The sequence below is a fragment of the Prosthecobacter gellanilyticus genome (assembly GCF_007992435.1).
Classification (GTDB): Bacteria; Verrucomicrobiota; Verrucomicrobiia; order Verrucomicrobiales; family Verrucomicrobiaceae; genus Prosthecobacter; species Prosthecobacter gellanilyticus.
Map to the genome: position 1 here is coordinate 1 of NZ_BKAG01000050.1, position 49,889 is coordinate 49,889.

The following is a 49,889-nucleotide window of genomic DNA, read 5'->3' on the forward strand; positions in this document are numbered from 1 at the left end:
TGGCGCGACTGCCGGAGGCCGCGAACCAATTAGATTACATCACCATGCCGCCGTCGACGGCTAGGACCTGGCCGGTGATGTAGCGGGCGTCGGGGCTGGCGAGGAAGGCGGCGGTGGCGGCGATGTCGTCGGCCTGGCCGAAGTCGCCGAGGGGGATTTTTTCGAGGATGGCGGCTTTGACTTTTTCATCGAGGACGCCGGTCATGTCGGTGGCGATGAAGCCGGGGGCGATGACGTTGGCGGTGACGCCACGGCCTGCGTATTCCTTGGCGAGGGACTTGGTGAAGCCGATGAGGCCGGCCTTGCTGGCGGCGTAGTTGGCCTGGCCGGCATTGCCGATGAGGCCGATGACGGAGGCGACGTTGATGATGCGGGCGCCTTTCTGCTTCAGCAGGCTGCGCTGGAAGGCCTTGATCATGTGGAAGGCGCCTTTGAGGTTGGTATCGACAACGAAGTCCCAGTCTTCCTCGCTCATGCGGAGGAGGAGGCCGTCCTTGGTGACGCCGGCGTTGTTCACGAGGATGTCCACATGGTCGAAGTCAGCGAGGACCTGCTTGCCGAACTCGGCGACAGCGGCGCCATTGCCGACGTCCACGGCATAGCCCTTGGCGGCGCCCGGATAGAGGGCGTTGATGGCATCCGCGGCGGCCTGGGAGTTGGCCTCGGTGCGGCTGGCGATGGCGACCTTGGCACCTTCGGAAGCGAATTTTTCAGCAATGGCTTTGCCGATGCCGCGTCCGGCACCGGTCACAACGGCGACTTTGTCTTGGAGTTTACCCATGGGTTCATCATGGCTGGGCATGATGGGCTGGCAAGGGCGGAGTCGGGGGATGGCGGGAGAAATGCCGGAGGGGAAGCCCCGAGGGGCACTCACCTAACATTGGTTAGGCTATCATGAGGTGTCATGGGACGCGATGCCGCTTGCTTGGCCCCAGAGCAACTGAACTCAAGGCAGCTGGACTGTGAAACGGAGAGCAACAGTCAGGCGGGCTGGGACAACCTCCCGGGATGGGGTTTTGAAGACCCCTCTTTTAGGGTAGAAAAAATTAAGGTAGGAAGATTCTTTTGGGCGGGGCTGATGGTTGATTCCATCAGCCTCACTGCCCAGACGTTTTTTAACCGCTGATTAGACGCTCATCAGACGCTGATAGGGATCCAATCATTGGCTTTCATTAGCGTCCTATCAGCGTCAAATTAGCGGTGAGAGACTCTGGGTTTTGGGAAGCTACCGCCTTTTTCCACAGCCCCTGAACTCAAGACAGCGAAGTTCAGAAACGAGGCTTTATGTTGTCCGGAGGCTAACATGGTGCGGGCATGAAAAAGGCGGAACCTGGTGCCCAGGTTCCGCCAAAGTTTTTGTGGTATTGTTGGTTGGGGGGATGGATTACCAGCGCTCTTCGCCGCCGCCACCGCCGCCGCCTTCATAACCGCCCTTACGACGGTCATCGCGCTCCCACTTCTTGCCGCCACCACCACCGCCGCCGCCGCCACCACCGTAGCCGCCGCGGCCTCCGCCGCCGCCACCACCGTAGCCACCGCCGCCGCCGCCACCACCGTAGCCGCCACGGCCTCCGCCGCCGCCGCCACCGAAGCCGCCACGACCACCACCACCGCCGCCGCCACCTGGGCGCTCTTCACGCGGACGGGCTTCATTGATGGCAAGCAAGCGACCACCAAAATCTTTGCCATTCAGGCCATTGATAGCAGCCGTCATCGATTCAGGGGTGTCCATGCTGACAAATGCAAACCCACGTGGGCGACCGCTGTCACGATCGATCGGCAGGAAGACATCCGTAACGCCGCCGTACTGCGAGAAAAGGTTTGTGATTTCCTCAGTGGTGGCTTTGAAGGGGAGGTTCCCCACATACATCTTGGTATTCATAATTGACTTTGAAGTTCGGGACCTGGCGTGCGGTCAGGAGGCTGCACCGGAGGTGTTTCAAACGGAGAATACCGAAGACGCACCTGAGATGCTGCTAATCCTTACCCTGTCACAGGTGGTCGCGGTCGGATGTTTAAGCTAAGCTGCCGCATCCCGGCAAGAACTTTGATCAGCGATTTTTTCGCTACACAGGCATCCAGAATTGTAGCGATTGGCGATTGGTGGCCCCGAACCAGAAGGATGGCAGGGTGGTTGTGACAAAAATGTTACAGCCCGGCTTCCACCAAGGCCCGCAGGGCTGGGGCATCCAGCTTCCCGAGGGGTGAGCGGGGAATCTTTGAAATTCTGACGATTTCAGAAATTTGGCAGAGGGGCTCAGTGGCGGCATTGAAGGGCGCCAGCAAAGCGGCGGCAGCATCGTCCTCCACCACGAGGACGAGACGGCTCTCCCGGCGCTGATCTGGCAGGGGAACAATGACCGGCAAATGAGCGACGCCCTGGGCAAGAGCGAGGGATTCCAGCCGAGCCTGCAAGGGGGCGAGGTGGATGAGCTCGCCTAGAATTTTGATAAAGCCCGACTCTCTTCCGACAAAGGCGAGCCAGTGTGTGCCGCCTAACTCCCAGTGTCGAACACGATCCCGGGTGACGAGTTCGGAACCCAAGGACTGCCATTGCCAGCCGCCATCAGACTGTCTGGTGGCATAACCACGCGCCAGGGCGGGTCCGTTGAGAGCGAGGCGGGATTGATCATCCGTGCGGACCTGCCAATGAGGGAGGACCTGGAGGCTTTCATGATCCACCGTTTCGGAAACTGGCTGGGTGGCGATCTGCGAGGCGGCCTCTGTCATGCCATAACTCTGAAACACGGGCCAGCCCAGTTCGCGAGCGGCTCTGGCGAGTTCCCGGGACATGCCGCCGCCGCCGATGATGGCCGCGCGCAGCCGTGGCGGACAGCGGAGTTTTTCGCGCACGAGGTCATGCACCTGGGCGGGAACCAGAGACACAAGGGTAATGCCCTGCCCGGCACACAGATCCAAGAAGCTCCGGGGATGCCAGCGAGACTCGTCCAGCACGATCTGCGAGCCGGAAAGATGCGCCCGCGCCTGGATGGCAAAGCCGCCGACATGATGGAGGGGCAGCGCGATGAGCCAGACATCATCTGCGGTGATGGCGAAGTGCTCGTTCACGGCCTGGCCGGAGATCAAGAACGCATCTTTGGTTAGGGCCACCCACTTGGGAGTTCCCTCGCTGCCGGAGGTTTGGAAGAAGCAAAGGCTTCTCATGCCCTGCCCTGCGGCCCACTCTGCCAGGCCATGCGCCTCCTCCCGACGATGCGGGTTTGTGGCGATGTGACACTCTTCCGAGGTCCAGAAATCAGCAGGCAGCAGCATGAAGGTAAGTGTTCATGCGGAGGCGGGCCAGTGGCAAGCGTGGGATTGGATGGCGGTGTCCAAAGGGTCCGCTTGGGTCTGTTGGCAGGGTACGGTAGCGAGGGGAGAGTGGAGAGCTATGAGTGCGCTTTTTTACAGGAGAATGGGAGTTTTGGAGGATGGGAAGGGGCAGGAGCCGTTGACGGTTCGTCCTTCGCAGAATGCTTCGGAAAATGGATGGTTTACAGTCGTTGCCGGGGATTGACTGTGGTTTCAGACGAGACAGAACGATCCGAGTCAATCCGACTGGATCCGACTTGCCTGGGACTGGCGAGATGAGGGGAAAGTAGGCCCACGGAACACAGGGAAAACGCGAAAGGGGGCCGAGAGCCATTGACGGCGGTTTCAGGAAAGGCGGCCGATCCGAGTCGATCCGACTGGATCCGACCTCGTCGATGGAATGGACGAGTGGAACTGGGGGAGTCGTGTGGCGCATTTTGCGGAGCGAGACGGCCGCTGTGCTGGAGCGCTTCGCTTCGGGGTTCTGCGAGGGAATCCGAGTCAATCCGACCAGATCCGGCCTGGAGGGGAGGTCGGAGGCGGGTGGAGGGGGCGGGGTCGTTAGCTCATCACACAGAGTGTGATGGCTACTATGGACGGATCCGAGTGAATCCAGGTGGATCCGGCTACATCAGAGCTTCTCGGACGTTTTAGAACTGGCCTGTGAAGGGCTGTTTTCTAACGTTTGATTCTCATATTTGAGCCGCAATGACTCAAGTAATATATAATTTTTATAAAAAGTCGTGGAATGTTCTGCAAAATCTATGATTTTTAAAGCCACCCTTATGAACTCAACCTTGTTTTCCTCGAGTTTTTGTGATCGCCAATCTCTGGCCCGCTGGTTTTTTACGGCCGTGATGAGCGTGCTGATGGCGACGGCCCAGACGGCCAGCGCCCAAGCTCCGACGCTGACTCCGTATGCGCCGGCCACCAACGGCATCGTGTCTCAGAAGTTCGACCACACCTTGTTGTACACGGGCACGGTCACGCGCTTTTCGGCCACGGGACTGCCTTCGGGACTGACACTGAATGCGACCACGGGGCGCCTGAGCGGCCAGCTGAATGTGGCGGGAAGTTATCACATCGTGATCTATGCCTTTAACGGCACCGCCAAGAGCACGCCGCTCACGATCGACTGGACGGTGAACCCTCTGCCTGAGGGCACGGTGGGCACTTATTATGCGCTGATCGACCGTCATGACTGGTACAATGGCGGTTACGGCGGATCCCTGCGCATCACGGTGACCAAGACGGGGACCTACAGCGGCACCATCACCCGTGGCATTCATCGTAACCCCGTGGTGGGACGTCTGGAGACCTGGCCGGGAGCCATCGATCCCCAGGGTATCTTCACGGTGGCCCGTCGCAGTCCTTACACGCCGCTGACGATCGACTTTGGTCTGCCGCTGGGTGGCAACTCGATCTACGGTACCCTGCGCGAGCCGAACGGCGATGTGATCGACCTCGACGGTCTGAAGACCTACACCAGCGCTGGCGGAACGCCGACCGCCTATGTGGGCCGCTGGAACACGGCCTATGAACTGCAGCAGGAGCAACGGGGCAATGCCACCTATCCGCAGGGCGCCAGCTGGGCCACGCAGACCATCAGCAAGACGGGCGTGGTGACGTGGGTCAGCCGCCTGGCCGATGGCACGAGCAATACCTTCAGCACGGACCTGCTGGTGGGTGGTGGAACGCTGGCGCATCTGATGCTGTATGGCTACGCTGGCTCTGTGCAGGGCTGGCAGTACTATGATGTGGAAGACGGCACCACGGTCGGAAACCTGGGCTGGGTGAAGTCAGCTAACTACACACGCTTCTATTCCGGCGGGTTTCCGCTGCATTACCTGACGGGAACGGGAGCGCGCTACACGCCGCCGCCGACCCTGAATGACATGATCTTTGGCATCGCGGCCGGAGTGAACAACGTGAGCCTCACCTTCACGGAGGGCGGTCTGGCCGGTCCCTACACGCAGGTCTTCAGCCTGGGGGCGCGCAATACGATCACCTTCCCTGCCGGCGCTGGAAATCCCTACGGCATCCGCATGACGATGAACCTTTCGACGGGCATCGTGAGCGGCTCGGGCACGGCGCTGGACTTCATCGAGAACCAGCCGACGAACTCCCGCAACGGGACCTTCAGCGCGCTGCTGATCCCTGGACGCGAGCAGGCGGTGGGACATTTCCTGCTGCCGGCGAGCCGGGCGAGCAATTCACAGATCCTTTCCGGCAAGCTGATCGGGCAGGAGTACTTTGTAGACAATTGATTTGGATGCGTTGTTTGTTAGGCCCATCATCCAGCCATCCTCATAAGTTTGTTTGTTGGGTGAAGGTTCTGTCTGCGAACGATAGCGGTGTCGACGAGGCAAGGGTGCCCTTGCCTCTCTGCCACCGCACTCCGGGACGCTGCGCGACTTCAGCGCCGTCCCTGCACCTTCACGCCTAACCAAATGTGAGCAGTGTAACCGGGCGGCTTTAGGCGAGAACGGGCTTCACGACGGTGCCGTGGATGTCGGTGAGGCGGTAGTCGCGGCCCTGGAAGCGGTAGGTGAGGCGCTCGTGATCGACGCCGAGGAGGTGCATGATGGTGGCGTTGAGATCGTGCACGTGGACGGGGTCTTTGACGATGTTGTAGCTGTAGTCGTCGGTCTCGCCATAGGTCATGCCGCCTTTGATGCCGGCTCCGGCCATGAACATGGAGAAGCAGCGCGGGTGGTGATCGCGGCCGTAGGTGGTCTCGCTCAAGGTTCCCTGGCTGTAGATGGTGCGGCCGAACTCGCCGCCCCAAACAATCAGTGTGTCATCGAGCAGGCCGCGCTGCTTGAGATCCTTGATGAGAGCGGTGGTGGGTTGGTCGGTGTCGTTGATCTGGCCCTGGATGGCTTTCGGCAGGCCGCCGTGATGATCCCAGCCCATGTGGAAGAGCTGGATGCAGCGGACATCACGCTCGGCGAGGCGGCGTGCGAGGAGGCAGTTGGCCGCATAGGTGCCGGGCTTCATGACATCCGGGCCATACATGTCGAGGATGTGCTGGGGTTCCTTGGACACATCTACGAGATCCGGCACGCTGGTCTGCATGCGGAAGGCCATCTCGTACTGGGCGATGCGGGTGAGGGTCTCGGGATCGCCAAACTGCTGGTGATCCTTTTGGTTAAGCTGGGAGAGCTCGTCCAGCATGCCGCGGCGGAGCTCGCGAGTGACGCCGGCAGGGTTTGAGAGATAGAGGACGGGGTCGCCTTTGTTACGGAACTTCACGCCCTGATGCTGGGTGGGCAGGAAGCCGCTGCTCCAGAGGCGGTCGTAGAGCGGCTGGTCATCGGGCCGGCCGGTGCCGAAGGAGGTCATGACCACGTAGGCGGGGAGGTCACGGTTCGTGCTGCCGAGGCCGTAGCTGAGCCAGGAGCCGATGCTGGGCCGACCGGCGAGCTGGCTGCCCGTCTGGCAGAAGGTGATGGCGGGGTCGTGATTGATGGCCTCCGTGTGCATGGAGCGGATGACGCAGAGGTCATCTGCCACGGTGGGGAGGTGCTTCCAGAGCTCGCTGAGCCAGGTGCCGCCTTTGCCATGCTGGGCGAACTTGAACATGGAAGGCGCGACCGGGAATCTCTTCTGCCCGGAGGTCATGGTGGTGAGGCGCTGGCCTTTGCGGATGGACTCGGGGAGGTCTTTGCCACGCTCTTTGGCCATCTGCGGCTTCGGATCGAAGAGGTCCATCTGCGAGGGCGCGCCGGACTGGAAGAGGTAGATCACGCGCTTCGCCTTGGGCGCATGATGCAGCGGGGTGTTCCCAGCCATGAGGGAGCCCAGAGCCGTGGAGCCGAGGGCCGCCGCGCTATTGCGGAGGAAGATGCGGCGGTTCAGGGTGTCCTGCAGGGCGAGCGGCGAGATCATGCGGTGGGTGGCGAAAGGCTGACCCAGGAGAAACGGTGATCGGGAGCACTGATCTTGCACAGGCCAAAGTAGTCATGCGCTTTAGCGCGTGAGAGCCGGTGAAACAGAGCTGTGGCCGAGTTCTTGAGAAAGGCGGAAGTCTGTTGTTAGACCAGAGCGGGTGCGGGCTGAAGCCCTGCACTACGTTTACTGCTGCTGGTAGACAATGACCACGCTGGAGGCGGGGGGGCTGTCGTAACCGTAGCCGACGGTCTGGAGGTTTGCGGCCTCGACACCGTTTTCAATGAGGTGCTGGCGCACGGCCTGGGCGCGGCGCTCTGAGAGGCTGCGGGCGAAGTCTTCCGGCAGTCCTGGAGGTGTGTGGCCGGCGATGAGGAAGCGCGGTTTCGACTTCGGCCAGTCAGCGATCAGAGGGGCGAGAGTCTTCTTATGAGCGCCGGTGACGGAGTAGCTCTCGTCATCAAATCCCAGGGCCGGGCAGGCAGGCTTGAGCGCGCCTTCGAGGGGGCTCTTGAAGCCATCGCGAGTGCCGAGGGCGAAGACGACGTTGGGTTCCTGCTCACCACCGAGCCTGGGAAGCTCAGGCAGGTGCTCGCAGGCACTGAGAAGCAGGGCCAGCGGCACAGTGAGGATGAAGCGAGGAAGAGCGGAAGACATGGAGAAGGCGGCTATTTCATCCAACGCGGCTCGGAGATCTGACCATGCTTTTCCAGGACCAGATGACGCAGTCCGGAAGCCAGCGAGTGCACATAGAGATTCCCGTGCTGCGCATAGCAAAGGGAGCGGCCATTCGGACTCCAGGAGGGATGAGAGGCGCCGCCATTCTGGATGACCTTCGCGGGACCATTCGGCCAGCCTTTGACCACCACGGCGAGCTCTCCGCCGATCCTGGTGGTGAAGGCCACGCTGTGGCCATCAGGTGAGAACTCAGGGTCCGTGCAGAAGCTGTAACCCGTGCGCCAGCGAATGAGCCGGGCCTCAGTCTGATTCGTCGCGGGAACTTCGGCGACATAGAGGCGCGGGCCATCGCCACGATCATCGGCAAAGATGACCTGCTTGCCATCGGGATGCCAGGCCGGGCTGCTGGGAGCGCCGGTAGTGTCACTGATACAGGCTGCGGTGCTTGTGGTTAGGTCCGTGACGAAGATCTCCGGATTGCCGAGGAAGCTCATGACCAGCGCGAGACGCTGCCCATCTGGAGAAAAGGCTGCCCCAAAACTGCTGCCGGGTGTGTCTGTCACGGTGCGCTCCCAGCCCTGCCCCAGATCCATCCACTGCACGACCGGGAAACCATTGCTGTAGCTGGTGTAGGCCACGGCGGTGCCATCGGCATTCAAGGTGGGCGAGACCGCGCCGTGACTGTGATGGGTGACCTGCAGCACTTCCTTGCCATCGGGATCACAGAGGTAGACCTGTTTGGATCCCGACTTGTCACTGACAAAGACGATGCGGCTGGTGGCGAGGCCTGGCTTACCCGTGATGGTGAGGATGACATCATCCGCGAGGGCCTTGGCATTTTCATCGAGGCCTGGGGCGGCATAGGTGCGGTCCAGTAGTTCCTTGCCCGAAGCATTGGCAACTTTGCCGGTGATGCGACCGCCAACGGAGTTGCCGGTGATGATGAAGTCGGGCTTCTCCTCTGTGATTTGAAACTCGCGCGTTGTGGTCAGCTCTGCCACGAGGGCCTGACGTGCGCTGGTGCCGGTGCCGCCTGCAAAGGCCGCGACACTCACGCGCTTCGGCTCAGCCTTCGCCGGCTTCGCAGCGGGCGTGTTCTTCCAAAACCGCAGCCAGGAAGGCAGCACATCCGCCTGTGCCGGGGCGAGCAACAGCGCGAAGAGGCAGAGGATGGAAGAGAGGCGGAGGGCTGGCATTTACTCGATCTGGAGATTCACCCGCACAGCGTAACGCTCTTTGCTGTAAGATGCAGGCAGAGACTCAGGAATCTTTGTGACGCGGGCGAGTACGGCACGCACGGAGGCGTCCAGCGCCTCAGAGCCCGAGGGTGTGACAAGCACGGCATCCTTTACGGTGCCATCTTTCAACACTGCCAGTTCCACACTGACATGACGATGGTTCACCGGCACAAGGTCGATGGAGGGGGGGCTCCAGGCGTTCATCAGAGTTTTCTGAAGTGCTCTTTCCACGGCATCCAGGCCTGAGGCGTCCACACTCGCCTTCCGGGTTCGCTCGAAGTCGTTGAGCTTCGCGATGTCCAAGAGCCGGAGAGTGGGCTCGGTGGGAACGGGCGGTGCATCGACGATGGCGGAGAGCGTGATGTATTTGTTTGCCTCGCGTCCCTGCCCTGGCTGAACCGGCGGTGGGCCTGGCGCTACTGCTGCCGTTGCTGGAGCTTTGTCCTGCTTCACCGCCGGTGCCTGAGGCTGAGACTGCATCGTGACAGGTGGCAGAGAGGGGGGGGATGCCCCGAGAATCTGCGCGGCGAGACCAGGCTTCACGCCATTCATGCCCGAGGTGGAGCCGATGGAGTTCTGCAGGAGGGTCAAAGTATCTGGAGGCAGCTGGAGCAATGCCGACGGGCTTCCCGAGGGAACCAGACTCACTCCTGAAGCCGACAGCGAAAGCCCGGCTCCCTCGTTCTTCGCCACTGTGGCAGGCTTGGCGGGAGTCGGCGCCGGTGTGGCCGCAGCTGGCTGAGGTGGGGGAGAGGCTGGTTTCTCCGCTGTCCTGGGTGCCTCGTCTGGAAGCTCCAAAGGCATGGGAGCGCCCACGAAATCCGCAGGTGTGCGCCAAACCAAATTTGCCGGAAGAGGGGATGCCGGCTTGTCTTTGGACGGAAGCATGGGCAGCAAAATCCAGAGCAGCATGCCACCGAGCACGTGCAGCAGTCCGATCCCCACGAGGGCCGGTGTCAGCGGCTCGAGCGACGCACGATGAGAGGTGGCGGCCATGATGAGGGGATCACGGGGACTTCTGAGGGCGGTCGTTCAGCACGGCCGTGTGCTTCACGGCGGCAGCGCGCAGAGCATCCATGATCTCCAGCAAGGCTGAGGCCTGCAGGTTGGCTGGAATACGCACCACCACACCTGTTTCCGGAGCCACCGCCATGCGCATCTTCAGCGCCGCGATCAACTCCCGATCCGTGATCGATTCTCCGGCGAGGGTCAGCTTGAGGTCAGGTGAGACGACCAGCTCGATGGTCTTCTTGGGCTGGCCCGCCGGGGTTTCCTGGAAGACTTTGCTTTCAGAGCGCAGCGCTGGCACAAGGACCACCACCGTCAGCAAAAGCAGCAGCATCAGATCCAGCAGCGGCGTGATCTGGATCTCCGCATTGATCAGAGGCAGTTGGTGGCTGGAGTAGCGTTTCATGCGCGGGTCGGGCTGCGCTCCGCCACAGTGCTCGGTCTCGGCATGGCCGGTGCGCCGAGAGTTCCGAGGCTGGGCAGATACTCCTCCACTTTCCGGTGATCGACAAACTGGCGGTCAAAGAGGCCGCTGAGCTCCGAGGCAAAGTTATCCATGCGCACCAGGATGGCACGGATGCGGGACACCATGGCATTGTGACCGATGAGGCTCGGGATCACCACCAGCAGTGCGACGATCGTGGTGATCAAAGCGGAGCTCGTTCCTTCAGCGAGCATGCTTTTGTCCCCGGCATCGAGAGCGGAGAAGACCTCCAGAAGTCCGGCCACTGTGCCCAGAATACCCAGCAGCGGTGCCACCGAGATCGCAGTGGCCACCAGACTCAGGCGCGTTTCCAAACGCAGCGCCGTGCTGCTCACAGTGCGCTCCATAGCATTCTGGACGGAGCCCATCTGGCTCGGAGAGATGCGGCCCGCGCCTTGCAGACGTGCGGAGAAGCTTCTTCCCGGCTCCTCCTCACCCACCAGATGGAAGGCGAGCTCGCGGCAGGCGGCGTGATAGAGGTAGTAGAGCGGCGAGAGCTCCACTTGCTCCTTGGTCAGGTAAATCGCCAGCGGATGCGGGCTGTCATGGAAGCCGCTCAGGAATCGACGGTTCGCACGATCCGTGCGATTGAGGAGGATCCACTTCATGAGCAAGGCCGACCAGCTGATCGTGGAAAGCACGGCCAAAAGTCCCAAAATGCCCCAGGCGAGTGGGGTGATATGATCCAGGCCAAATTTAAGGCCGCCAACGAAAGAGAGCATGGGATCAAACATCACGAATAAAGGCTGAGTCAGTTAATCAACCTTGATTGTCGGGCGTCAACCATGAGTTGACGGCAGGGTGGATTTCCTGCCGCCTCTCTAATACGTCATGGCATCCGTCTTACGTGGCACTGAATGCCACTTTGGACAGAAAAGGGACACGGTTCTGCGGAGATTACTCCCCGCCTTCCGCACGCTCCTGCTGGCCGACGAAGGCTTCCTTCATCGCTGCCACGGCATAGTCGCGGTTCAGCTTGGTGATCCAGCGCACGCTGATGCCCTTCGGGCAGGCGGCCTCGCACTCATACTGGTTGGTGCAGTTGCCAAAGCCTTCTTTGTCCATCTGGCGCACCAGTGCCAGTGTGCGACGGTCCTTCTCAGGCTTGCCTTGCGGAAGAGAGTTAAGCTGACCCGCCTTCGCGGAGACGAAGAGCATGGCGCTGGCATTTTTACAGGCAGCGACGCAAGCACCGCAACCGATGCACTCAGCAGCGTCCATGGCGGCATCCGCCACTTCCTTGCCGATCAGGATGGCATTCGCATCTGGCGCAGCACCCGTGCGGACGGTGACAAAGCCACCCGCCTGCTGGATGCGGTCAAAGCCGCTGCGATCGACGATGAGGTCCTTGATGACCGGGAAGGCAGAGGCGCGGAAGGGCTCGATCCAGATCGTGTCCCCCGTGCGGAACTTGCGCATGTGAAGCTGGCAGGTGGTCGTGGCCTTCTCAGGACCATGAGGCACGCCATTGATCTGCATGGAGCAGGCACCGCAGATGCCTTCGCGGCAGTCATGATCAAAGGCCACTGGCTCCTGCCCTGCTGAAATGAGGCGCTCGTTGACGATGTCCATCATCTCCAGGAAGGAGGCATGATCAGGAATCTCAGGAGCTTCGATGTCCTGAAAATGACCGGACTGGCCGCGGTTCTGGCGCCAAACTTTGAGGTGAAGGTTAAGGAGGGACATGGGATGACGTGTAGATGTATGAAAAGGTTAGGAAGCCAGGGCAAGCTGATCAATTTCCTCGCTGATCTGGCGGAGATTCAGATGAATCCAGCGGGTATCGCCCACGTAGTAGTCGAGCGCTTCCACTGCCCGCTTTTGAAGCTCGGGCGAAGTCAGACGGCAGTGTCTGGCAAGATCACGGATGTCCTGCTGATCAATCGATGTGAAACGAGATATTTTGGACACAGCAAGATCCAGCGGGCTGAAGACCCGCAGATGAATCAACCGTTTCTCATTACCCATTCCCTGCCACTCGACGGAATCCTCACGATGATCCGGATGGAGGAGAGCGAAGGTGTCGTTGTAAGTCGGATCAAGATAGATGGAGGAGCGAGTATTGTCCTCACGCAGATACTCCACCACCAACTCCTTGTAGGGCAGCAGGAATCGATGAGAGAAACTCGCATCCACATCCTCGGTATAGCGAGTGCCGCAGTGGTAATGAACAGCCATTCCCCCGGCGAGATACATCTGCAGAGGCTCACCCGCATAGTCGCTGGCACGCAAGACAGCGTCCAGTTTGTCCATCAAGGCACTCATGGCCTGAGTCAGTTCAGGATGCAGCTCATGCATGGCCGATCCTCCTTTTGAGAAGGTTGGAGAAGCGAGCGCAATCGAAACCGATGCGGCTCACAAGATCGGAAAAACTCACATCGGCACCGTCAAGAATGCGGTGCCCCAAAGCGATGAGGGATTGACGGTGCCCAAACCAGTCCACGCCGCCTAGGAAGAGGCAGACGGCAGCCATCTCATCCCGCGACACCGGCTTTGGGCCAAGCCAAGCCGACTCCTGGAACGCACCGTGCTGGTGCGCACAAAAGTCGAGTAGCTGGGCTTCGGTATCGCGAGTCATTTCAGGAGAGAGGGATCACTTGTAGCTGCGCACGGCGAGGTGCACTTCCTCGAAGGTGAGAGGCTCTTTGTTCAGCGTGGGCTTGGCGAGGTCGCCGGAGTATTCCCAAGCGGCGACGTGGCAGAAGTTTTCGTCGTCGCGTTTGCACTCGCCTTCTTCCTGGTGCTCGACGCGGAAGTGACCGCCACAGCTTTCCTCACGCGTGAGGGCATCCTGGCAGAGCAGTTCGGCGAACTCCATGAAGTCGGCCACACGACCGGCCTTCTCGAGCTCTGGGTTCGCGGCATCACCGGAACCTGGGACGAAGACGTTGTTCCAGAACTCCTCACGCAGTTCAGGGATGCGCTTGATGGCCTCGGTGAGGCCGGCCTTGTCACGGGCCATGCCGCACTTGTCCCAGACCAGCAGGCCGAGTTCGCGATGGAAGCTGTCCACGCTGCGCTTGCCTTTGTTGTTCAGGAAGCGGTTCGTGCGGGCCTTCGCATCTTCCAGCGCGCGCTGGAACTCAGGATGGCTGGTGGTCACCGCACCTGGCTTCTGGGTGACGAGGTAAGGTGCGATGGTGGTCGGAATAACAAAGTATCCGTCCGCGAGACCCTGCATGAGGGCGGAGGCACCCAGGCGGTTCGCACCATGGTCGGAGAAGTTCGCCTCACCCAGCACGTGCAAGCCCTGGAGGTTGCTCATGAGGTTGTAGTCCACCCAGAGGCCGCCCATGGTGTAGTGCACCGCAGGGTAGATGCGCATTGGCTGCTTGTAGCCGCTCTCGCCGGTGATCTTCTCATACATGTCGAAGAGGTTGCCGTAACGTTCGGCGATCGTCTTCTGACCAAACTGATTGATGGCTTCCGCGAAGTCGAGATACACGCCGCGTCCACCAGGACCAACGCCACGACCATCGTCACAGGCTTCCTTGGCCGCACGGGAGGAAATGTCACGCGGGGCGAGGTTGCCGAAGCTCGGGTATTTGCGCTCGAGGTAGTAGTCGCGAGCTTCTTCAGGGATCTGGGAAGGAGCCTTGCCAGCATCCGCGGCATTCTTCGGCACCCACACGCGGCCGTCGTTGCGGAGCGACTCGGACATGAGAGTCAGCTTGCTCTGATAGTCGCCGCTGACCGGAATGCAGGTCGGGTGAATCTGGGTATAACAAGGATTGGCGAAGTAAGCACCTTTCTTGTGCGCGCGCCAGGTGGCCGTCACGTTGCAGCCCATGGCATTCGTCGAGAGATAGAAGACGTTGCCATAACCGCCGGTGCAAAGCAGCACCGCATCACCCGCATGGGACTCGATCTTGCCGGTGACGAGGTCACGCGTGATGATGCCCTTTGCGTGGCCGTCCACGACCACCACGTCCAGCATCTCGGTGCGCGAGTACATCTGCACGCCACCGCGGTTGATCTCCTTGTTCAGCGCGGAGTAGGCGCCGAGAAGCAGCTGCTGCCCGGTCTGGCCGCGAGCATAAAACGTGCGGCTCACCTGCGCACCACCAAAGGAGCGGTTCGCAAGACCACCACCGTATTCACGGGCAAAGGGCACGCCCTGCGCCACGCACTGGTCGATGATGTTCACGCTGACTTCAGCGAGACGATGCACGTTGGCCTCACGAGCGCGGAAGTCGCCACCTTTGACGGTGTCATAGAAGAGACGATGCACGCTATCGCCATCGTTCTGGTAGTTCTTCGCGGCATTGATGCCCCCCTGCGCGGCGATGGAGTGCGCACGACGCGGGCTGTCCTGGAAGCAGAAGCACTTCACATGGTAGCCCAGTTCCGAAAGTGTGGCCGCTGCTGCCGATCCGGCAAGCCCGCTGCCCACGACGAGCACGGTGTACTTGCGCTTGTTCTTCGGGTTGATGAGCTTGGAGTCCTGCTTGTGCTTGGACCACTTCATGCCCATCGGGCCGGAGGGAATCTTGGAGTCTATTGCCATGAGGAGTAAGAGCTGAGGACGAGGAGCAGTGGGCGAAGAGTAAGAAAGGGATTAGCGACCGTAGCCGAAGAGCCAGATGGCGACCGGGATGGAGCAGTTGCCCACCAGGATCAGCGTCGCATACAGGTGGCCGAAGGTCTTGAACATCGGCGCATTGCGATGCGTGGTGAAACCCAGGGTCTGAAACAGGCTGCTCACCCCATGGCTCAGGTGGCTGTAGAGCAGGCCCATGGCGATGATGTAGAAGATGGAGGCTGGAGCCCAGGAGAAGCCATCGATGACCATCTTGTACACATTGTGCACTGTCTCGCCATGCAGGTCAGTCTTGTAGGCAGCACCGTTGTAGTCATTGCCAGCGCGGATGGTGAAGTGCAGCAGATGATAGATGATGAAGGCCAGCAGGGTCAGGCCGCTCCAGATCATGGTGCGGGAAGAGGTGCTGGAGACCTGGAACTTGTGCTTCGCATACGCATCACCACGAGCAGCGCGGTTCTGCCTGGTGAGCTGAATCGTGGCGATGATGTGCACCACCACGGCAGCCAGCAGGCCCAGGCGGGCAATCCATACACCGACACCATGCAGAGATGTCTGCAGAAGGTGGCCGTATTCATTGATGGCATCCGGGCCTGCGAAGACCAGGAGGTTGCCGATCATGTGGCCGAGCACAAAGACCACAAGGACCGCGCCAGTCAGGGCGACGAGAAGTTTCTTGCCGATGGAAGAAGCGTAAAAACGGAAGAGGGGGTCAAAAACAGCGCTCATGGGTGGTGCGAAAGTTCATCTTTGTCATGCGGAGTGTCATGGCAAGTGCGACCTCATATTTCCACATGAATTTCATGCATGGCTTGTTGAGTATGATTCGCATTTTTCACCTCTGCTAACGTAGGGTTGGCAATCAATGCGCATCCCTTGTCGAGGCTCATTCAGCGACCCTGAATCCGAGTAGGGCAGAAAGGCTGTGCTCTAAGGCCCCACACGGCCAAACTTCTTCTCCAGCTCCTTCAGGGACATCTGGATGAGCGTGGGCCGGCCATGCGGGCAGCAGTAGGGCATCTCACAGGCGAAGAGATCCCGCAGCAGGGCCTCGATCTCCGGCATGGAGAGCTTGTCGTTCGCCTTGATGCTGTGGCGGCAAACCGTGGTGGCGATCATGTCTTCCCCGAGTCTCAGCGAGGACCCCTTGGCACTGAGTGTCTGCAGCTCTTCAATCACCTGGTCCAGCCAGGTCACCGGATCATCGGTTTTCAGGAAGGTGGGCAGCGCTTCGACCTTGAAGATATTAGGACCAAACGGCTCCACCTCGATACCCAGGCGGGCCAGCGTTTCCTGATGACGGCGCAGGATGTCCGCATCACGCGGCGTGACCTGCAAGGTCAGCGGCATCAATAGGCGCTGCGAGGGCACCCCGCCCTGCTCCATGGCGCGGCGCATCTTTTCAAAGTTCACGCGCTCATGCGCCGCATGCTGGTCCATGAGCACCAGCCCCTCATCACTCTCCAGCAGGATGTAGAGGCGATGCAGCACGCCCAGGATGCGGAACCGGGGCATCTCGACCTCACGGGTCGGCTCCTGAGGATCTGGTTGAGCTTCTGTCCCCTGCTCTTCTGGCTCCGTTCCAGATTCCACGTCCACCTTCGACAGAGGTTTCGCCGCCTCCACGACAGGCGGCTTGGGACGCTCGGCAGCCACCTCGGCCACAGGCGTTGTCCTGGATACCGGCATCACGGACCTATTAGGCAAAGGCGCCGGACGCGGCGCAGGCATCGTGATGGGCGTCTCGGACTTGAGCACCAACGACGCCGGGGTGTGCAGCGCAAAACTCTGCTGCTGCGGCACCGCGATCTGCGGTGGCAGGGGGCGGGCCATTTGAGAGGGCGGCACGTGCCCCTGGGGCAGCTTGTTCGCAGCCTCCAGCGCACGGCTCACCGCCTTGGCCAGGGCATCGCGCACCGCGAAGCCATCATGAAAGCGCACCTCGCGCTTGGCCGGGTGCACGTTGATGTCATAGCCCTCGGCATCCATCTCAATGAAGAGCACCGTCACCGGATGCTGCCCCTTCATGAGGGAGGTGTGGAAGCCCTCGCGCAGGCCGTAGTTGATGGAGCTGCTCTCAATGGGCCGCCCGTTGAGGAAGGTGATCTGCTGCTGGCGATTTGACCGGCTCAGGCCCGGACCACCGATGTAGCCCCAGACACGGATACCCTTGTGCTCTGTGGGCTCCACCTTGATCAGGCGGCTGGCCAGTTGATCCCCCACCAGACCGCGGACACGGTCCAGGGCATCTTTCGTCGCCGGCAGATGAAAGGCCACCGATCCATCCCGGATCAGGGTGAAGGTCACCTCCGGATGCGCCATCGCATGCACGATGAACTGCTGCTCGATGTGCGAGTATTCAGTGGCTTCCGTCCGCAGGAACTTCCGCCGGGCCGGCACATTGAAGAAGAGGGAGCGCGCCTCGATCAGCGTCCCGGCGGCCCCACCGTAATCCTTCACCGCGCTGAGTTTGCCGCCATTGATCTCCACCTCGGTGCCGCTGAGAGCTTCTTTCTCCCGGGTGGCAATCCGGAAACGCGTGACACTGGCGATGCTGGGCAGCGCTTCACCTCGAAATCCGAAGGTCAAAATGGCCGCGAGATCCTCCTTGGTCCGGATTTTGCTCGTGGCATGCCGCTCAATGCTCAGCAGCGCATCTTCACGATTCATTCCACAACCATCATCCACCACGCGTATCATCGCCGTGCCGCCGCGCTGCACCTCCACCGTGATGTGCGTGGAGCCAGCATCCAGGCTGTTTTCCACCAGTTCACGGATTACGGCGGCGGGCCGCTCCACCACCTCTCCCGCAGCCACCTGGCTGGCCAGCGCATCGGGAAGGATTCGAATTTTCGACATAACGATGAAACAATGAAAAAAAAGAAAGTTAGATCACCGTAATCCTTGCATGTGACAAGCGCCTGTGAAAAGGGCGCACCACACAAATCATCTGCTGCGTTACCCTTTCGCGATGATATCTCTGACCGACACTGCCGCTCTACACCTCCGCCAATTGCTTGTGGAAAAAAATGCCCCAGCAAGCGCAGGACTGCGTGTGCGGGTCGAGAAAGGCGGCTGCGCCGGCTGGCAGTACACGATGAAGGTCGACGAGCCAGGACCGGCCGACCAAATCTACACCCATCAAGGGGTTTCTCTGATAGTTGATCCTGAAAGTCTGGTTTTTCTAAACGAAAGCCGGATTGATTATGTGGAGGCGCTAAATGACTCCGGTTTTAGAGTCGAGAATCCCAATGCCGCTCGAAACTGCGGCTGCGGCACCTCCTTTGAGCCGAAGGCAGCCTAGATGCCTCATCCGCAATGCTTTATTTCAACTTATTCACAAAATAATCTTTCCTTTTTCCGCTTAACCAGTAAAATTGGACAAGATCTATTCCGATAATTTCAATACTTTTCTCAATTTTGTCATGCACATTCGATTCTTGAGCGACGGCAGCGAATTCCGCTCCTATGGAGGCGGCAATTTCTCCAAGAAGAAGGAGGGCAACGGCGGCATCTTTTGGTGGGCAATTCTGATCACCCTGCTCATGGGAGCCGCTACATTCTCCTGGTTTTTCAGCATCATGGTGTTCCAGCACCCTGAGAAGCCCTTCAACTACAAGATGCTGGCCAAGTTCAATAAGCTTGAGCCGCTGCGCCCATTCACCACCTTCACGGTGCCAAATGGCAAGAAGGTCAATGCACGTGAGCTGCTCACTGAATTTTATCCCTACAGCGCCGAGCAGATGGCGGTGAAGAATGATGTGCTGAAGCGCTCCTTCATCCGCAACTACAAGCATGAGAAGCCCCTCTATGTAGTGGGCAACTACAAAGTGCTGAGCCTGCGCATGCTGACTGACAAGGATGTCGTCTCTGAAGGCTGGGTGGTGCGCGCACGTGCCACGGATCTCGAAGATGTGGATGTCGAGATCATCATGCCAGGTCTCACGGTGAAGGATGAACCCTTCCGCGTCGGCGATGTTGTTGCCATCGACGGCAACAAGCCGCAGGTCACCGCACTGCATGTGCAGCGCATGGATGGTGATCGCATCTGCGTGACCACGATGCCGCTCGCCTACACCAACTTCACCAACGCCACCGCCACGCTCAAGATGACTCCTCCAGAACTTCTGAACATGGACGCCTACTGGCCCGTGACCCGCGACACTGGCTCCGCCATGGCCGCCGAGACCTCCGAGCTCGCTGACGGCACCGAGGTTGCCGCGAAAAACTAACTAAAAAGTTCTTTTGGTTACGCCAGCGATGACGTGACACCAAAGAAGCCGCGGCCATCGCTGCGGCTTCTTTGTTTTGGTAAAGCGAATTCAATGACAGCAAAGTTGGTTTGGCCTCAGCGAAGTCGCGGCAGCGTCCCGGAGTGCGGTGGCAGAGAGGCACGGGCCACCGTGCCTCTCTGCCACCGCTAACGTGCGCACACCTCATCTCCGCATAACAAAAGATGCTCCACGCACACAGCGGTATCGCGCTCGAGCGCTCCCCCGCCCACACGACACTTCACGCCACTCCCGCACTCCATCTCCACATCGCTCCCGCCACCCCCTCCCCCAACAAAAAAGCCGCAGCATCACGCTGCGGCTTTTTGAATGAATGACACCACTCGCGTGGTCGCAAAATTAGTTGGACCGGCCGAGGTAGGAGTTGTCCTCGGTCTTCACACTGATCTTGTCGCCAGGACCGATGAAGAGAGGCACCTGCACCACGAGACCGGTTTCCAGGGTCGCTGCTTTGTAAACGTTGTTAGCCGAGTCACCCTTCACACCTTCAGGAGCTTCGGTGACCTGCATGACCACAGAAGCCGGAAGCTCGATGCCGATGGCGAGGCCGTCAGCGAACTGCACGGTGTACTTCTGGCCTTCGATGAGGTAGTCCTTGGAATCGCCCACAGCGTTCTCGCTCAGGATCACGTCCTCGAAAGTCTCAGGGTGCATGAAGTGGTAGCCGTCGCCGTCCTTGTAGCTGAACTCATGAGGATTGCGCTCCAGGTTCACAGACTCCAGGGACTCGTTGGAGGTCATGCGCAGGTTGTACACCTTGCCAGTGCTGAGCGTGCGGATGGACATCTGCACGTAGGAAGCCATGCGCGGAGGGGTCTTCAACTCAAACGCGGAGACGAGGCAGACTTCATTGTTGTACCGCACGGCGTGGCCCTTGCGGAGATTGATGACGGGGGTGGAAGGCATAGGAGCGGGCGTGTTTAGGCAGATGCGCGGGGAAAGCAAGGGCCAATACACGCCCCATGCCTGCCCGATGGGGCCTTCAGCCCCAGGACGCACGGATTGAACGCAGTTCCCACTCCCCGCCAAGATCAGCCCGCGAAGGCATCCGAAGGCACCCCACGGGCACCCGGACGGCAGACAAACAGGCGTCCGGCCAGTTCCTCCGTCAGCCCGGGCTTCAGGCCGGTAGTGACGTAGAGATCCCCCAGATCCGGACCACCAAAGGCGCAGGCGGTAGTCTCCACGCAGGGGAAGTTGATCTGGTCGACCACCTTTCTCGTCCCTGGGTCAAAGCACACCACCTTCGCCCCATGGCAGAAGGCAATCCACAGGCGGTCCTCGCTGTCGATCGTCATGCCGTCCGGGCTGCTGGAATCCGCGCTTGTGTCCCAGATGACCCGCTCGTTGGAGATGGCGCTGGTTTCTCGGTCGAAGTCAAAGGCGCGCACCTTTTTGCTCGGGGTGTCGATGTAAAACATCGTGCTCGCGTCCTTGCTCCAGATGATGCCGTTGGAGTTCGTCACCGGACCAAACTTCTTCTCGATCCGCAGATCCGTGTGCAGGCAGTACAGCGAGCCTTCCGGCTGTTTCTTCAAGCAGATGCTCCCCGCCCAGAAACGACCGGCAGGATCACACTTGCCATCATTGAAGCGATTGTCCGGCATATTGGGTTCCGGATCACCGATGTAGGTGCTCTCGCCTGTCGCCTCATTGAGGAAATAGATGCCTGTGTCACCAGCCCACACGAGACCGCCTTTGGCACGCGGCACCACGGTGCCCACTCGCTGGCCTACATCCCAGAGCTTCTCAGTCTGCGTCACGGGGTCATAAGCCACGATCTTGTAGGACTCGATGTCCACATAGAGGAGTCGGTTTTGGTGCCAGATAGGGCCTTCGCCCCAAACAGAAACGTGTGTGCCGACAGGTGTGACTTCGATCATAAGGCCGCGTATTGGCCGCAACCGCGGGACACGTCAAGAGCAGAGCCATTCAAGCCCGCCCATGTCTCATTGGGCCACAATGGCCTGTAGTAGCGCCTTATGGTCCGCCTGCATGTCCTGAATTGGCAGTTCCAGCAGCAACTGGCTGCACTCCTTGATCTCGATCTGATTCGGCGAGCCCTCGTAATAACAAAGATCGAAAAGCGGGATGGCTTCCGCAGCCGGGATGGCACGCAGCGCCATCTTTGTCACCACGAGCCGGGAATCCGCACGCTCGGGCGGATCCAGGATGAGCCACTGGATCATCTCCTTGTAAGCCGGGCTTCCCATGGCGGCCACACTGCTCCCGCCCTGAATCAGCCGCTCGTTCTCACGGAAAGTACCGTCCTTGACCAGCCTTACCAGACGGGCCACGTCCTGATGCTGGCTGGCAAACTCCAGCGCGGCTTTTTTGCGTGCCTCCAGCTTCGTCAGGCCACCTGACTCCGCAGGTGCCACACGCGCCGCAGGACTCGCGGCCGCCACGGCCAGCAAGGCAGGCTTTTCAGCCACTGCCACGGACCTGGCCTTGGACAAAGGTGAAGGCGCCCTCTTCAGCAGCGCCTGCAGCTTGCGCAGGGATTCGCGGATCGGCGGTGCCGGCTCAGCCTCTTCCACCAGCACAGCAGCGGTGGAAACAGCCGCTGTCACAGGCCTCTCGACCTCCACCTTCTTCTCGACCATCTGAGTGACATAGACAGGCACTTCCTTGACCTTGGCCTCAGGCAGATTGGTGTATCCCAGCCACGCCAGGGCCGCCGTGGCAGCCACACCCAGGACAAGCCCCAGACCAAAACCACCCCGGGACTTTTTCACGGGTTGAGGCGCTGCCTTGACGGAAGCCGCCGCAGCTTCTGGATCACGCCATAGATCCCACCAGCAGCCTGGAACTGTGTTTTGGAAGAGACTCAGATCGACCTCCTCGGCAGGGCGTTTGCGCGCCAGATGCCCCAGCGCCATGCGCGCTTCTGTGGTGTCCCAGTGCCAGTCCCCCGCAGGCTCCCGCAAACGACGGTTCCAAAACACCCTCTCCTCCGGCACACAGCCTTCCAGCAGACCTCCAGCATCCACCCACTGGCGGGCATCCCGCATCAACGCCGTGTCAGCCGCATTGATCATCTTCGGCGCCGCTGCCACCAGCAGGCGCTGCGCCAGCACCGGCCGCAGGATGCCCAGCAGTCCAGCCACCACCGCCATGATGCGCGCGCTTTCATGAGTCTGCTGCCTCGGCTCCTCGGCCAGCAGGGCATCACCCAGTTGCTTCAGCTTGTGCGTCTCTCCCTGCCGGACCCATTGGGTCAAAACCAGCGTGGTGAGATCCGCGAACCCTTGGCGCAGCTCAGAGGTCAGTTGCGCAGGCTGCACCAGGGAGGAAAGCCACAGCCCCTTGTCATCGAAACTCTCGATCAAGGAATTGACCGCCGCCTTCGTGGCTTCAGGAGTCGTGAAGGAGGTCTCAAAGAACTGCTCCAATCCTGACTCGCCCAGATCTTTGGCCGCCAGAGCCGTGCTTGGAGTGCCTGCAGCGCGGGTCTCGCTGCCCTGGCTCAGAGTGTCGTCATCCATCGGCATTGTCGGGGTTCCTTCATCTCCCGCCTCTGTTCTGGGCGCGGAATCATCCGAAGCCAGATCCTCCACCATGTAGGTGGAATCAGGATTACCGGGAGAGGAGGAGAAAAGCTCGTCGGGCATCAGCGTGTTCAATCAATCCACCGCATGAGCGGGGGAAGAGCAAGCAAGAACCTTGCCTGTCGGGGATTACCCTTTAGTAGCATCTCCCTGCCCCCGGCCTCAGTCACCTGAGGCCAGGAGAAGTTGGGAAGCGCCACTGAGATCAATACACGCCCTCGACGATGGTCTTCTCCATGGCACCAAACGGACGCACATCCGCCACGCCATCCCAGGCATACGGAGCGCGCGGCTTGCGGCGCATGGCCTCGTCACGCTCCAGGAAGCGCGGCATGAAGAACTCCTTCGTCAGAGTCGTCAGCTCCACGCGGCCCCACTGGTCATAGTCCACCGTGTTTTCGGTCTGCTTCGGATCCACCACACGCAGCACGGCACGTGGCTGCGGCGCATAGTAGGTCACGGAGAAATTATCCTCAGGCAGGATCGGCACGCTGGCGGCCAGGCCCATCAAAGTATTGCCATAGGTCGGGTAGAAGCCGATGCGGCCTTCCAGCACTTCCTCGACAATGAAGCGCACATACTGCGGCGTCATCGTGGTGCCTCCCACGAAGCAGCCGCGGATGCCTGCGGCATAGAGGTCGATCTTCTCCGCCAGCGCCTCAAGAAGCTTCGGCGTGGTGAAGATGGCGGACACCTTGCGGTTCTTCAAAATCAGCACCGCCTGGTCGATCACGTGGTCCATGTACTGGCGGGCCACATCAAACTGTTTGTTAGAAATCGCCTTCTTCACGAAGCGCGGGTCAAGGTCCACAAAGTAGCAGGCGCTGCCACGGTAGTTCGCCAGATGCTCCACCGCCAGACGCAGACGACGCGGCCCCGTGGGGCCCACCATGATCCAGGACTCGCCCTTGGGGAAATGCTCGTCCTTCAGCTTGTGGCTGAACTCTTCATAGTCCACGCGGAAGTCGTTCCAGCCGATGCGCTGCTTCGGCATGCCTGTGGTGCCACCGGTTTCAAAGATGTTGAAAGGCTTGCCCTTGAAGGCAGCGGGCACCCAGACTTCCGGCTGCAGATCGCGAAGCCACTCATCCTGGAAGTGCGGGAATTTCGCCACGATGTCCTCATAGCTGTTCACCACACCGCGAGGGTCAAAGTTCTTCTTCGCCCAGTCCAGCCAGAAGGGGCAGCCTGTCTCCGGCGAGAAATGCCAGTTGATGATTTCACGCACTTGGCTGTCGAGCTGGGTCTTGGCTTCTTCGGAGGTCATGGGGGTCGTGGAGGTTGGAAAATCAGGGAGACGGCAAACGGGCCTGGAAGGCCATCCCTTTCGACGAGTGACACCCGGAAATCAACGTCGGAGTGCCGCCCACCAGCCGCGCCGCCCTGGATCACTCGTGCGTGATCGCCTCATCCAGGTTCAAAACCAGGGTCGCCACCAGGGATCCCGCCGCCAGCTCAGCCAGAGATTTCCCCTGGTCAGAGGCCGTTTCCAGATACTCCGCCGCCTCCTGCGGTGCCTTCTGGTAGTGCGCCAGCGCGCGCTGCCACTCCCGCTGCAGCACCGCACGCTCATCAGCCTCCGGCGCCCTCGCCAGCACCCGCTCGTAGAGCCAGTCGAGACGCCTCGCACTGTCCTTCATCTCCAGCATCTGCCGCGCCAGCTCCCGGGACGCCATCAGGATGGTCCGGTCATTCAGCAGCGTCAGCGCCTGCAGCGGTGTGTTCGTGCGGGTCATGCCCACCTCGCAGACACGACGCTGCGCGCTATCAAACAAAAAGGTCGGGGCGATGCTCCGCCGCCAGAATGCATACAGCGTGCGCCGGTTCTGCGCATCACCCTCGCTCGGCGCATAGGTGAAGCGCCCCATGAAGTTCTCCTCCCACACACCGTCCGGCTGATACGGCCTCACTGGCGGCCCACCCAGCGCCGGATTCAGCAGTCCTGAAACCGCCAGCGCCGCATCCCTCAGCATCCACGAAGGCAGCCGGAACCTCGGCCCACGACCTAACAAACGATTCTCTGGATCCAACGGTGAACCCTGAACAGCGAACTCTGAACTCTGCTGATACGTCTCACTCATCACGATGAGCTTGATCAGGTGCTTCACATCCCAGCCATGCTCCATGAAGTCCACCGCCAGCCAGTCCAGCAGTTCCGGATGCGTGGGCCGCTGCCCCTGCAGACCAAAATCATCCGGCGTGCGCACCAGCCCTGCCCCGAAAAGCATCTGCCACACATGATTCACAAACACGCGCGCCGTCAGCGGATTGTCCTTGGAGGTGATCCACTTCGCCAGTCCCGCACGATCTCGCGCCAGCCCTTCCGGCCAGGGAGCGATCGCCGGCGGCACACCGGCCGTGACCTTCTCACCCTTCTTGTCCCACACACCACGCACCAGGATGTTGGTGTCTCGCGGCACTTTTCGTTCGGCCAAAACCATCACATTCAGCTTGCCCGCCGCGGAATTCACCTCCTTGAGCTGTGCCGCTGCACGAGCGAGCGACTCCTTCGCCACCTGATAAGGCGCATGATCCTCCAGGAACTGCGCAAACAGGCGCTCGCGCAGCTTTTCACCCACCTCAGAAGCCGCCGCCAGTTGCTCCAGCGGCGCAGCACCGATCTCATGCACCGCCGGCCCGGCCTGGTCCGTGGCTGACAAACGGAAGCGCGCGATGTTTGCATCCCCGTCCGTGGAGCGATGCCGCAGCTCAAAGATCAGTTCCTCATCTACCTCCAGCATCAGCGGCTCCTTGAGCGCAAACAGCGCCGTGTGCGGCTTGTCCTTCGGCCCCGTCTTCGTCGTCCAGCCATTGCGCGGATCATCATCCAGCGTGCCTGCTACGGCTCCATACTCACGCGCCTTGCTCTTGCCGCCTTCAAAGTCCGCCACAGCATCCGCCACCACGATGTCACGGATCTGCGAGCTCCCCCGCCTGCGCACCTGCACCTTGATGTCCGTCAGAATGAACTCGCCTGATTTCCCAGGTGAAAGCACCCCGTTCACCGGCATCACTTCCAGCTTCAGGCCCATCACGCGCGGCAGCTTCACCCCCGTGACGAGCCGGTAGTCATCCTGCTTCAAGCTCGGCCCGCTCGCCAGCACACTGCCGTCCTTCTGCGTCGTCAAAATCGTGCCTTCCTGGGACTCCACATGTCCGCGCAGCACATGCCAGGCCTTAAAGCCGCTCCTCACATTCTGGCGCTTCGCTTCCAGCCACATCTCAAAAGGCTTCTGCGCATCCTCACGTGCCTTCGCCTCCACCGGCTTACGCTCATCCACCAGTGCCTGCGCCTCCGTCACCGCACGCTTCGCATGGGGCGACTGATAGCTCATGTACGGCTTCGCATTCGAGCCCGCCGCCCCATCTTCATCGATGCTGTTAAAGAACGCGTTCAGGCTGTAATAATCTGCATGCGTGATGGGATCAAACTTGTGCGAGTGGCACTGCGTGCAGCCTAACGTCAAACCCAACCACGCTGATCCCGTCGTGTTCACACGGTCGATCACATAATCGATCCTCGACTCCTCCTTGTCGCGACCACCTTCGCCATTCGTCATGTGATTGCGATGAAAGCACGTCGCCAGCTTCTGCTCAGGCGTCGCATTCGGAATCAGGTCTCCCGCAAACTGCTCCAGCGTGAACTGATCAAAGGGTTTGTTCGCATTGAAGGACTCCACCACATAGTCACGCCAGGGCCAGTTCGTCCGCGTGGCATCCGCCTGAAACCCGTCCGTATCCGCATACCGCGCCACATCCAGCCACCACATCGCCATTCGCTCCCCGAAGTGCGGCGAAGCGAGCAGGGTATCCACATGCTTTTCATAATCGAAACTTCCTGAGCCTGCGGAGGCTTGACGCGGAGACACGGAGAGGGAAGACGCGGAGACCACTGCAACTTGGCCATCGCCATCTCCAGTTGTCTTCCGTTCTTCCTCTCCGTGTCTCCCCTTCTCCGCGTCTCCGTGTCTTTCTTCGACCGGAGCCATCCCGGTGATATCAAACGACAACCTCCTCTTCAGCGTGTGCGCCGGCGCCTTGGGCGAAAGGGAGAGCCCTTCCTTGGCCAGGCGGGCCTTCACAAAATGATCCACCGGATGCCCCTGCGCCAGTTGCTTCACCGGCTTCTCAAAAGCCCAGTGTTTTCCCCACACTGCGCCTTCGCTGATCCAGCGCTTTAAAATGTCCACCTGCTCCGGTTTCAGCGCCGCCTTGTGAGACTTCGGCGGCGGCATGATTTCATCCGGATCACTCGTGATGATGCGCGCGATCAGATCACTCATCTCAGGCTTCCCCGCCTTGATCACCGCCAGCGCGCCTTCATGCGTGTCCAGCCGCAGATCCGCCTTCCGGTGGGACTCATCCTGCCCATGACAGCTCAGGCAGTTGTCCGAAAGGATCGGCAGCACATCCCGGCTGAAATGCACCGTCCCCGCCGAAAGCGACGAAACCGCGAAAAGAAAACCAGGGCCGAAAAGACGGATCAACATGTGAGATAGCTAAAGATGCCCCAAACAACGCCACTGACCATGCATCGTGCCAGCATTGGCTTTGGAAAATCCGAGCACACCCTCCTCCGCCGTCCCAAAAACAGGTTGGATCTGGTTGGATTGACTTGGATCGACCTGTGCACCCCGAGGTCCTCCCCCCCCGCACACATTCAAGACCAGGTTGGATCCAGTCGGATCGACTCGGATTCCTGCCCAGCGTCCCGCAGTGAAGCGCGCCAGCAAAGTAGCCATCACACTCCGTGTGATGAGCCCACGACTCCGCCAACTCCATCCACCATCGCCCCCTCCTCCACGTCGGATCCAGTCGGATTGCCTCGGATCGGTCCTCCCGCTTCTGAAACCACCGTCCACAACGGTAAACGACTGTAAACCATCCATTCTCCGAAGCATTCTGCGAAGGACGAACCGTCAACGGCTCCTGCCCCTTCCCATCCTCCAAAACTCCAGCTCTCCTGTAAAAAAGCGCACTCATAGCCCTCCACCCTCCCCTCGTTTTCGTCTCCAGCAAACAGTCCCATTCGGCCCCTTTGGACACCGTAATCATCCACCACCCTGGAGTCCGAAGCCTTGGCGAAGGACTCTCCACCAGCCTAACAAATCATCAATCATAAATCATCAATCAGAAATCCCCCTCACCTCCTCTTCACCACCTCCCGCCACTCTTCCACCTCGGCCGGCCCCGTCTCCCCAGGATGCTTTTTCACCCACGCCTGATGACAATTCAGCCCCAGCCTCGCCACCCCGGAGAGGTGCCCCTTGTCAGCACGGGCCTCCTTGCTCTCCATCTCCTTGTGCCACAGCTCGACCGCCAGTTTCAGCGCCTCTTCGGCACGGCCCTGCTTCAGACGAATCTCGCACATGGACTGCAGATCCTCATGCCATCTCAGGTAGTTCGCCCCGCGTCTGCCTGAGCGCTCGCTGCTCAGCTGGTAAGTCTCAAAAGCCCCGTCCAGATCCCCGGCCTGGGTCTGCGCATCCGCCAGCCGCTGCAGAGACTCCCCCATGCGCGTCACATTCCCCAGTTCGTCCGCGATGCGGTAGGCCTCACGCGCATGGGCGATGGCCTCCACGTGCTTTTTCGCGCGGCTTTCATAGCTGGCCAGATCACAAAGCGCATCCACCTGCGCATCACGCAGCGTCTGCAGACTTCCTGGAGTCTTCAAGGCCTCGGCCGTGGGTGCGAGCTGGGACACCGTCGCATGCGCCTCGCTCGCATGCTGGATGGCCGCGTCCACCTTCCCAGCATTGGAGGCCGCCACCCCCAGCGCCAGCAGCGCCGTGATAAGCGGCCTCGGATCATCTCCGCCCTGGATCTTCAGCCGCTCCACCCGGGCTGCCAGCACGTCCATCGCCTTCTGGAAATGGCCGCGATCGCGCATCACCTCGATCAGCTTGTCTTCGACCCACTCATGGCGCCCTTTGATGGTCGGCTCATCACGCAGCATCTCCAGCGCATCCGCGGCCACACGCTCCGCCATGTCATACTCCTTGGCCTCCCTTAGCGCATCGATGCAGGACGCCCTGACACTGAAAACAGTGGTCGCAGGCAGGTCCAGTCCCTTCATCTCCTCCAGCACCTCGCGCGCCGCTTTCGAGGCCTTCACCGGCTGTTCGAGCTTGGTCCATGCACGCACCAGCTGCCGCTTGGTCATGAACCAAAAACCCGAGCGCCCCTTTCCCTGCTCAGTCAATCGCTTCAAAAGATCTTCCACCAAGGGCGGCGCGGAACTCCTCGCCCCATGATCGATCGTCTTGGTCAAAAAGGCCAGCTCTGCGTCCAGGGCGATCTGGCTGTCGCGCCCATGAATCTTGCCGAGCGCTTTCATGTGCGCCTGGATCAGAGGCAGCGCCAGTTTGCGCTCGCCCATGGCCTCATAGAGCCAGCCCACACGCCTGTAGAGCTCTGCCTGCAGCGCAGGGTCATGACTCAGCTCATCGATCGTCTGCTGGCTGTTCTCCAGCGCCAGCTTCATCGCCTCAGGATTCCTGCCGTTGAAGATCTCCGTGGCCACGCGGTCCAGCATCGCCGTCAGGAAACCCACCGCCTGCTGCGCGCGGGCTGACTCCTGCTGGGCGCGTGCAGACTCCGTCTCCGCCACACGCTGTGCCAGCCGCGCCTCATGCGCCTGCCACAGCGCCACGGCCGCGCCGCCGCAGATCGCGCAAAGGCACACACAGGCGGCGGCAAACACCAGCCGGTTTCTCTTGATCCATCGTCCGGCCAGATACGAAAGGCTCGGAGGTCGTGCCAGCACAGGCTCATCCCGCAGGAAGTGCTCCACATCCGCCATCAGCAAGGCCACGCTGTCGTAGCGGCGGTCGCGCTCATTCTCCAGCGCCTTCAGGATGATCCAGTCCAGATCCACCGGGATCCCTGTCACATGCTTCAGTGCCTTCTGCTGCATGGCCTCGCGCACTGCCGTCATCTTCACCGTCTCCGTCACTTTCACGGAGGGCCGCACAGGCCGCTCATCATTGAGGATGCGCAGCATCTCCGTGACGCTCGTCGTCTCCTTCACCAGGGAGTGATAGGGCAGAGACCCCGTCAGCATCTCATAAAACAGCACCCCGAGCGCATACACATCACTGCGGATGTCGATGTCCTTGCTCCCGGCGAGCTGCTCCGGAGACATGTAGAGAGGCGTGCCCATCACATGCCCCACGCGCGTGAAGAAAGCCTCCTGCATCGGCATGCCCGTCATCGCCTTGGCGATTCCGAAGTCGATGATCTTCGGCACCGGCTTTCCATCCACCTCGGCCACCAGGATGTTGGAGGGCTTCAGGTCGCGATGGATCATCCCCTTCTGGTGCGCATGCTGCACACCGCCGCACACATCCCGGAACAGGGCCACTCGATCCTGCCACGGCAGCGCCTTATCCTGGCAGTAGTCCGTCAGCGCCTTGCCGCGAACCAATTCCATGGCAAAATACGGCCGCCCGTCATGCGTGACACCTGCATCCAGCAGCGCCGCGATGTGCGGGTGCTCCATGCTCGCCAGCGCCTGCTGCTCCAGGCTGAACCGCGCTAGCACCTGCGCCGTGTCCATGCCGCGCTTCAGCACCTTCAGCGCCACATCGCGCCGCACCGGCTCCGTCTGCTCCGCACGCCAGACAAAGCCGAATCCCCCCTCGCCCAGACACTCCACCAGCCGGTACGGGCCGATGAATCCATCCACCCCGGCTTCCTGCATCTCCTCATCCGCGATCATCTGCGCCAGGATGTCCCGCTCATTGCCCGCGATGAGGTTGTAGTGAGGGTTCGACATGTCCGGAGGACCTTAGAAAGCTTTGAAGAGATCCAGCATCTCCTGACGGATCACATCCGCATCACGGGTGCCCAGCGTCAGGGCCAGCTCATCCTCAATCCGCGCCCGGTAATGCCGGCGCATGCGAAACACACTCTGGCGAAACGCCGCGTAGCTCATGCCGTTCTTCACGGCTGCCTGCGCCAGCGTCTCATCATTCACCGTCTGCGTCAGATACACGATGAACAGTCCGAATCGCTCCTCCTGCCCCTGGCTCACATACTCCAGCCGCAGCGCTGCCAGGCTCCGCTCCAGAAGGCTGCGCGCCCATTCACGGTTGTAGAGAGTCTCGATGTCCGCTCCCTCGGAAGCCACCTGTAGATAGCGCTCCTCGGCCCCGTCTCCGGATGAAAAGCTCAGCGGCTCCACACCCGCACCGCGTTTGAGAGCCGTCTTGCTGCGCCAGACTTTGATGCGGTAACGCTCATACGCGACCAGCAGAAACGAACGCAGCTTGCCCAGGCTCTGATCAGCTTTCAGCAAAGCCTCGTTCTGCAGCACAGACTCGAAGAAGCCCTGCACCGAGTCCTCGGCATCATGCACATTCAAGCCACTCTGACGGGCCACGATGTAGAGAGGCGTCCAGTACGCTTTGCACAGCGCCTCCAGGGCCACCTTCACATCCGCCTCCGTGCCCTCACGCAGCGCCTGGAGCAGCGTCCAGCGCGTCGCAGGGAAATGGGAGGAAGCATCAGCCATGGGAAAAACGAAAGGAGGACGGGACTGGGAGATCCCGGCCCCCGGTTGACTTGGGAACCAGCCCTTTAACGAAACTCCCTGGAGAAATCAATCTCGGGATGATGTGGTGATGCCAAGATTAGGGGGGTGAAAAGCAAGTCTGGCTGCGGCTGACAAGCCACCTCCACCCAAAACGACCTCCGGAGGTCCCGGTGCATCCTTCATCATCTCATCCATCGGCCCCAGCATCAGGCTCCAGCTCAATCCATGGCGATACCTCGATTTCCAAGCTCCGCGATGCACCAGCGTGTCCGCCGCGCCGTGCCTGAGATAGCCAAAGTGCCTTTTATGCGAAAGGGCCAGCCTCAGAGGCGAAAGGTCCTCCGTAAAGCTCACCAGATGCAGCGGCCTCACCGGACCACGACCAGCTGCCTCTTCATACATGACAATAGCTGCCAGCGCCGTAGCCGCCGAACCCAGATCCACATCCCAGACCACCAAAGGCAGCGCTTCCTCACCATCCAGCACCGGCAGTTTCCGCATGAGTTGCACCAGCTCAGGATGCTGGTTCGCATCCACCTCCGTGATGACCTCCTCACTCGTCTCAGCATGACGAATGCTCACACCATTCTCCTCATCGCGATGCAGCCGGTAGTGGCCGATCTTCTCCACCACTTCCGCGCTCTGGCGCTTCGGCGGCTTCACCGGATGCTCCGTGTCCTCTTCATGCAGGAAGGCGCGCTTCTCATGATACAGCGGCAGGAACCGATCTTCCAAAATGCTCTGCCTCACCTCACGCATCAGCTGATGGTAGAAATGAATGTTATGCTGCCCCACCAGCGTCCAGCCCAGCGTCTCCTGGGTCTTCGTGAGATGGTGGAGATAAGCTCGCGAATGCGTCACGCACACCGGGCAGCTGCAGGCCGCGTCCAGCGGCGTGTCCGCAAACTTAAACACCGACCTGCGCAGTTCCACGATCCCGCGTGACGTGAAGGCCGTGCCTCGCTTCGCCACCTGCGTGGGGATGATGCAGTCAAACATGTCCACCCCACGATGCACCGCCTCCAGCAGATCCAGCGGCGTACCCACACCCATCAAGTAACGCGGCCGATCCTCCGGCAGCAGCGCCGCCGTGAGCTCGCACACATCCTCGCGCTGATGCTTCTCCTCGCCCACGGCCAGACCACCGATGGCAAACCCGTCAAACGGCATCTCAATCAGGCCCGCCGCGCTTTCCTTGCGCAGTTCAGGATACAAAGCTCCCTGCACAATCGCGAACATTGACTGTGGCGAGTCTTCACGCGCGGCCAGACTGCGTGCCGCCCAGCGCTGCGTGACTTGCAACGCCTCGCGTGCCGCCGCTTCGTCCGCCGTGCTTGGGATGCACTGGTCCAGCACCATCATGATGTCACTGCCGATGCTGCGCTGCATCTGGATGCTCAGCTCCGGGCTCAGCAGGATGCGGCGGTTGTCCACATAACTCTGAAACACTGCGCCCTTCTCCGTCATCGCCCGCGAGTTCGGCAGCGAGAAGATTTGATACCCGCCCGAGTCCGTGAGCACCGATCCCGGCCACTTCATGAACTTATGAATCCCGCCCATCCTCTCAAACACCTCCCCCCCCGGCCTCAGCAGCAGGTGATAGGTATTGGCTAACAAAATTTGCGATCCCGAAGCCTTCAGCGACTCCGGCGTCTGCGCCTTCACCGTCGCCTGCGTCCCCACCGGCATGAACAGCGGCGTCTCAATCACCCCATGCAGCGTCCTGAACGTCGCCGCACGCGCCCGCGAACCCGTCGCCCGGGCCTGCAGCTTAAAATCGAGTCGTGAAGAACTCATGAGTTGTCGCCAGAATCTCCCTGCAGCACACGATCAATCGTGCCGAATGCCTTGGCCACGGCACCTTGTCCGTCGATCGGTTCCAGTAGTTCGCCTTGAGGAATAATGCCAGGCTTCCGCACCAGGCGCAGTTGATCTGTATTTAAAAGATAGAGGGCGGACATAAATGATTGGTAAAGCATCCAGTTAGTCTTGCAACGAGCACAAGCTACGCGGCCAGCCTGTCAGCCCGCTGGGGGAATCGCGTGCCGGAGGCACGAAAGACATTAGCCGGTGGTGAAGCGAGGCTTTGCGAGCGAGAACCACCGGACCATCGAAGGTGTCGTCACACTCTCTCAACGCGCCCTGGAGGGGCGCGAGAAGCCCGCGATTACTCCCTCACCAACGAACACCCAAACGCTGCATCTGCCTATCCACGCCGGATCTCCGACCCCTTGAACTGGATGCCGAGGCGAAAGACCTTCTTCTTGCGGCACTCGATCTTGCCGGTCTGAAGGTCAAAGCGGTCGGGAATCTCGATGACGTGAAGGTCGGTCTTGGCGTGGAAGCCGCGCTCAGAAAAGATGTCGATGAGGATGGCCAGCGCCTCAGGATCATGGAAAAGCTTGTCCTCTGTATTGATGTCGGCGCGGCCGGAGATGGCGTGGCGGACGATGATCGGCATCATCTTCTCCTCAATGAAGGTCACCACGGCCTGCATCAGCTCAGGCTTCTCAAACTTGTAACTGTCCAGGCGGCGCACCAGATCCTGCCGCGCATGACGGATGATCTCGCTGGCCAGCGGCAGCTTGCGCAGGAGGTCAAAGGTGCGCGGATCCAGCTCCAGCGAGCTCTGATACTCCAGCTCCTTCACGATGTTTTCCTGCACCATCTCCAGCGGCACCTGCGCATTGATGAAGTGGTAGTGGAAGATCTCCTTCAGCGAGACCAGCGCATCATACGTCTTCTCCTTGAAGACCTTGTAGCGATTGCGTGCCAGCGCCGGATTGAAGTCCGTCGCACGCTCTTCCCAAAGCTCGCCGAGACCTGAGCGCCGCACCTCTTCATTGTGCGCCAGCACCTCGCTGCCGCGCTTGAGCTGTCGCGCGATGCTTTCCGCCTCATCCACAAACAACACCATGATGTGGAAGATCGGCTGCTTGAAATTCGCCGCGTCCGGAGTGTCCAGGAAGTCACGACGAAGCTGCACCATCTTATCAAAGAGCATCTTCAGACACTCCACCTGCACCTTCGTGCGCGGGAAGCCGTCCAGGATCGCCCCGTTCTGCTGCTCAGGCTCCAGCAGCTTGCGGAAAAGAATCCCCACCACCTCACGATCTCCCACCATGCCGCCTTGCGACTTCAGCTTCTGTGCCTCCGGACTGTCGAGCAGCGCACTGACCACGATCGGCTCCGCCGTGATACCGCGCAGCTGGCGGATGAAGTCCGTGTTCGTTCCCTTCCCCGCCCCAGGCGCCCCGCCGAGCAGGATCAGCTCCTTCGGAAACCGCAGCTTCTCGCGACCATAGTCCGCCACCAGCTGCTTCCAGACATGATTGAAGATCAACTGCGCGTCTTTGATCTCCAAATCCGCAGGCGCGGTGGGTTTCGGGGCGGTTTCAGAAGTCGGCATGAGAAGGGCTTATGCCAAGGAGCGGGACTTGCCAAGTCCCAAGGAGCGGGACTTGCCAAGTCCCGGCTTGGAATGGACGTGCCTCTCCGTTAGGTCACCCCCTTCGCAAGCTCCCCCTCCCACAAAGTGAACTCCCCCGGTTTCAAGAATGCTTTGGCGGGATTTCGCCGGATATAGCGAATCACATTCCGCAAGTGATCCCCATCGCGGATCAGACGATCAAAGTAGTCATGCTGCCAGAATTGCCCCTGCTGACCAAGCCGTTCATTGATGAGGCCCGCCGTTCGCCGTTTCAAAGTAAACAGCACTTTTTCCAAAGCCCAGTCCGGATGCAGCATAAGCAGCCCGTGAACGTGGTTCGGCATGATCACATAGGACAGCAGCTCGTATCGTTGCTGATCAAAATACGAGAGCGCATCCGCCACCGAGTCACGCAGATCTGGCTGACTGAGCACACAAGAGCCATGTCCATTGTCGAGCCATTGGTCGATACGCGCCGAGAAAAGTCGGTGATATTCAGCCTCTTCTTCCGGTCCGAGCGGAGATGAACGACTCGCCAGCCATCTAAGACGTGCCGTTTCCAGTTCCTGAAGCATCTCCGTTGGCAGCGAGTCCACCATGCGAAACGTGATGAAGTAGGTCGCTCCAGTCTGCTGCCAATGTGGCAGATGGTTCCTCGTCACACGAACCTCCTCGAAAGGATTGAAAAACTTCATGTTCGGGCATTCTCAAGCAAGGAGCGGGACTTGCCAAGTCCCGTCTTGATTCTGGCATGATCCCAATACCCGGCACTTGGCAAGTGCCGCTCCTTGTCACTACCCCTTTAGCGTCATCAGATAAGCCAGCAGATCCGCCACACTCTCCTCCGGCAGCGCATCCAGCAGCCCCTCCGGCATGAGGCTGCGACGAATGAACTTCGTCCCCTTCACCTCCGCCTTGCTCAGCCGGCGATCCGGCAAGCCCGGCTGGCGGATGACCACCGCCTCCTTGTCCTCGCTGACAAAGAACGCATCAATCAGATCCCCGTTCTTCATCTCCACACGATAGATCCGATACCCCGGCTCCATGGCAGCGTTCGGCGTCAAAATATTCCGCAGCACCGCCTCCAGCCCCATCGCCCCAGCGCCACTGAGGTTCGGCCCGATCTGCCCGCCCGCACTGCCGATCTGATGACAGGCCATGCAGAGCGCGCTGAACATCTTCCCCTTCGCCGCATCCCCCTTCGGAGCCAGCGCCGTCAGCTTCGCAAACTTCGCATCCAGCGCCTTCGCCTGCTCCTCCGTCAGCAGCGGTGGAGTATCGATCGTTTTGGCGATGCGCGCGCCTTTGCCGTAGAACGAGTTTTCAACTCGTTCATTCTTCGACGTGATGCCCTCACCCATGATCTTGATCACCGGCCCAAACGAGTTGAAAACTCGCTCTACATTCCGGTCAAAAGATCCACGAATCTCCGCCGCACTCCGCGCCGTCTTCCACACCCGGAACTCCGTCATCGCACCTTCAGTCCCCTTCTTCGGCCCGCTCCAGGCGATCTTGCAGTTCTCCCACTTCTGCGGCGCAGGTTTCGTCGCCGTCGCATCCAGCTCACCGTTCTGATAGATGCGGATGATCCCCTTCTCATCCCGCGTCACCGCCACATGCGTCCAGAGATCCGGCGTCATCGGCTTCGCCGCCACACACACATCCCTCAGCTCCGGCCCCGCATAAGCCCGCAGCTTCGCCTGGAAGAAGTTCAGCTGAATCCCGTCCGCAGAGCCTAACAAAGAATCCTCATTGCCAATCCCCGGCGCCAGCCGCACCCAGGCCTCCACGGTGAAAGATCCGTCCAGCGTGATCTTCGAATCCACGAAGGCGGTGTCCTGCCCGTCCAAAAGCAGCACCTCACGAAACACCCCACCTAACTGATTTTGCAACTTCTCCAGCGCCGGATCATCCCCCAGCACCGTCGCCAGCCGCTCCACCGTCGGCCCGTCGAGATTCCCCTGCGGTAATGTCTTGTCGAGCAACGCTGCCACGATCGCGCTCGCTCCCGCCTTGCTGCTAGAGAGCATCTTCAAAGCGTTGCGACGCTGAGTCGGTTGGAGTGAAGGATAGAGTTCGAAGAGCCTTGTTCCCGCATCCGGCGCACGAGAAGCGGCGAGAGCTTCGAGCGCGGCATCTCGGGTCGGTGCATCGAGATAGAATTTTGCCACCTCCGCAAAACGCTCAGACTCCGCACTGCGGAGGTCACGCAGGGTATGCAAGATATGCTGAATCCAAACAAGCTGTCCTCCGGGCTCCTTGGAATGAGCAAATCTAAAGAACTCCATTTGCTTGACCAGATCACCTTCGAGCGCCGTGAGTTGAAAGCCGCTAATGAGACTTAGCGCCTGATCGCGGACAGGGGCGTCCGCACTCAGGAGCATGGCGCGTGCGATCTCGATTAAGAGCGGCCCGATCTTTCCCGCATCCAGCTTCGTCCGCTGAACCAAAAGTTTTTCAACCACCACACCGCGAGACTTCTCATTCGTCAGCAGCGCCTTCAGCGCCTCCCCCACTCCCGGCTCCTCAGGAAACTGCGCCAGCCTCAGCAACTCCTCCTCATTCGGCGCCCGGTCCAGCTTCGGCAGCAGCTTCGCCACCCGCGAGGCACTCGCCTTCGGCTCCAAAGCCAGCGACGCCAGCACCCGCGCCTCCACCGGCAGCTTCGCCGCCGCTTCTGAATCTAAAAACTTAGCCACAACCTCCGGATGCCGCTCAAGAAACATTCGAACAAGGAAGCGCTCAAACTCCCGGTCATAGTTTTCACGCACCGGAATCTGTTTGTTGCCTCGGGACGACTGCATCGTCGACCCGTTGGTGAGGCTAGGTTTCGCAAAAGAGAGCAGGCTTTGGATGGGAATCGTGGAGTCAAACTCCGGCAGAAGGGCCGCCCACAACAGAATCTGCTCACGCCTTAAGGCAGGCGATGTATCTTCCTTGCCTGTCAAAACAGCCAGAATGTCTTCCATCTCCCCGGGCATGTAACGTGGCGCTTTTTCAGGAAAACAACGAGCTTGGAACGTGGCATTTGCACCAATGCTCTGCACAAAAGCCCGTCGCAGATTCTCCCCAGAATGCTGATAGCTCTCGATCCAGATTTGCGGATCACACGCCCAGTTCAAAATCCAAAGAGCCTGGATTCGTTTGGCTTCAGGCAGCGATGGATTGTTGGCGAGCCGATCCAAGTCCGAGATCGATTCCTTGGTGAATCGATGATCATCCGCCAGAGCCTGCCAAGCCAGATGCGCCCGACCCACCGGCTCCGTACCCAGCATTCCAATAAGCTCATCCGTCCCGAGCTTCGTGAAGTCAGGAGTTTGTAGAACGAGTTTTCCAACTCGTTCATCCTTCGACTTGGCCACCTCGTTAGGAACGAGTTGGAAAACTCGTTCTACTTCCTTCACCCGCCAGATCCTCCCCCTCGTCTTGTCCCTATCCGGATGCGCCCGCGGCACTTCGTTGTGAGAGATGATCTTGTTATACCAGTCCACAATGTAGATGCACCCATCCGGCCCGTTCGTCAGCGCCACCGGCCGGAAGAAAGGATCATCACAGGTGATGAGATCCGGAAGCTGCTCCAGCTTCCAGTAGGCCCCGTCCCGATGCATCCCGATCGTCTGGATCTTCGACGTGATCGGATTCGCCACCGCCATCGTATGCGCCGCCTTCTTGTCCTTCAGAGAGCCACTCTCAATCAGCGCCAGCCCGCTCAGCCCCGTGCCGCCCATGCGAAACTCCGCCGCCGGCGGGAAGTCCGGCTGATAGCTCTTCTTCAGCGCTTCCATGCCACCGGGATAGTAGGCATACTCATGGAAAGGCATCACCGGATATCCATAGTCGTTCGCCTCCTGGATAAACGTCTCGCCATCCCCCGTGATCACCAGCCCCCAAATGTTGTTAGGCCCGGTGCTGATCACTTCAAACTCGCTGCCGTCCGGCCGCATGCGCGCCATGCTGCACTTCGGCCAGTCCACCACCTTGTCACTGCCGGGCTTGCGCACCTGGCTGTTGTTAAAGAGACCCTGCGCCATCCAGATCCAGCCGCCGGGGGCACGCGTGAACTGATGCGGAAACAGGTGCGAGTCCTGCACGCCGAACCCCGTCAGCACCACGTCAAACGTGTCCGCCTTGCCATCGCCATTCGTGTCCTTGTACAGCTTCAGGTCATGCCCGTGCTGCACATAGCAGGTGTCGCCATTCCCCCAGGGCAGGATGCCCAGCGGGATCGCCAGCCCGTCGGCAAACACCGTGGCATCAGTGAGTCCACCCGCGGGAATCTTTCCATTCAAAGACTCCCGCGGATAGACCAGCACCTTGTCCTTCCCCTTCCCCGCATACACCGCCTCAGCAGCGGCCGGGTTCTCATTGGAGTCCACCGGATACTCCAGCGCCGTCTGCGTCCACATTCGCCCTCGCTGGTCAAAGTACACGCTCACAAACTTTCCCAGCCCCTCGCTCTCCTGCACCACCAGCTCGATCTCATAGCCCTCCGGCAGATGAAACTTCTTCATCTGCTCCGCCGCGCTCAGCGCCGTGCCCTGCACCGCATTGTAGCTGAGGTCCCGTTGTAGCGCGAGTTTTCCAACTCGCTCTGCTTTGCCTGCATCCGCAGATTTCTTGGAACCGGGTTGGAAAACTCGTTCTACGCTCTTCCACGTCGGCGCTCCGGGCGTCGCCGGCAGTTCCTCGATCGTCACGTCCTTCACCTGCACCAGGCAAGCCCCACCGCTATGCACCTGCGGCGCGATGTGGCCATCCAGGGCGATGTTCGAGTCCGTCTCCGTGTAGTCCAGGCAGCGCACACCGTTGATCCATGTCTGGATGCGCGGCCCCTCGGCGCGGATCACATACTCATTCCAGCCAAACACATCCACCACCTTCGCCAGCGCCTCCGCATCCAGCGGCTCGGCGATCACCTTGTTCCGCCGGTGCTCGTCATAGATCTTGCCGAACCATCCCGCCCCGCAGTCGATCTGGTAACCGCTCATCGCCCCGCCATCCCGCACACTGCGGATCTGGATGCCTGAGTTGATCATCCCCGTCTTCGGATCCCCGCTGCATTTGATCTTCAGCTTCAGCTCAAAGTTTTGGTAAGCCTTCTTCGTCGAGATGAAGTCATTCTTCTTGATCTTTTCCGTCGTCGATCCGCCCGTGATCACCCCGTCCTCCACCCGCCACATCGCCGGGTCAAAATCCCATCCCTCCAGAGTCTTCCCATCAAAGAGCGACACCGGTTCCGCCTGACAAAAAGAAAAGGCGGCCACAAACAAAGGGCACAAGGCCAGGTAAGAGAGAAAGCGCATGGTGGTGGTTCAAATTACGTCCCGCGCCCCGCAGCCTAACAGCCCCCTCTCCACCCTGTCATGCCCGAAATGCACCTGGGACGCTCAAAGCAAATAGCATAGTCTTTATGCTCGCTGTAACCAAGGATGAAGAAATAGTTCCGGCTCTTCTATAAAGGCTAACAGGTGACGATTTTCATTTGACGATGGCCACACCCTTTTGAACGAGGATCTTGTCCCCAGACTCAATCCACCCGCGTTGCACAGCGGCTTGACTGAGGATGCCAGCGACGGGCACCGCGATGGTTTGCAGACGCTTCTGCTGTTCTGGATTGAGGCTGCACGAAGCTGGCAGCATGACATAACCGGCACAGATGGCGATGAAGGCAGCTGCGCCGAGGATGGGACCGAACTTTTCCATGAGTTTGTCTTTCACAGGTTTGAGGAGTTGAGTTTGCAATGACTCGCTCAAGACCTGAGACCCCGTGTAAATCTGCGTGCCGTGGCCTCCACTTGGAGCACGACACGCAGGCCCGACACGTGAATACACTCTCAAGTCCCCTGCGGGATGGCCACATCTCACCACGACTAACCACAAGCGTCACCGGACTGGACCGGCCACAATGGACACGAAAAGGCCAGCCGGTTAGGGCTGGCCTTTGCTATTATGGATGGAGATGGACTATTGAAGAATGCTGAATTGCTTGCACACCTTTTCGGCAAGAACCCACGCTGCACGAATGGACTCATCATTTGGCGAGGTGAGCGCGGGCTGCACTTGCGGCACGAAGTCTGAGAGCAGCGTCGTCTCCACCATCGGAGACTTGGGGTAAGCATCCACAAAACCAGCGACATCACTCAACCACAGAGATGCTGTGCTCTGGAATCCAGCCACGTCTCCCTTCTTTCCATCCGCGTCGTGGAAGTAATCTTTGCACGCATCATGAAAATAGCGCAGGCCAGACTTTGCTGAACTCCAGCCGTCCTGGAACTTCTTTTCAGCCTGAGCCGCCCGCGCCGCCTTCCGCGCAGGCTCCTTCTCCCACTCACGGTAAGCGATGTCGATGACAGAGGTGCTGAGGATGGCAGCGACGATGATAAATAGCTGAGATGTCTTCATGTTAGCGACTGGTTTATTTCGAGCAACGGAGGGCCAGAAAGGCGCGGAGATTCACCACAATTCGGCAGCTAGCAAGAGTTGGCTAATAAGGTGGCCTCTTATATCTGACGTACTTGAATCCTCGAATTTAACGGCTCAATCCATAAGACGCTTTAGCGGCTCCATGGAGCAATACCGTAAATCAATGCAACGCTTCAACCCATTTATCAGAGGGTTCTGCGAATAAGGCGGCCAACTACTCTCCATCATCACTCCGTTAGGCCTTTGCACCCTTCTGGAGGAGCCTTTGTGCGGTTTGACGCCATCGACAGTACAACTCTCACTTTCTTGTGTCCCGACTCCAGCATGAGCGCGTAACGCACATTCATCAAACACACCCCTCCAGATACCGACCTCCAGGATTTCGCCATGAAATCCTCGTCGTTCGCGCCTCGAGATCTCGTCTTGGGAGACGGCTCCATCGGGCAAATTCGCCCCCTGGGCCCAGCCGATCGTGATGCGCTGATCGAGGGGTTTGATTCACTTTCGCCGGAAAGCCGGATCCGCCGCTTCTTCTTTGAGAAAAAGGCGCTCTCGGACCAGGAACTGCACGCTTTGACTCACCCGGATGGGGTAGATCACATCGCGCTCGGGCTGGCCGTGGCCATTGAGGGTCGTCCGGAGCCATTGCCGATTGGCGTGGCGCGCTGTTTCCGCAGCCAGGATGACCTGGAGCTGGCGGAGGTGGCGCTGATCACCCGGGACGACTGGCAGGGCGCGGGCGCTGGAACGGCCCTCATGCAGGCCCTGGCCGAGGCCGCCTGGAATGTCGGCATCCGGCGCTGGTTTGGCGCCCTGTTTTGCGACAACCAGACCATCCGCAATCTCTTGAGCCGGGTGGGTGACCTCAGTGACGACCGGGCCATCGGATCCGGAGTCGTGGAAGTCCTGTGTGACCTCTATCCACCCGTCCAGCCCGAGCCAGCCGTCTCCACGGAGGTGGAATGACGGTCCGGAGGTTTCGGGCAGCCAGACGGGCGAAAAGCCCCTCAAATCTCACAAAAAATGAGGGTGTCCGGGCAAGCTCCGCCCTCGGTAAACACCCCGGATCAGGGGCCCCTGGAGGCCGGAAGGGGCATCTTCCGCTTTCTTCCTGACTTTTTTACCTTATGTTGCGCGCCCTTTTTCCACCCCACGTATGATCAAAGTCGGACTCGTCTCACTCGGCTGCGCCAAAAACCTCATCGACTCTGAAATCATGGTCGGCCACCTCCAGCAGGCGGGCATGACCATGACTCCGGACGCTGAACTGGCGGACGTGCTCATCATCAACACCTGCTCGTTCATCGACATGGCGAAGAAGGAGAGCGTGGGCGCGATCCATGAAGCCGTGGATGCCCGTGAGGAGTCCAAGAAGCGCAAGAAGCAGAAGATCATCGTGGCCGGCTGCCTGTCCCAGCGCTTCCGCGAGGAGCTGCCGACCCTGATGCCAGATGTGGATGCCTTCATCGGCCTGGACCAGATCACCCAGGTGGCTCCAATCATTCAGGGCCTCATCGGCGTGAAGGATCATGAGCAGGAAAACCTGGTCACGAAAGGGCCGCAATACATCCCGGACTATGACACGCCGCGCTTCCGCCTGACGCCGAAGCACATGGCCTATGTGAAGATCGCTGAGGGCTGCAATCATCCCTGCTCCTTCTGCATCATCCCGCGCATCCGCGGACGTCACCGCAGCCGCACGCAGGAGAGCGTGGTGCGTGAGGTGGAGCAGCTTGTGAAGAGCGGTGTGAAGGAGATCAATCTCATCTCCCAGGACACGACCTACTTTGGCATGGACAAATGGGAAGGCGAGCGTCCGAAGCCGACCTCCGGCGTGGATAGCAGCAAGGGCGAGTCCCTGAGCACGCTCATCCGTGCGCTGAACAAGATCGAGGGCGATTTCTGGATCCGCCTGCTCTACACGCATCCCGCGCACTGGAGCGATGACCTCATCGCCGCCATGGCGGAGAGCACGAAGGTGGCGCGCTACATCGACATCCCGCTGCAGCACATCAGCGACAACATGCTGACCCTGATGCGTCGTGAGACCTCCGGCGGCTACATCCGCGATCTGCTGAAGCGCATTCGCAAAGGCATCCCAGGCATCGCCATCCGCACCACCTTCATCGTCGGCTTCCCCGGTGAAACGGAAGCTGATTTCAATGAGCTGCTGCAGTTCATCGAAGACGAGAAATTCGAGCGCGCCGGCATCTTCAATTACTCCCGCGAGGAAGGAACTCGTGCGGACAAGATGGAAGGTCACGTGCATCACATGACCCGCAAAGCCCGCTGGAATGAGGCCATGCGCGCCATCGAGCGCAATGTGCAGCATGTGAACCAGCGTCATGTCGGCAAGTCCATGCGAGTGCTCGTGGAAGAGCCCGGCATCGCCCGCAGTGAGATGGATGCCCCGGATATCGACACCACCGTCTACGTCGACAAGAAGCTCCCTGTGGGCTCCTTCATCGACGTGACCATCAAGGAATGGCGTGGCTATGACCTCGTCGCAGGTTGAGGTTTCATCCCAGCCTTCACACCTCTCGCGGTCATTCCTTTCTCTTGCGGTGCTCTGCTTGGGAACGGGCAACGACATCCCCTGAAGGGCACCGCGAGAGAAAAGAATAAACGCTAGAGATCAGAGGCCCCCATCCCCTGCCCTCCCGCCATCATTCCTCGTTGACGCTTGGCCATCCCGCGCCACCCAAGAAAGACGACCATGAAGATCCTCCGCCATACTGATGCCGACTGGAAGCAGACGCTGACCAACCTCGACCGCCGCGCCGAGGCCAGTGATGCCGTGCGCGAAGTCGTCTCCAGTGTGGTCAAGGCCGTGCGTGAGCGTGGTGATGCAGCCCTCATTGAATTCACCGCGAAGTTTGATGGCGCGACACTGACATCCGAGACTCTGCGCGTGAGCCAGGAAGAGATCGACGCCGCCTGGAACGCAGCGACTCCTGAGTTGCGCTCGGCCCTCGAAGCCTCCCACCGCAATGTGTTTGCATTCTCGCGCAAAAGCATGCGCCAGGACTGGCATGGCACGAACGAGCAAGGCGCTGAAGTGGGCGAGGTCTATCACCCCTTTGAGCGAGTCGGCTGCTATGTCCCCGGAGGTACGGCACCGCTCGTTTCCACCGCCATCATGACAGTCACGCTGGCCGCTGCGGCCGGTGTTCCGGAGATCGTCGTGTGCACGCCTTGCGGTCGTGATGGCAAGGTGAATCCAGGTCTGCTGGCCGCGCTGAAACTCGCTGGAGCCACGGAAGTCTACAAGGTCGGCGGAGCCCAGGCCATCGCCGCGCTCGCCTATGGCACGCAGACCATCCAGCCTGTTGCAAAGATTGTTGGGCCAGGAAACAGCTATGTCGTGGAGGCGAAGAGGCAGTGCCTTGGCGCCGTGTCCATCGACCTGCTTCCAGGTCCGAGCGAGGTGCTCATTCTCGCGGACAAGAGCGGCGATCCACGCTTCATCGCGGCGGATATTTTGGCCCAGGCCGAGCACGGCAAGGACAGTCAGGCAGGCTTCATCACGGATGATGTCGCTTTGCTGGATGCCGTGGTGGCTGAGGTGGACAGACAGTGCCAGACCCTCACCCGTCAGGACCAGTTGAAGCCGGTTTTGGAAAAGGGCGTGTTCCTCATCCTCACCTCCACTTTGGAAGAAGGCGCACGCCTCGTGAATGCCTATGCGCCGGAGCACCTTTCGCTCATCACCGAGCGTGAAGGAGACATCCTGCCGCTGATCCGCACCGCGGGTGCCATCTTCCTGGGCAACCACTCCCCCGTGGCCGTGGGCGACTTCGTCGCCGGACCGAGCCACACCCTGCCCACCGGCGGTGCTGGCAAATCCTTCCCCGGTCTGACCGTGGACATGTTCCAGCGCCGGACCAGCATCATCCGCCTGAGCCGCGAAAGCTGCGCCAAGTCCGAACCCATCGTGCGGGCCTTTGCCGAAGTCGAAGGTCTCGATGCCCACGGCCGCTCCGTGAGCATCCGTGGCGAGTAAAGTGGGACCGGTTTGCAACCGGTCTCCTGGAACTACGGAGAGGCCGCGAGTTCACCTACCCGCCGGGAAGGCAAAGGTTCTGAGTGCTGGCGACCCAAACAGGTTGAAAACCTGTTCCACTTTGGTCGTGCGCAGGCCGCAAAGTGGGACCGGTTTGTAACCGGTCTCCTGGAACCACGAGGAGGCTCTGATATCTCCCACTCGTTGAGAAGGCAAAGGTGCGGTGTGCTTGCGCCCAGAACAGGTTAAAAACCTGTTCCATTTTTGAGAGCGACTTCAGTTTTTTCGCCTGCTTGGCTGAAAAATCCCTTCCCGGCTGGCACGCACTATGCTCTAAGGCAGAATCGCTATCGGCGGAAAGGATCACTCCCCCCCGTCAGGCACCCCAAATAAAGTCGAAAACCACAACCATGGCCAAATACAAACTCGAATACATCTGGCTCGACGGCTATGAGCCCGTCCGCAACCTCCGCAGCAAGACCCAGCTCAAAGATTACGACAGCTTCCCGACGGTGGCTGATCTCCCAGACTGGGGCTTTGACGGCTCCTCCACGAAGCAGGCCCCCGGCGGCAGCTCCGATTGCGTGCTGAAGCCCGTGGCAGTGTATCCAGACAGCACCCGCAAGAATGGCGCCCTCGTCATGTGCGAAGTTTACAATGCTGATGGCACCCCTCACGCCTCCAACGACCGCGCCACGATCCTTGACGATCCGGACGCCTGGTTCGGTTTCGAGCAGGAATACTTCCTCTACCAGGACGGCCGCCCCCTCGGCTTCCCTGAGAACGGCTACCCAGCCCCCCAGGGTCCGTATTACACCGGCGTCGGCTTCAAGAACGTCGGCGATATCGCCCGTCAGATCGTGGAAGAGCACCTTGACATCTGTCTCGACGCAGGCATCAACCACGAAGGCATCAACGCCGAAGTGGCCAAGGGCCAGTGGGAATTCCAGATCTTCGGCAAAGGCTCCAAGGTCGCTGCTGACCAGATCTGGGTCGCTCGCTACATCCTGAACCGTCTTTGCGAGAAGTACGGCATCGATGTCGAGTATCATTGCAAGCCTCTCGGCGCCACGGACTGGAACGGCTCCGGCATGCACGCCAACTTCTCCACCAAGCACCTTCGTGAAGTCGGCGGTGAAGCCTACTTCCTGGCCCTCATGGCCCAGTTCGAGAAGAACTGCATGGAACACATCGCCGTCTACGGTCCAGACAACCACATGCGTCTGACCGGCCTTCACGAAACCCAGAGCATCGACAAGTTCTCCTGGGGCATCGCTGACCGTGGCGCGTCCATCCGCGTCCCGCACAGCTTCAAGAAGAACGGCTGGAAGGGCTACCTCGAAGACCGTCGTCCGAACAGCCAGGGCAATCCTTACCAGATCGCCTCCCGCATTCTGAAGACCATCTCGGAAGTCGCCAAGTAATCTCTGCGGGCCAAGCTCTCTCGGCCAGCACTCCCCTCAAGCGCCGTCTGGAAACAGACGGCGCTTCTTTTTTGCATCGGCACTCAAAAAGGAAGGTCGTTTTGAGCCAGCAAGCCCGGTGGCAAAGTTTTGAGAACCAGTCTGCATGAGAACTGCTCCAAAAGCAGGCTTGCCACCCTGGAGTTTCCCCCTTTACTCCGGCCCCTCCCGAATCCTCTCCTTCCCCCAATGCCCATCGCACGCGCCCTCCTTTCCGTTTCCGACAAATCCGGCCTTCTCGACTTCGCCAAAGGCCTCGCCGAACTCGGCGTGGAGCTGCTTTCCACCGGTGGCACCGCGAAGCATCTGAAGGACGCCGGCCTGAAGGTCACCGACGTGTCCGAATACACCGGCTTCCCCGAGATGTTTGATGGCCGTGTGAAGACCCTGCACCCAAAAGTCCATGGCGGCCTCCTGCAGCGCCGTGACAATGACGAGGACAAGCGCAATGCCTCGAAGCACAGCATCCCCTGCATCGATCTCGTGATCGTGAACCTCTACCCCTTCGAGCAGACCGTGGCGAAGAAGGACGTGACCTTGGAAGAGGCCATCGAGAACATCGACATCGGCGGCCCTTCCATGCTGCGCAGTGCCTCCAAGAACCATCGCTGGGTCACCGTGATCTGCGATCCTTCTGACTACGGCAAGGTGCTGGCCGAGATGAAGGAAAATAATGGTGACACCACCCTCGCCACACGTGAGCGTCTGGCCTGCAAGGTCTTCCAGCGCACCTCCTCCTATGATGCAGCCATCGCCAGCTTCCTGAACAAGGAGCAGGTCACCCAGAAAACCTTCTCCGTCAGCCTGCCGCTGCACAGCGAGCTCCGCTACGGCGATAACCCGCACCAGAGGACTGCTCTTTACGGCAACTTCGGCGACTATTTCACCCAGCTTCACGGCAAGGACCTGAGCTACACGAACGTGCTCGACATCCAGGCCGCCGCCGGCCTCATCCATGAGTTCCGCCGCCCCACCGTGGCCATCCTGAAGCACACCAATCCATGCGGCGTCGGCTGTGCTGAGGAAGACCTTCGCGAAGCCTGGACCAAGGCCTTTGAAACCGACAAGCAAGCTCCCTTTGGCGGCGTGATCGTGATCAACCGCAGCATGCCCCTGGGCCTCGCCAAGATCATCTCCGAGATCTTCACGGACGTGATCATCGCCCCGGACTTCGATGCTGATGCACGCGCCCTGCTTCAGAAGAAAAAGAACCTGCGCCTGATCCAGATGCTGCCCGGCGTGACCGAGGCACTCAGCCAGCCGATCATCCGCTCCGCTCCTGGCGGCCTCATGGTCATGGACAGCGATCCACGTGCCCTGGGTCTCGAAGACCTCGAGAGCAAAGTGAAGACCAAGCGCCCGCCAACCCGCGAGGAGATCGAGGCCATGCGCTTCGCCTGGCGCGTGGTGAAGCACGTGAAGTCGAACGCCATCGTGTTTGCCTCCCATGACCGCACCCTCGGCATCGGGGCCGGCCAGATGAGCCGCGTGGACAGCTGCCGCATCGCCGTCTGGAAGGCCAAGGAAGCCGGTCTGTCCCTCGCAGGCAGTGTCGTGGCCTCAGACGCCATGTTCCCCTTCGCCGACGGCCTGATCGCCTGTGCTGAAGCCGGTGCCACCGCCGCCATCCAGCCTGGTGGCAGCATGCGTGATGAGGAAGTCATCACCGCCGCTGACGAGCGCAAGATGGCCATGATCTTCACCGGTCACCGCCACTTCCTGCATTGATTCACTGTGTGGGCTCGGGGCATTTCGTTACCACTGATCTTCACGGTTGGTCACGAATGTCCCTGAAGCCCCGCGCGCCTATTCTTGGTTTGGAAAGTTAGTGCACATTAGTGTCCATTAGTGGTTAAAGCTGTTCCCGGTTTCCTTTAGATCCAGCATGAAAATCGCACTCGACGTCATGGGCGGCGACTTCGCCCCGCAGAACCCCATGGGGGGCGTGAAGCTCGCCCTCGAGGAACTGCGCCAGATTGACAAGATCTATCTGGTCGGCCAGCCCGAGGCCATCGAGCGCGAAATGCGCGCCCAAGGCATCCCCATGAGTGACCGCCTGGAGATCGTCTCCGCGATGCAGATCGTGGACATGAGCGACAGCGGCCTGGATGCCGTCCGCAAAAAGAAGGACAGCTCCATCACCCGCGCCGTGGACCTGGTGAAGGAAGGCAAGGCAGATGCCGTGGTCAGCGCCGGCCATACTGGCGCGGCCGTCACGGCCAGCCTCATCAAGCTGCGCACGCTTCCGCACATCGAGCGCCCGGCCATCGCCGCCATCATGCCCAGCATGACCATGCCTTGGGTGCTGATTGATGCTGGAGCGAATCCTGACAGCCTTCCTGAACATCTGGTGCAGAATGCCATCATGGGTTCAGCTTATGCGAAGCATGTCCTCGGTCGCGACAACCCGAAAGTCGGCCTCATGTCCAACGGCACGGAGGAGGAGAAAGGCAACGCCCTCTGCAAGGAAACCGGCAAGCTGCTGAAGAAGACCCCGGGCCTCAACTTTGTCGGCAACGTCGAAGGCCATGACCTCTGGGAGACTCCTCCAGATGTGGTGGTTTGCGATGGCTTCACCGGCAACATCATCCTCAAGACCTCCGAGGCGCTCGCCCACGCCATGTTTGCCATGATCAAGGAGGGCATCATGAGCACGACCCGCACGAAGATCGGCGGCATGCTGGCCAAGCCTGCCTTCAAAGCCATCCACAAGAAGACTAGCGCGGATGAAGCGGGCGGCATGCCCCTCCTGGGCCTGAACGGCATCACCATCATCTCCCATGGCAGCGCCAGCGCCTATGCCATGAAGAATGCGCTAAGGATGGCCTGCGAGACCATCAGGCACAGCCTCAATCCACACATCGAGGCAGCCATCGGCGTCCATTTGGATAACAACGCATCCGCAGGCGAAGAAGAAGGCTAAAGACGGCGCAAGCGAAGTCGCGGTAGCGTCGTGGAGTGCGGTGGGAAGCGCTTAAGCGCGACACCGCTGTATGCGAATAGAACGTCTTCGCAATAGGAGAGCACTGCTTGCGCACGG

The 49,889-nt window shown here is 60.2% G+C and carries 38 protein-coding genes; 9 read left to right on the forward strand and 29 right to left on the reverse strand.

Annotated features, from left to right (window positions below; all coding sequences use genetic code 11):
- Positions 1-34: 34 nt before the first annotated feature.
- The 3 genes from fabG to BGE01nite_RS23605 form a co-directional block, all read right to left on the reverse strand.
- Positions 35-781 (reverse strand): 3-oxoacyl-[acyl-carrier-protein] reductase, encoded by a 747-nt coding sequence (fabG, locus tag BGE01nite_RS23595; protein WP_146854368.1) that lies wholly within the window; start codon positions 779-781, stop codon positions 35-37.
- Positions 782-1,384: 603 nt separating this feature from the next.
- Positions 1,385-1,882 (reverse strand): RNA recognition motif domain-containing protein, encoded by a 498-nt coding sequence (locus BGE01nite_RS29735; protein WP_146854370.1) that lies wholly within the window; start codon positions 1,880-1,882, stop codon positions 1,385-1,387.
- Positions 1,883-2,148: 266 nt separating this feature from the next.
- Entirely contained in the window at positions 2,149-3,273 is a 1,125-nt protein-coding gene (locus tag BGE01nite_RS23605) for an AMP-binding protein (protein ID WP_146854372.1), read from the reverse strand.
- Between the two features lie 824 nt (positions 3,274-4,097).
- On the opposite strand from BGE01nite_RS23605, the gene BGE01nite_RS23610 reads away from it, so the two are divergent.
- The gene (locus BGE01nite_RS23610; protein WP_170267008.1) at positions 4,098-5,579 is read left to right on the forward strand and encodes an Ig domain-containing protein; all 1,482 of its coding nucleotides are present in this window, start codon (positions 4,098-4,100) and stop codon (positions 5,577-5,579) included.
- Positions 5,580-5,787: 208 nt separating this feature from the next.
- Here BGE01nite_RS23610 and BGE01nite_RS23615 read toward each other — a convergent pair whose 3' ends face one another.
- The 12 genes from BGE01nite_RS23615 to mutL form a co-directional block, all read right to left on the reverse strand.
- Positions 5,788-7,203 (reverse strand): DUF1501 domain-containing protein, encoded by a 1,416-nt coding sequence (locus BGE01nite_RS23615; RefSeq protein ID WP_146854376.1) that lies wholly within the window; start codon positions 7,201-7,203, stop codon positions 5,788-5,790.
- Positions 7,204-7,389: 186 nt separating this feature from the next.
- Positions 7,390-7,860, reverse strand: a complete 471-nt coding sequence (locus tag BGE01nite_RS23620) for an OmpA family protein (protein WP_146854378.1) — start codon at positions 7,858-7,860, stop codon at positions 7,390-7,392.
- An 11-nt stretch (positions 7,861-7,871) separates the two neighbouring features.
- Positions 7,872-9,077, reverse strand: a complete 1,206-nt coding sequence (locus BGE01nite_RS23625) for a PD40 domain-containing protein (RefSeq protein ID WP_146854379.1) — start codon at positions 9,075-9,077, stop codon at positions 7,872-7,874.
- Positions 9,078-10,115, reverse strand: a complete 1,038-nt coding sequence (locus BGE01nite_RS23630; RefSeq protein WP_146854381.1) for a TonB C-terminal domain-containing protein — start codon at positions 10,113-10,115, stop codon at positions 9,078-9,080.
- 10 nt (positions 10,116-10,125) lie between these two features.
- The gene (locus BGE01nite_RS23635; protein ID WP_146854383.1) at positions 10,126-10,533 is read right to left on the reverse strand and encodes an ExbD/TolR family protein; all 408 of its coding nucleotides are present in this window, start codon (positions 10,531-10,533) and stop codon (positions 10,126-10,128) included.
- Entirely contained in the window at positions 10,530-11,333 is an 804-nt protein-coding gene (locus BGE01nite_RS23640; protein WP_170267009.1) for a MotA/TolQ/ExbB proton channel family protein, read from the reverse strand. The genes BGE01nite_RS23635 and BGE01nite_RS23640 overlap by 4 nt, the downstream gene beginning before the upstream one ends.
- Positions 11,334-11,508: 175 nt before the next feature.
- Complete coding sequence (locus BGE01nite_RS23645; RefSeq protein WP_146854387.1) at positions 11,509-12,297, reverse strand: succinate dehydrogenase/fumarate reductase iron-sulfur subunit; 789 nt, start codon at positions 12,295-12,297, stop codon at positions 11,509-11,511.
- Positions 12,298-12,324: 27 nt separating this feature from the next.
- On the reverse strand, positions 12,325-12,909 hold the full coding sequence (locus BGE01nite_RS23650) for a DUF6036 family nucleotidyltransferase (RefSeq protein WP_146854389.1): 585 nt from the start codon (positions 12,907-12,909) through the stop codon (positions 12,325-12,327).
- A complete protein-coding gene (locus BGE01nite_RS23655) occupies positions 12,902-13,189 on the reverse strand; it encodes a hypothetical protein (protein ID WP_146854391.1) in 288 nt (95 codons plus the stop codon). Before BGE01nite_RS23655 ends, BGE01nite_RS23650 begins: the two co-directional genes overlap by 8 nt.
- A gap of 15 nt (positions 13,190-13,204) precedes the next feature.
- Positions 13,205-15,118: a fumarate reductase/succinate dehydrogenase flavoprotein subunit gene (locus BGE01nite_RS23660; RefSeq protein WP_146854394.1), complete on the reverse strand. Its 1,914-nt coding sequence runs from the start codon at positions 15,116-15,118 to the stop codon at positions 13,205-13,207.
- 51 nt (positions 15,119-15,169) lie between these two features.
- Complete coding sequence (locus BGE01nite_RS23665; RefSeq protein ID WP_146854396.1) at positions 15,170-15,880, reverse strand: succinate dehydrogenase cytochrome b subunit; 711 nt, start codon at positions 15,878-15,880, stop codon at positions 15,170-15,172.
- Positions 15,881-16,081: 201 nt separating this feature from the next.
- Entirely contained in the window at positions 16,082-18,010 is a 1,929-nt protein-coding gene (gene mutL / locus BGE01nite_RS23670; RefSeq protein WP_146854398.1) for a DNA mismatch repair endonuclease MutL, read from the reverse strand.
- A 112-nt stretch (positions 18,011-18,122) separates the two neighbouring features.
- Here mutL and BGE01nite_RS23675 point away from each other — a divergent pair, with 112 nt between their 5' ends.
- Both BGE01nite_RS23675 and BGE01nite_RS23680 read left to right on the forward strand, forming a co-directional pair.
- The gene (locus BGE01nite_RS23675; protein WP_146854400.1) at positions 18,123-18,455 is read left to right on the forward strand and encodes a HesB/IscA family protein; all 333 of its coding nucleotides are present in this window, start codon (positions 18,123-18,125) and stop codon (positions 18,453-18,455) included.
- Positions 18,456-18,576: 121 nt separating this feature from the next.
- Positions 18,577-19,383 (forward strand): hypothetical protein, encoded by an 807-nt coding sequence (locus BGE01nite_RS23680; protein WP_146854402.1) that lies wholly within the window; start codon positions 18,577-18,579, stop codon positions 19,381-19,383.
- Positions 19,384-19,782: 399 nt separating this feature from the next.
- Here the strand turns inward: BGE01nite_RS23680 and efp are convergent, their stop codons facing one another.
- The 14 genes from efp to BGE01nite_RS23745 form a co-directional block, all read right to left on the reverse strand.
- On the reverse strand, positions 19,783-20,349 hold the full coding sequence (efp, locus tag BGE01nite_RS23685; protein ID WP_146854404.1) for an elongation factor P: 567 nt from the start codon (positions 20,347-20,349) through the stop codon (positions 19,783-19,785).
- Positions 20,350-20,474: 125 nt separating this feature from the next.
- Complete coding sequence (locus BGE01nite_RS23690) at positions 20,475-21,326, reverse strand: SMP-30/gluconolactonase/LRE family protein (protein ID WP_146854406.1); 852 nt, start codon at positions 21,324-21,326, stop codon at positions 20,475-20,477.
- A gap of 66 nt (positions 21,327-21,392) precedes the next feature.
- A complete protein-coding gene (locus BGE01nite_RS23695) occupies positions 21,393-23,057 on the reverse strand; it encodes a hypothetical protein (protein WP_146854408.1) in 1,665 nt (554 codons plus the stop codon).
- A 142-nt stretch (positions 23,058-23,199) separates the two neighbouring features.
- Entirely contained in the window at positions 23,200-24,261 is a 1,062-nt protein-coding gene (locus tag BGE01nite_RS23700; protein ID WP_146854410.1) for a phenylacetate--CoA ligase family protein, read from the reverse strand.
- 121 nt (positions 24,262-24,382) lie between these two features.
- Positions 24,383-27,484 (reverse strand): PSD1 and planctomycete cytochrome C domain-containing protein, encoded by a 3,102-nt coding sequence (locus BGE01nite_RS23705; protein WP_146854412.1) that lies wholly within the window; start codon positions 27,482-27,484, stop codon positions 24,383-24,385.
- Positions 27,485-28,137: 653 nt separating this feature from the next.
- Positions 28,138-30,771, reverse strand: a complete 2,634-nt coding sequence (locus BGE01nite_RS23710) for a serine/threonine-protein kinase (protein ID WP_146854414.1) — start codon at positions 30,769-30,771, stop codon at positions 28,138-28,140.
- A gap of 12 nt (positions 30,772-30,783) precedes the next feature.
- Positions 30,784-31,509, reverse strand: coding sequence for an RNA polymerase sigma factor (locus tag BGE01nite_RS23715; RefSeq protein ID WP_146854416.1), 726 nt, complete (start codon positions 31,507-31,509; stop codon positions 30,784-30,786).
- A gap of 87 nt (positions 31,510-31,596) precedes the next feature.
- On the reverse strand, positions 31,597-33,327 hold the full coding sequence (gene tgt, locus BGE01nite_RS23720) for a tRNA guanosine(34) transglycosylase Tgt (RefSeq protein ID WP_146854418.1): 1,731 nt from the start codon (positions 33,325-33,327) through the stop codon (positions 31,597-31,599).
- Positions 33,324-33,491, reverse strand: coding sequence for a hypothetical protein (locus BGE01nite_RS29120; protein ID WP_170267010.1), 168 nt, complete (start codon positions 33,489-33,491; stop codon positions 33,324-33,326). The genes tgt and BGE01nite_RS29120 overlap by 4 nt, the downstream gene beginning before the upstream one ends.
- A 245-nt stretch (positions 33,492-33,736) precedes the next feature.
- Entirely contained in the window at positions 33,737-34,939 is a 1,203-nt protein-coding gene (locus BGE01nite_RS23725; RefSeq protein WP_146854420.1) for a nucleoside monophosphate kinase, read from the reverse strand.
- A gap of 89 nt (positions 34,940-35,028) precedes the next feature.
- Complete coding sequence (locus BGE01nite_RS23730) at positions 35,029-35,655, reverse strand: transposase (RefSeq protein WP_146854422.1); 627 nt, start codon at positions 35,653-35,655, stop codon at positions 35,029-35,031.
- Between the two features lie 99 nt (positions 35,656-35,754).
- Positions 35,755-40,263 carry a PVC-type heme-binding CxxCH protein gene (locus tag BGE01nite_RS23735; protein WP_146854424.1) on the reverse strand — a complete coding sequence of 1,503 codons (4,509 nt, stop codon included), beginning with the start codon at positions 40,261-40,263 and terminating at the stop codon, positions 35,755-35,757.
- Positions 40,264-40,438: 175 nt separating this feature from the next.
- Positions 40,439-40,678 (reverse strand): hypothetical protein, encoded by a 240-nt coding sequence (locus BGE01nite_RS23740; protein ID WP_146854426.1) that lies wholly within the window; start codon positions 40,676-40,678, stop codon positions 40,439-40,441.
- A gap of 246 nt (positions 40,679-40,924) precedes the next feature.
- Positions 40,925-41,362: a hypothetical protein gene (locus tag BGE01nite_RS23745; RefSeq protein WP_146854428.1), complete on the reverse strand. Its 438-nt coding sequence runs from the start codon at positions 41,360-41,362 to the stop codon at positions 40,925-40,927.
- Between the two features lie 408 nt (positions 41,363-41,770).
- On the opposite strand from BGE01nite_RS23745, the gene BGE01nite_RS23750 reads away from it, so the two are divergent.
- The 6 genes from BGE01nite_RS23750 (at position 41,771) to plsX (ending at position 49,772) form a co-directional block, all read left to right on the forward strand.
- Positions 41,771-42,349, forward strand: a complete 579-nt coding sequence (locus BGE01nite_RS23750) for a GNAT family N-acetyltransferase (RefSeq protein WP_146854430.1) — start codon at positions 41,771-41,773, stop codon at positions 42,347-42,349.
- 190 nt (positions 42,350-42,539) lie between these two features.
- Positions 42,540-43,898: a 30S ribosomal protein S12 methylthiotransferase RimO gene (gene rimO / locus BGE01nite_RS23755; protein ID WP_146854432.1), complete on the forward strand. Its 1,359-nt coding sequence runs from the start codon at positions 42,540-42,542 to the stop codon at positions 43,896-43,898.
- A 201-nt stretch (positions 43,899-44,099) separates the two neighbouring features.
- On the forward strand, positions 44,100-45,386 hold the full coding sequence (gene hisD / locus BGE01nite_RS23760; RefSeq protein ID WP_146854434.1) for a histidinol dehydrogenase: 1,287 nt from the start codon (positions 44,100-44,102) through the stop codon (positions 45,384-45,386).
- Positions 45,387-45,796: 410 nt separating this feature from the next.
- Entirely contained in the window at positions 45,797-46,810 is a 1,014-nt protein-coding gene (locus BGE01nite_RS23765; RefSeq protein WP_146854436.1) for a glutamine synthetase beta-grasp domain-containing protein, read from the forward strand.
- A gap of 228 nt (positions 46,811-47,038) precedes the next feature.
- A complete protein-coding gene (gene purH, locus BGE01nite_RS23770) occupies positions 47,039-48,577 on the forward strand; it encodes a bifunctional phosphoribosylaminoimidazolecarboxamide formyltransferase/IMP cyclohydrolase (protein ID WP_146854438.1) in 1,539 nt (512 codons plus the stop codon).
- Positions 48,578-48,734: 157 nt separating this feature from the next.
- Positions 48,735-49,772, forward strand: a complete 1,038-nt coding sequence (plsX, locus tag BGE01nite_RS23775) for a phosphate acyltransferase PlsX (protein ID WP_146854440.1) — start codon at positions 48,735-48,737, stop codon at positions 49,770-49,772.
- The last annotated feature ends 117 nt before the right edge of the window (positions 49,773-49,889 follow it).

Coding starts and splice junctions, on each gene's coding strand:
- fabG (WP_146854368.1), bottom strand. CDS start 781: ATGGGTAAACTCCAAGACAAAGTCGCCGTTGTGACCGGTGCCGGACGC.
- BGE01nite_RS29735 (WP_146854370.1), bottom strand. CDS start 1,882: ATGAATACCAAGATGTATGTGGGGAACCTCCCCTTCAAAGCCACCACT.
- BGE01nite_RS23605 (WP_146854372.1), bottom strand. CDS start 3,273: ATGCTGCTGCCTGCTGATTTCTGGACCTCGGAAGAGTGTCACATCGCC.
- BGE01nite_RS23610 (WP_170267008.1), top strand. CDS start 4,098: ATGAACTCAACCTTGTTTTCCTCGAGTTTTTGTGATCGCCAATCTCTG.
- BGE01nite_RS23615 (WP_146854376.1), bottom strand. CDS start 7,203: ATGATCTCGCCGCTCGCCCTGCAGGACACCCTGAACCGCCGCATCTTC.
- BGE01nite_RS23620 (WP_146854378.1), bottom strand. CDS start 7,860: ATGTCTTCCGCTCTTCCTCGCTTCATCCTCACTGTGCCGCTGGCCCTG.
- BGE01nite_RS23625 (WP_146854379.1), bottom strand. CDS start 9,077: ATGCCAGCCCTCCGCCTCTCTTCCATCCTCTGCCTCTTCGCGCTGTTG.
- BGE01nite_RS23630 (WP_146854381.1), bottom strand. CDS start 10,115: ATGGCCGCCACCTCTCATCGTGCGTCGCTCGAGCCGCTGACACCGGCC.
- BGE01nite_RS23635 (WP_146854383.1), bottom strand. CDS start 10,533: ATGAAACGCTACTCCAGCCACCAACTGCCTCTGATCAATGCGGAGATC.
- BGE01nite_RS23640 (WP_170267009.1), bottom strand. CDS start 11,333: ATGCTCTCTTTCGTTGGCGGCCTTAAATTTGGCCTGGATCATATCACC.
- BGE01nite_RS23645 (WP_146854387.1), bottom strand. CDS start 12,297: ATGTCCCTCCTTAACCTTCACCTCAAAGTTTGGCGCCAGAACCGCGGC.
- BGE01nite_RS23650 (WP_146854389.1), bottom strand. CDS start 12,909: ATGCATGAGCTGCATCCTGAACTGACTCAGGCCATGAGTGCCTTGATG.
- BGE01nite_RS23655 (WP_146854391.1), bottom strand. CDS start 13,189: ATGACTCGCGATACCGAAGCCCAGCTACTCGACTTTTGTGCGCACCAG.
- BGE01nite_RS23660 (WP_146854394.1), bottom strand. CDS start 15,118: ATGGCAATAGACTCCAAGATTCCCTCCGGCCCGATGGGCATGAAGTGG.
- BGE01nite_RS23665 (WP_146854396.1), bottom strand. CDS start 15,880: ATGAGCGCTGTTTTTGACCCCCTCTTCCGTTTTTACGCTTCTTCCATC.
- mutL (WP_146854398.1), bottom strand. CDS start 18,010: ATGTCGAAAATTCGAATCCTTCCCGATGCGCTGGCCAGCCAGGTGGCT.
- BGE01nite_RS23675 (WP_146854400.1), top strand. CDS start 18,123: ATGATATCTCTGACCGACACTGCCGCTCTACACCTCCGCCAATTGCTT.
- BGE01nite_RS23680 (WP_146854402.1), top strand. CDS start 18,577: ATGCACATTCGATTCTTGAGCGACGGCAGCGAATTCCGCTCCTATGGA.
- efp (WP_146854404.1), bottom strand. CDS start 20,349: ATGCCTTCCACCCCCGTCATCAATCTCCGCAAGGGCCACGCCGTGCGG.
- BGE01nite_RS23690 (WP_146854406.1), bottom strand. CDS start 21,326: ATGATCGAAGTCACACCTGTCGGCACACACGTTTCTGTTTGGGGCGAA.
- BGE01nite_RS23695 (WP_146854408.1), bottom strand. CDS start 23,057: ATGCCCGACGAGCTTTTCTCCTCCTCTCCCGGTAATCCTGATTCCACC.
- BGE01nite_RS23700 (WP_146854410.1), bottom strand. CDS start 24,261: ATGACCTCCGAAGAAGCCAAGACCCAGCTCGACAGCCAAGTGCGTGAA.
- BGE01nite_RS23705 (WP_146854412.1), bottom strand. CDS start 27,484: ATGTTGATCCGTCTTTTCGGCCCTGGTTTTCTTTTCGCGGTTTCGTCG.
- BGE01nite_RS23710 (WP_146854414.1), bottom strand. CDS start 30,771: ATGTCGAACCCTCACTACAACCTCATCGCGGGCAATGAGCGGGACATC.
- BGE01nite_RS23715 (WP_146854416.1), bottom strand. CDS start 31,509: ATGGCTGATGCTTCCTCCCATTTCCCTGCGACGCGCTGGACGCTGCTC.
- tgt (WP_146854418.1), bottom strand. CDS start 33,327: ATGAGTTCTTCACGACTCGATTTTAAGCTGCAGGCCCGGGCGACGGGT.
- BGE01nite_RS29120 (WP_170267010.1), bottom strand. CDS start 33,491: ATGTCCGCCCTCTATCTTTTAAATACAGATCAACTGCGCCTGGTGCGG.
- BGE01nite_RS23725 (WP_146854420.1), bottom strand. CDS start 34,939: ATGCCGACTTCTGAAACCGCCCCGAAACCCACCGCGCCTGCGGATTTG.
- BGE01nite_RS23730 (WP_146854422.1), bottom strand. CDS start 35,655: ATGAAGTTTTTCAATCCTTTCGAGGAGGTTCGTGTGACGAGGAACCAT.
- BGE01nite_RS23735 (WP_146854424.1), bottom strand. CDS start 40,263: ATGCGCTTTCTCTCTTACCTGGCCTTGTGCCCTTTGTTTGTGGCCGCC.
- BGE01nite_RS23745 (WP_146854428.1), bottom strand. CDS start 41,362: ATGAAGACATCTCAGCTATTTATCATCGTCGCTGCCATCCTCAGCACC.
- BGE01nite_RS23750 (WP_146854430.1), top strand. CDS start 41,771: ATGAAATCCTCGTCGTTCGCGCCTCGAGATCTCGTCTTGGGAGACGGC.
- rimO (WP_146854432.1), top strand. CDS start 42,540: ATGATCAAAGTCGGACTCGTCTCACTCGGCTGCGCCAAAAACCTCATC.
- hisD (WP_146854434.1), top strand. CDS start 44,100: ATGAAGATCCTCCGCCATACTGATGCCGACTGGAAGCAGACGCTGACC.
- BGE01nite_RS23765 (WP_146854436.1), top strand. CDS start 45,797: ATGGCCAAATACAAACTCGAATACATCTGGCTCGACGGCTATGAGCCC.
- purH (WP_146854438.1), top strand. CDS start 47,039: ATGCCCATCGCACGCGCCCTCCTTTCCGTTTCCGACAAATCCGGCCTT.
- plsX (WP_146854440.1), top strand. CDS start 48,735: ATGAAAATCGCACTCGACGTCATGGGCGGCGACTTCGCCCCGCAGAAC.